Annotated in this window: 64 protein-coding genes and 2 tRNA genes (1 of these 66 running past the window's edge); 29 read left to right on the top strand and 37 right to left on the bottom strand. The window is 40.8% G+C overall.

Translation table 11 applies throughout. From position 1 onward, the window contains the following. The 5 genes in view from folP to RBR61_RS07160 are tightly spaced (at most 3 nt apart) and all read right to left on the bottom strand, a layout consistent with a single transcriptional unit that may run on beyond the window. Positions 1-488, bottom strand: partial view of a dihydropteroate synthase gene (folP, locus tag RBR61_RS07180; RefSeq protein ID WP_320343159.1) — the start only. It extends 655 nt beyond the left edge of the window; the window shows 488 of its 1,143 coding nt (coding positions 1-488); it begins with the start codon at positions 486-488; its stop codon lies beyond the left edge, outside the window. Then, on the bottom strand, positions 478-1,104 hold the full coding sequence (locus RBR61_RS07175; RefSeq protein ID WP_320343158.1) for a DNA polymerase III subunit delta': 627 nt from the start codon (positions 1,102-1,104) through the stop codon (positions 478-480). Before RBR61_RS07175 ends, folP begins: the two co-directional genes overlap by 11 nt. Beyond that, on the bottom strand, positions 1,091-1,639 hold the full coding sequence (locus RBR61_RS07170) for a HobA family DNA replication regulator (protein WP_320343157.1): 549 nt from the start codon (positions 1,637-1,639) through the stop codon (positions 1,091-1,093). The genes RBR61_RS07175 and RBR61_RS07170 overlap by 14 nt, the downstream gene beginning before the upstream one ends. A gap of 3 nt (positions 1,640-1,642) precedes the next feature. Then, positions 1,643-2,854 carry an aspartate kinase gene (locus RBR61_RS07165; protein ID WP_320343156.1) on the bottom strand — a complete coding sequence of 404 codons (1,212 nt, stop codon included), beginning with the start codon at positions 2,852-2,854 and terminating at the stop codon, positions 1,643-1,645. Beyond that, on the bottom strand, positions 2,855-3,325 hold the full coding sequence (locus RBR61_RS07160) for an RNA pyrophosphohydrolase (RefSeq protein ID WP_320343155.1): 471 nt from the start codon (positions 3,323-3,325) through the stop codon (positions 2,855-2,857). A gap of 208 nt (positions 3,326-3,533) precedes the next feature. Between RBR61_RS07160 and RBR61_RS07155 the strand changes: the two genes are divergently transcribed. Further along, a complete protein-coding gene (locus tag RBR61_RS07155) occupies positions 3,534-3,917 on the top strand; it encodes a PAS domain-containing protein (protein WP_320343154.1) in 384 nt (127 codons plus the stop codon). Between the two features lie 11 nt (positions 3,918-3,928). Then, positions 3,929-5,047: a methyl-accepting chemotaxis protein gene (locus RBR61_RS07150; RefSeq protein ID WP_320343152.1), complete on the top strand. Its 1,119-nt coding sequence runs from the start codon at positions 3,929-3,931 to the stop codon at positions 5,045-5,047. Positions 5,048-5,072: 25 nt separating this feature from the next. On the opposite strand, the gene RBR61_RS07145 is transcribed toward RBR61_RS07150, so the two are convergent. Continuing rightward, positions 5,073-6,416: an EAL domain-containing protein gene (locus RBR61_RS07145; protein ID WP_320343150.1), complete on the bottom strand. Its 1,344-nt coding sequence runs from the start codon at positions 6,414-6,416 to the stop codon at positions 5,073-5,075. Between the two features lie 136 nt (positions 6,417-6,552). On the opposite strand from RBR61_RS07145, the gene hemW reads away from it, so the two are divergent. The 4 genes from hemW to queA are packed head-to-tail and all read left to right on the top strand — an operon-like array spanning position 6,553 to position 9,898. Continuing rightward, positions 6,553-7,605 carry a radical SAM family heme chaperone HemW gene (gene hemW / locus RBR61_RS07140; RefSeq protein ID WP_320343148.1) on the top strand — a complete coding sequence of 351 codons (1,053 nt, stop codon included), beginning with the start codon at positions 6,553-6,555 and terminating at the stop codon, positions 7,603-7,605. A gap of 53 nt (positions 7,606-7,658) precedes the next feature. Further along, positions 7,659-8,075, top strand: a complete 417-nt coding sequence (gene tatB, locus RBR61_RS07135; protein WP_320343146.1) for a Sec-independent protein translocase protein TatB — start codon at positions 7,659-7,661, stop codon at positions 8,073-8,075. Beyond that, on the top strand, positions 8,068-8,880 hold the full coding sequence (gene tatC, locus RBR61_RS07130; protein WP_320343145.1) for a twin-arginine translocase subunit TatC: 813 nt from the start codon (positions 8,068-8,070) through the stop codon (positions 8,878-8,880). The genes tatB and tatC overlap by 8 nt, the downstream gene beginning before the upstream one ends. Then, positions 8,873-9,898 carry a tRNA preQ1(34) S-adenosylmethionine ribosyltransferase-isomerase QueA gene (queA, locus tag RBR61_RS07125; protein ID WP_320343143.1) on the top strand — a complete coding sequence of 342 codons (1,026 nt, stop codon included), beginning with the start codon at positions 8,873-8,875 and terminating at the stop codon, positions 9,896-9,898. The genes tatC and queA overlap by 8 nt, the downstream gene beginning before the upstream one ends. On the opposite strand, the gene RBR61_RS07120 is transcribed toward queA, so the two are convergent. From RBR61_RS07120 to RBR61_RS07100, 5 genes are all read right to left on the bottom strand, one after another. Further along, positions 9,895-10,746 carry a thiamine pyrophosphate-dependent enzyme gene (locus RBR61_RS07120; protein ID WP_320343142.1) on the bottom strand — a complete coding sequence of 284 codons (852 nt, stop codon included), beginning with the start codon at positions 10,744-10,746 and terminating at the stop codon, positions 9,895-9,897. The genes queA and RBR61_RS07120 overlap by 4 nt on opposite strands. Beyond that, the gene (locus tag RBR61_RS07115) at positions 10,743-12,446 is read right to left on the bottom strand and encodes a 2-oxoacid:acceptor oxidoreductase subunit alpha (RefSeq protein WP_320343140.1); all 1,704 of its coding nucleotides are present in this window, start codon (positions 12,444-12,446) and stop codon (positions 10,743-10,745) included. The genes RBR61_RS07120 and RBR61_RS07115 overlap by 4 nt, the downstream gene beginning before the upstream one ends. Positions 12,447-12,499: 53 nt before the next feature. Next, a complete protein-coding gene (locus RBR61_RS07110; protein WP_320343138.1) occupies positions 12,500-13,180 on the bottom strand; it encodes a superoxide dismutase in 681 nt (226 codons plus the stop codon). A 144-nt stretch (positions 13,181-13,324) separates the two neighbouring features. After that, positions 13,325-14,101 carry a DNA-processing protein DprA gene (locus RBR61_RS07105; protein ID WP_320343136.1) on the bottom strand — a complete coding sequence of 259 codons (777 nt, stop codon included), beginning with the start codon at positions 14,099-14,101 and terminating at the stop codon, positions 13,325-13,327. A 1-nt stretch (position 14,102) separates the two neighbouring features. Next, positions 14,103-15,128 (bottom strand): divergent polysaccharide deacetylase family protein, encoded by a 1,026-nt coding sequence (locus RBR61_RS07100; protein ID WP_320343135.1) that lies wholly within the window; start codon positions 15,126-15,128, stop codon positions 14,103-14,105. Positions 15,129-15,379: 251 nt separating this feature from the next. On the opposite strand from RBR61_RS07100, the gene rpsF reads away from it, so the two are divergent. The 3 genes from rpsF to rpsR are packed head-to-tail and all read left to right on the top strand — an operon-like array spanning position 15,380 to position 16,644. Next, positions 15,380-15,802, top strand: a complete 423-nt coding sequence (gene rpsF / locus RBR61_RS07095) for a 30S ribosomal protein S6 (RefSeq protein ID WP_320343133.1) — start codon at positions 15,380-15,382, stop codon at positions 15,800-15,802. A gap of 35 nt (positions 15,803-15,837) precedes the next feature. After that, on the top strand, positions 15,838-16,353 hold the full coding sequence (locus RBR61_RS07090; protein WP_320343131.1) for a single-stranded DNA-binding protein: 516 nt from the start codon (positions 15,838-15,840) through the stop codon (positions 16,351-16,353). 27 nt (positions 16,354-16,380) lie between these two features. Then, positions 16,381-16,644, top strand: coding sequence for a 30S ribosomal protein S18 (gene rpsR, locus RBR61_RS07085; protein WP_137014293.1), 264 nt, complete (start codon positions 16,381-16,383; stop codon positions 16,642-16,644). Between the two features lie 84 nt (positions 16,645-16,728). On the opposite strand, the gene RBR61_RS07080 is transcribed toward rpsR, so the two are convergent. After that, positions 16,729-17,172: a hypothetical protein gene (locus tag RBR61_RS07080; RefSeq protein WP_320343129.1), complete on the bottom strand. Its 444-nt coding sequence runs from the start codon at positions 17,170-17,172 to the stop codon at positions 16,729-16,731. Positions 17,173-17,361: 189 nt separating this feature from the next. On the opposite strand from RBR61_RS07080, the gene RBR61_RS07075 reads away from it, so the two are divergent. Next, positions 17,362-19,074 (top strand): hypothetical protein, encoded by a 1,713-nt coding sequence (locus RBR61_RS07075; protein WP_320343127.1) that lies wholly within the window; start codon positions 17,362-17,364, stop codon positions 19,072-19,074. A 104-nt stretch (positions 19,075-19,178) separates the two neighbouring features. Here the strand turns inward: RBR61_RS07075 and RBR61_RS07070 are convergent, their stop codons facing one another. After that, positions 19,179-19,505: a hypothetical protein gene (locus RBR61_RS07070; protein ID WP_320343125.1), complete on the bottom strand. Its 327-nt coding sequence runs from the start codon at positions 19,503-19,505 to the stop codon at positions 19,179-19,181. Continuing rightward, positions 19,499-20,128 (bottom strand): phosphoserine phosphatase SerB, encoded by a 630-nt coding sequence (gene serB, locus RBR61_RS07065; protein ID WP_320343123.1) that lies wholly within the window; start codon positions 20,126-20,128, stop codon positions 19,499-19,501. The genes RBR61_RS07070 and serB overlap by 7 nt, the downstream gene beginning before the upstream one ends. Positions 20,129-20,180: 52 nt before the next feature. On the opposite strand from serB, the gene RBR61_RS07060 reads away from it, so the two are divergent. The 3 genes from RBR61_RS07060 to RBR61_RS07050 are packed head-to-tail and all read left to right on the top strand — an operon-like array spanning position 20,181 to position 24,737. Beyond that, the gene (locus RBR61_RS07060) at positions 20,181-21,092 is read left to right on the top strand and encodes a methylenetetrahydrofolate reductase (RefSeq protein WP_320343121.1); all 912 of its coding nucleotides are present in this window, start codon (positions 20,181-20,183) and stop codon (positions 21,090-21,092) included. Positions 21,093-21,105: 13 nt separating this feature from the next. Next, entirely contained in the window at positions 21,106-22,353 is a 1,248-nt protein-coding gene (gene serS, locus RBR61_RS07055) for a serine--tRNA ligase (RefSeq protein ID WP_320343119.1), read from the top strand. A 50-nt stretch (positions 22,354-22,403) separates the two neighbouring features. Continuing rightward, on the top strand, positions 22,404-24,737 hold the full coding sequence (locus RBR61_RS07050; RefSeq protein WP_320343117.1) for a hypothetical protein: 2,334 nt from the start codon (positions 22,404-22,406) through the stop codon (positions 24,735-24,737). 25 nt (positions 24,738-24,762) lie between these two features. On the opposite strand, the gene RBR61_RS07045 is transcribed toward RBR61_RS07050, so the two are convergent. The 7 genes from RBR61_RS07045 to RBR61_RS07015 all read right to left on the bottom strand — a co-directional run bounded on the left by RBR61_RS07045 (position 24,763) and on the right by RBR61_RS07015 (position 31,026). Continuing rightward, entirely contained in the window at positions 24,763-25,422 is a 660-nt protein-coding gene (locus tag RBR61_RS07045) for a phosphatidylserine decarboxylase (protein WP_320343115.1), read from the bottom strand. Continuing rightward, the gene (ftsH, locus tag RBR61_RS07040) at positions 25,412-27,409 is read right to left on the bottom strand and encodes an ATP-dependent zinc metalloprotease FtsH (RefSeq protein WP_320343113.1); all 1,998 of its coding nucleotides are present in this window, start codon (positions 27,407-27,409) and stop codon (positions 25,412-25,414) included. Before ftsH ends, RBR61_RS07045 begins: the two co-directional genes overlap by 11 nt. Before the next feature lie 2 nt (positions 27,410-27,411). Next, positions 27,412-28,245 (bottom strand): 50S ribosomal protein L11 methyltransferase, encoded by an 834-nt coding sequence (locus RBR61_RS07035; protein WP_320343111.1) that lies wholly within the window; start codon positions 28,243-28,245, stop codon positions 27,412-27,414. Continuing rightward, the gene (locus tag RBR61_RS07030) at positions 28,245-28,619 is read right to left on the bottom strand and encodes a chemotaxis response regulator CheY (protein WP_320343110.1); all 375 of its coding nucleotides are present in this window, start codon (positions 28,617-28,619) and stop codon (positions 28,245-28,247) included. Before RBR61_RS07030 ends, RBR61_RS07035 begins: the two co-directional genes overlap by 1 nt. Before the next feature lie 79 nt (positions 28,620-28,698). Next, complete coding sequence (hisA, locus tag RBR61_RS07025; RefSeq protein WP_320343109.1) at positions 28,699-29,409, bottom strand: 1-(5-phosphoribosyl)-5-[(5-phosphoribosylamino)methylideneamino]imidazole-4-carboxamide isomerase; 711 nt, start codon at positions 29,407-29,409, stop codon at positions 28,699-28,701. A 103-nt stretch (positions 29,410-29,512) separates the two neighbouring features. Then, on the bottom strand, positions 29,513-30,124 hold the full coding sequence (gene hisH, locus RBR61_RS07020) for an imidazole glycerol phosphate synthase subunit HisH (RefSeq protein ID WP_320343107.1): 612 nt from the start codon (positions 30,122-30,124) through the stop codon (positions 29,513-29,515). Then, positions 30,121-31,026 carry a PDC sensor domain-containing protein gene (locus RBR61_RS07015; protein WP_320343105.1) on the bottom strand — a complete coding sequence of 302 codons (906 nt, stop codon included), beginning with the start codon at positions 31,024-31,026 and terminating at the stop codon, positions 30,121-30,123. The genes hisH and RBR61_RS07015 overlap by 4 nt, the downstream gene beginning before the upstream one ends. Before the next feature lie 101 nt (positions 31,027-31,127). Here RBR61_RS07015 and RBR61_RS07010 point away from each other — a divergent pair, with 101 nt between their 5' ends. Next, entirely contained in the window at positions 31,128-32,015 is an 888-nt protein-coding gene (locus RBR61_RS07010) for a lipid A biosynthesis lauroyl acyltransferase (RefSeq protein WP_320343103.1), read from the top strand. Here RBR61_RS07010 and RBR61_RS07005 read toward each other — a convergent pair. Genes RBR61_RS07005 through panB form a run of 3 tightly spaced genes read right to left on the bottom strand, consistent with a single transcriptional unit; the run spans position 32,012 to position 34,877 of the window. Continuing rightward, positions 32,012-33,067 (bottom strand): AI-2E family transporter, encoded by a 1,056-nt coding sequence (locus tag RBR61_RS07005; protein ID WP_320343102.1) that lies wholly within the window; start codon positions 33,065-33,067, stop codon positions 32,012-32,014. The genes RBR61_RS07010 and RBR61_RS07005 overlap by 4 nt on opposite strands. Beyond that, complete coding sequence (ruvB, locus tag RBR61_RS07000) at positions 33,064-34,077, bottom strand: Holliday junction branch migration DNA helicase RuvB (protein ID WP_320343101.1); 1,014 nt, start codon at positions 34,075-34,077, stop codon at positions 33,064-33,066. The genes RBR61_RS07005 and ruvB overlap by 4 nt, the downstream gene beginning before the upstream one ends. Before the next feature lie 8 nt (positions 34,078-34,085). After that, positions 34,086-34,877 carry a 3-methyl-2-oxobutanoate hydroxymethyltransferase gene (gene panB / locus RBR61_RS06995; protein ID WP_320343099.1) on the bottom strand — a complete coding sequence of 264 codons (792 nt, stop codon included), beginning with the start codon at positions 34,875-34,877 and terminating at the stop codon, positions 34,086-34,088. 77 nt (positions 34,878-34,954) lie between these two features. On the opposite strand from panB, the gene RBR61_RS06990 reads away from it, so the two are divergent. Both RBR61_RS06990 and trpA read left to right on the top strand, forming a co-directional pair. Continuing rightward, positions 34,955-35,359, top strand: a complete 405-nt coding sequence (locus tag RBR61_RS06990; RefSeq protein ID WP_320343098.1) for an Hpt domain-containing protein — start codon at positions 34,955-34,957, stop codon at positions 35,357-35,359. Then, positions 35,356-36,096, top strand: a complete 741-nt coding sequence (gene trpA / locus RBR61_RS06985) for a tryptophan synthase subunit alpha (RefSeq protein ID WP_320343096.1) — start codon at positions 35,356-35,358, stop codon at positions 36,094-36,096. The genes RBR61_RS06990 and trpA overlap by 4 nt, the downstream gene beginning before the upstream one ends. A gap of 46 nt (positions 36,097-36,142) precedes the next feature. Here the strand turns inward: trpA and RBR61_RS06980 are convergent. The 3 genes from RBR61_RS06980 to RBR61_RS06970 form a co-directional block, all read right to left on the bottom strand. Beyond that, positions 36,143-36,219, bottom strand: a tRNA-Arg gene (locus RBR61_RS06980). A 65-nt stretch (positions 36,220-36,284) separates the two neighbouring features. Next, the gene (locus RBR61_RS06975) at positions 36,285-36,503 is read right to left on the bottom strand and encodes a hypothetical protein (protein WP_320343095.1); all 219 of its coding nucleotides are present in this window, start codon (positions 36,501-36,503) and stop codon (positions 36,285-36,287) included. A gap of 4 nt (positions 36,504-36,507) precedes the next feature. Next, a complete protein-coding gene (locus tag RBR61_RS06970) occupies positions 36,508-36,735 on the bottom strand; it encodes a hypothetical protein (RefSeq protein ID WP_320343094.1) in 228 nt (75 codons plus the stop codon). Between the two features lie 267 nt (positions 36,736-37,002). On the opposite strand from RBR61_RS06970, the gene proB reads away from it, so the two are divergent. After that, positions 37,003-37,779, top strand: coding sequence for a glutamate 5-kinase (gene proB, locus RBR61_RS06965; RefSeq protein WP_320343091.1), 777 nt, complete (start codon positions 37,003-37,005; stop codon positions 37,777-37,779). 45 nt (positions 37,780-37,824) lie between these two features. Here proB and RBR61_RS06960 read toward each other — a convergent pair whose 3' ends face one another. Beyond that, entirely contained in the window at positions 37,825-38,073 is a 249-nt protein-coding gene (locus RBR61_RS06960) for a hypothetical protein (protein WP_320343089.1), read from the bottom strand. 217 nt (positions 38,074-38,290) lie between these two features. Between RBR61_RS06960 and RBR61_RS06955 the strand changes: the two genes are divergently transcribed. The 5 genes from RBR61_RS06955 to RBR61_RS06935 are packed head-to-tail and all read left to right on the top strand — an operon-like array spanning position 38,291 to position 42,549. Further along, positions 38,291-38,713, top strand: coding sequence for a RimK/LysX family protein (locus tag RBR61_RS06955; RefSeq protein WP_320343087.1), 423 nt, complete (start codon positions 38,291-38,293; stop codon positions 38,711-38,713). 13 nt (positions 38,714-38,726) lie between these two features. Next, positions 38,727-39,659 carry a 30S ribosomal protein S6--L-glutamate ligase gene (gene rimK, locus RBR61_RS06950; protein WP_320343086.1) on the top strand — a complete coding sequence of 311 codons (933 nt, stop codon included), beginning with the start codon at positions 38,727-38,729 and terminating at the stop codon, positions 39,657-39,659. Positions 39,660-39,662: 3 nt separating this feature from the next. Further along, a complete protein-coding gene (locus RBR61_RS06945; RefSeq protein ID WP_320343085.1) occupies positions 39,663-40,712 on the top strand; it encodes a succinylglutamate desuccinylase/aspartoacylase family protein in 1,050 nt (349 codons plus the stop codon). Between the two features lie 2 nt (positions 40,713-40,714). Further along, complete coding sequence (locus RBR61_RS06940; protein WP_320343084.1) at positions 40,715-41,746, top strand: peptidase M42; 1,032 nt, start codon at positions 40,715-40,717, stop codon at positions 41,744-41,746. A gap of 17 nt (positions 41,747-41,763) precedes the next feature. Continuing rightward, entirely contained in the window at positions 41,764-42,549 is a 786-nt protein-coding gene (locus RBR61_RS06935; protein ID WP_320343083.1) for a CorA family divalent cation transporter, read from the top strand. 76 nt (positions 42,550-42,625) lie between these two features. Here the strand turns inward: RBR61_RS06935 and RBR61_RS06930 are convergent, their stop codons facing one another. Then, a complete protein-coding gene (locus RBR61_RS06930; protein ID WP_320343081.1) occupies positions 42,626-42,757 on the bottom strand; it encodes a hypothetical protein in 132 nt (43 codons plus the stop codon). 230 nt (positions 42,758-42,987) lie between these two features. Between RBR61_RS06930 and RBR61_RS06925 the strand changes: the two genes are divergently transcribed. Genes RBR61_RS06925 through RBR61_RS06915 form a run of 3 tightly spaced genes read left to right on the top strand, consistent with a single transcriptional unit; the run spans position 42,988 to position 46,308 of the window. Then, positions 42,988-43,710: a 2OG-Fe(II) oxygenase gene (locus tag RBR61_RS06925; RefSeq protein WP_320343079.1), complete on the top strand. Its 723-nt coding sequence runs from the start codon at positions 42,988-42,990 to the stop codon at positions 43,708-43,710. Between the two features lie 46 nt (positions 43,711-43,756). Beyond that, positions 43,757-45,730: an excinuclease ABC subunit UvrB gene (uvrB, locus tag RBR61_RS06920; RefSeq protein WP_320343077.1), complete on the top strand. Its 1,974-nt coding sequence runs from the start codon at positions 43,757-43,759 to the stop codon at positions 45,728-45,730. Positions 45,731-45,741: 11 nt separating this feature from the next. Next, positions 45,742-46,308, top strand: coding sequence for a DedA family protein (locus tag RBR61_RS06915; protein WP_320343076.1), 567 nt, complete (start codon positions 45,742-45,744; stop codon positions 46,306-46,308). A 4-nt stretch (positions 46,309-46,312) separates the two neighbouring features. On the opposite strand, the gene pckA is transcribed toward RBR61_RS06915, so the two are convergent. Then, complete coding sequence (gene pckA / locus RBR61_RS06910; RefSeq protein ID WP_320343074.1) at positions 46,313-47,899, bottom strand: phosphoenolpyruvate carboxykinase (ATP); 1,587 nt, start codon at positions 47,897-47,899, stop codon at positions 46,313-46,315. A gap of 161 nt (positions 47,900-48,060) precedes the next feature. Between pckA and RBR61_RS06905 the strand changes: the two genes are divergently transcribed. The 3 genes from RBR61_RS06905 (at position 48,061) to RBR61_RS06895 (ending at position 49,861) form a co-directional block, all read left to right on the top strand. After that, a tRNA-Val gene (locus tag RBR61_RS06905) sits at positions 48,061-48,136 on the top strand. Positions 48,137-48,289: 153 nt separating this feature from the next. Continuing rightward, positions 48,290-49,384, top strand: a complete 1,095-nt coding sequence (locus tag RBR61_RS06900) for a site-specific integrase (protein ID WP_320343072.1) — start codon at positions 48,290-48,292, stop codon at positions 49,382-49,384. Between the two features lie 93 nt (positions 49,385-49,477). After that, positions 49,478-49,861 (top strand): hypothetical protein, encoded by a 384-nt coding sequence (locus RBR61_RS06895; protein ID WP_320343070.1) that lies wholly within the window; start codon positions 49,478-49,480, stop codon positions 49,859-49,861. A gap of 5 nt (positions 49,862-49,866) precedes the next feature. On the opposite strand, the gene RBR61_RS06890 is transcribed toward RBR61_RS06895, so the two are convergent. The 5 genes from RBR61_RS06890 to RBR61_RS06870 are packed head-to-tail and all read right to left on the bottom strand — an operon-like array spanning position 49,867 to position 53,714. Beyond that, positions 49,867-52,203: a hypothetical protein gene (locus RBR61_RS06890; RefSeq protein WP_320343068.1), complete on the bottom strand. Its 2,337-nt coding sequence runs from the start codon at positions 52,201-52,203 to the stop codon at positions 49,867-49,869. 12 nt (positions 52,204-52,215) lie between these two features. Next, positions 52,216-52,353, bottom strand: coding sequence for a hypothetical protein (locus RBR61_RS06885; protein WP_320343067.1), 138 nt, complete (start codon positions 52,351-52,353; stop codon positions 52,216-52,218). Then, a complete protein-coding gene (locus RBR61_RS06880; protein WP_320343065.1) occupies positions 52,340-52,996 on the bottom strand; it encodes a hypothetical protein in 657 nt (218 codons plus the stop codon). The genes RBR61_RS06885 and RBR61_RS06880 overlap by 14 nt, the downstream gene beginning before the upstream one ends. Positions 52,997-52,999: 3 nt before the next feature. Next, positions 53,000-53,452, bottom strand: a complete 453-nt coding sequence (locus RBR61_RS06875) for a hypothetical protein (protein ID WP_320343063.1) — start codon at positions 53,450-53,452, stop codon at positions 53,000-53,002. A 16-nt stretch (positions 53,453-53,468) separates the two neighbouring features. Beyond that, the gene (locus tag RBR61_RS06870; protein ID WP_320343061.1) at positions 53,469-53,714 is read right to left on the bottom strand and encodes a hypothetical protein; all 246 of its coding nucleotides are present in this window, start codon (positions 53,712-53,714) and stop codon (positions 53,469-53,471) included. Positions 53,715-53,988: 274 nt separating this feature from the next. On the opposite strand from RBR61_RS06870, the gene RBR61_RS06865 reads away from it, so the two are divergent. Beyond that, complete coding sequence (locus tag RBR61_RS06865; RefSeq protein WP_295060679.1) at positions 53,989-54,210, top strand: helix-turn-helix transcriptional regulator; 222 nt, start codon at positions 53,989-53,991, stop codon at positions 54,208-54,210. Here the strand turns inward: RBR61_RS06865 and RBR61_RS06860 are convergent. Together RBR61_RS06860 and RBR61_RS06855 are read right to left on the bottom strand one after the other, a co-directional pair. After that, positions 54,207-55,820: a type IV secretion system DNA-binding domain-containing protein gene (locus tag RBR61_RS06860; RefSeq protein ID WP_320343056.1), complete on the bottom strand. Its 1,614-nt coding sequence runs from the start codon at positions 55,818-55,820 to the stop codon at positions 54,207-54,209. The genes RBR61_RS06865 and RBR61_RS06860 overlap by 4 nt on opposite strands. Further along, on the bottom strand, positions 55,821-56,180 hold a 360-nt coding region (locus RBR61_RS06855; RefSeq protein WP_320343054.1), incomplete at its 5' end, for a hypothetical protein.

Raw genomic sequence — 56,180 nt, 5'->3', positions numbered from 1 at the left:
CCGCCTATGTCTATGATATCGGCACCCTCGTCTATCATACGCTCTATCGCCTCTACCGCAGCATTGCCGTTAAATCTTGACTCGGCGTAAAAACTGTCGTCATTTGCATTTACTACCCCCATGATCTCCACTTTTTTGGGTTTTTTGATCTTTAATATCTCTTGGAGCTTTTTAGCCACATCTTTTAGTCCAAACGGCTGAGCAAGCTCTTTTTTACTAAGAGTCTCAAGCTCTCTTGCCGTAGCGATAAGTATACAATCAACATAGGGTGTCTTCGCCATAACTGTTCCGCGTGGTACGGCTAAATCTGCTCCCACACTAAGAGCATCCTGCTTTAAAATATTTGCCGCGCCCACATGCAGATCTCTTATGTATATGACATGGTGGGTTGCTTTTGAAGCCAGTATCGATATGCCACCACTATCAACGCCAAGCTCTTTTAAATATTTACGTTTATCAATGGCATTTGACAAAAGTTCAATTTGCATTCTTTTCTCCTACAAAACTCATAATTAACATAGCCAGCACACTCTGCGGTCTGGAGTTTAACTCCAAAAGTCTGTAAGCTTTGTCAAAATTTTGAAGCTGTGTCGATGTAAGTACTAATTTTTCAACAACTGCCGCCTTATGATAGAGCGCTTCTACAAGAGCTTTGGCCTCGCTCTTTTTTACTCTTGCGTTCGCTTTTAAAAACTCAAATACCTCTTTGTAGCTAATACGTGAGAGATTAACCTCTATCTCTGCAACTGAGCTCTTTTTCTGACCTTTTATTATGGGCATTCTGGAGCGGACTGTCGGCAGAAGATTTGATTTTGTGGGAGATATAATGATAAGTTCTATATTTCTTGGCGGTTCTTCCAGAAGTTTTAAGAGGGAGTTTTGCGATATGTTGTTGAAGTTATTCGCACCCAAAATGAGATATTTTGTCTGAGCTTCGCTTATATAGGCTTCTGCTACGACGGCTTTTGCGTGTTCTATCTTAAACTCATCTTCAATAAAACCGACCACTCTGCTTGGGCGCAACTCCTCGCTTATCCTCTGATACTCTGACTCTATCTCTGAGGATATTAGAATATAACCTCTCTTAGGCTCATGAGTTGACATCGACTTCTCCAAACATCGCTGCATTAAGAGATGCGTTAAAGAGGCGATAGAGTTGAAGCAGTTTTATATCCAGCAGCTTGTCGTAAGATTTTAGAGTAAAGGCGTTCATATACTCTTCATCAAATATCCAGAAATAGCTGGTATCTTTTCTTTTTGCAAGGTCTGCTCTTTTATCGTCACCCTTTCCGATATACCAAAAAAAGCAGTCATCTTTGTGCGCCAAAGATATCATATCTTCGACCACGTCAAGCATTTCTCCGCCGCTGACACTGTTGTAGTGTCTGTACATACTGTCTATACTTACTATCGGCAGTAGAGGTCTCTCCACCTGAGAGCTGTTAAGGTTGTCAAGAATATAGCTCTCAAACCACTTTCTCTTCTCATCCGTTATAAGGATGATAGTTTTGCCGCAAAGTATCTGCTCTAACGCCTGTGAGGTAGTGGTGGTCCAGTCAAAGCGCTGCTCTTCGAGCCAGCTGAAACATCCCCCCTCCTCTCTTATGGCATCTAAGCTCCACTGTGCAAAATCAGACATAAATTACTTGTCTAGCTCGTAAGCGGCATGAAGACTTCTAACTGCAAGCTCTGCATACTTCTCATCTATGACCATTGAGACCTTTATCTCAGATGTTGAGATCATATTTATGTTTATGTTCTCTTTTGCCATTGTCGAGAAAGCCTTTGCCGCAACACCCGTGTGAGACTTCATGCCAACGCCCACTATTGAGACTTTACAGATGTTCTCATCATAAGAAGCTTCATCCACCTCGGCATCGTTCACAAACTTGTCCATAACTTTTTTAGCATCATTCAAATCACCAACTGGAACTGTGAAGTCTATGTTTGCTTTGCCATCATGTCCGACGTTTTGAATGATCATATCTATATTTACATTGTTGTTTGAGAACTTTGTAAATATATCAGACGCGATCCCCGGTCTGTCTTTTACGCCTACCAAAGAGACGCGAGCCTGATTCTTATCAAGTGCGATTCCACTTACTAACGGTTTTTCCATGATATTTTCTTCCTTAGTTATTAAAGTTCCCTCTTCCTCAGAGAAGCTTGTTCTTGTTACTAGATTTACGTTTAATTTTTTAGCCAGCTCTACAGAGCGGTTTTGAAGCACTTTCGCACCGAGTGATGCAAGTTCTAACATCTCGTCGTAAGATATCTTATCGAGCTTTTTTGCTTTTGGCTCTATCCTTGGATCGGTCGTGAATATTCCGCTTACATCCGTATATATCTCACAAAGATCGGCTTTTAGCGCACCTGCGATCGCAACTGCCGAGAGATCGCTTCCGCCGCGCCCAAGCGTTGTAACGTTCCCGTCTTGCGAGACACCTTGAAAACCTGCGACTACGACGATTTTGCCCTCTTGTATAGCCTCTTGCATAACTGAAGGATTTATCTCCTCTATACGCGCTTTGGTATGAATGTTGTCAGTCACTATTCCGGCTTTTCTGCCTGTCATAGAAACCGCATCATAACCCATCTCGCTCAGAGCGATGGCGAGCAGTGAAGCAGTCACCCTCTCGCCTGAGCTAAGCAGCATATCCATCTCTGCCCTTGCAGGATTCTTCGAGAAGTGCTCCGCATATGAGACAAGCTTGTTTGTCTCTCCGCTCATAGCTGAGACGACGACCACTACATCATTGCCGGCTTTTTTTGTTTTTGCCACTCTGTTTGCAACATTTTGAATGCGATCCAAGTCGCCGACACTTGTTCCGCCGAATTTTTGAACTATTAACATCTACAATAATCCCTCTTTTTTAAAATAACTTATAACGCTCTCATATACATCTTTTTTAAAACTAGCGCTCAGATTCAGAGCTTCGTCTGCGCTCACGAATTTGTAATCGCTGAACTCAGGCTCATCCGTATGAATATTTATGGCAGCATCCTCATGAAGCCTGACCAAAAAATATTTCTGCTTCTGTCCGATAAACGGTTTCATATTCTCAGCAATTCTTGAAGGAAAATCGTATGATATCCACTCAGGAAACTCCGCGATCACCTCTACTCTGTCAGTGCCTATCTCTTCTAGAAGCTCTCTAAAAAGCGCTTCTTGGACCTCTTCTCCTTCATCTATGCCGCCCTGAGGGAACTGCCAGACATCAGTCAGATCATTTCTCTGCGCCAAGAATATCTCTTTTGTATGAGGATAACTGCTTGAGACGATTATCATCGCAACATTCGGACGGTATAGATCTTTTTTGCTCATTATTTCACTTGGTTGTAATATTGTTGCGATTATACAAAATATGCCATTAAATTAAACTAATTTCATCAAAAAATTCAGTTTTGATTATTTTTAAAAACCCCCATAAAACAGGCAGTAACATCACAAAAAAAAGAATTATAAGAAACCCATACGCTCTTAACTTATTTATGTTACTATTGCGACAATTTTAAGTATATAAAGGTAGACAATGCAGGAGTACATCTTAAAAAATGATGATTTTTTAGTCTCTCAAACGGATGCCAAGGGTATTATTATTTTTGCCAACGACGACTTTTGTAAAGTCGCAGGCTACACCATTGACGAGCTTGTAGGCAAACCGCACAATGTAGTACGCCACAAAGATATGCCAAAAGCGGCCTTTAAAGATCTCTGGGAGACCGTAAAGAGCGATAGGATTTGGAGCGGTTATGTTAAGAACAGCACAAAAGACGGGGGCTTTTACTGGGTTTTTGCCACGGTATATCCGATGTACGATACCACAAGAAAAGAACAGACCTACCTCTCTTGCCGCAGAAAACCATCAAGAGAAGAGATCGAAGAAGTTGAAGCTCTCTACAAAACATTAAGATAGGAAATTTCAAAATGAACAATAACTTAAAGATCACAATCATCTCAATAGCTTTTTTACTCCTGATAGGTTCTCTGTTTTTAACAGACTCAAATATCATCCAAGCATCTCTGGCAGTTATCACTTTTTTAGTTGTGATACTCTTTAATCTCCAAAAAAGCGGCAGTAATGCAAAAGCTCTAAATCAAAAAAGATTAGAACTCATAGAGATGATGGAGTTTAAGCGAAACAAGATCAAAATAGACGAGAACCCGACAGACGAAGCTGAAAAGAACTTCAACAAAATTGTGACAACATACCAAGCATCAGTTCTAAATGATACAAAAGTTGCAGGAGAGATGGTTCTGCTAACGGACAAAGTAGCAAGGGGACACTACTCTTGCAGGATCGGCTCTGACTCAAAGACGCCTTACGTTCACGTTCTTAGAAACTCCCTTAACAATATGCTCTCCTCTTCAGAGAGAAATCTTGACAATGCGATAGCTACGCTTCAAAAATTCTCAGAGGGCTCATTCACAACAAGAAGCAAAGTTGATGTAGAGGCTAAAATGGCGGACCTTCTAAACAACATAAACTCTCTTGGAGAGTCTCTTGAGAGCATGGAGAAGAAGAACAAAGAGAGCCAAAACACCATAGTAGAGTCTTCAAACAGGCTAAATGAGACCATCTCTACGATAACCAACAGCACTATCAAAGATTTAAAAGAGATGATAAACACTACCGTAGATAGGATTCACAACGTTGCCCACAAAGAGAACGATATGGTGGAGAACCTCCAAACTCTTGTTGCAAACGCGAACGAGACAAAGACCATCTTGGCAACAATTGGCGATATCGCGGAACAGACAAACCTTCTAGCCCTTAATGCTGCTATCGAAGCGGCGCGTGCAGGTGAACACGGAAGAGGATTTGCGGTAGTCGCGGATGAAGTTCGCAAACTTGCAGAGAGAACTCAAAAGAGTCTGGCAGAGACATCTGCAACGACAAATGTTCTGATCCAGTCTATCTCAGAGAGCTCAGACGCACTCAACAGAAACGCAAGCGAAGTAAACGACATCTCCGGCGAAGTGAGCCTTATCAGCCACAAAATGGACGAGATCATAGATACGCTAAGCAGTCTCTCTAAAAAATAGAGAGCTGCCTAAAAAGAGTCAAGCTTTACGCAAGCCCGTAAAACTTGGCATCTTTTGGCTCTCCGTGGTAATACCCCTGAAAATAATCTACTCCCAGCTCTTTTACACACTCCGAGATCTCGCGTGAACTGACAAACTCGGCAATGCTCTTTACCTTTATGTTTTTAGCAAACTGTATCAGTCCCTGAACCATCAGCCTTGCTTTCTCATCGCTCAGAAGTTTTGTTATAAGCATACCGTCGATCTTTATAAAATCAATATTCAGCTTTATTAAATTCGTAAAATTTGAGTAGCCCGCTCCAAAGTCGTCTATAGATATTTTACACCCGTACTCTTTTATCATCAAGATAAAGTTCTCCACCACTTCATAGTCGTCTATCTCTTCTGTCTCAACTATCTCAAATGTCATTCTCTCGCCGCCGTACTTCTGCAGCCTGTTCTTTATATACTCAAGCATAGTAGGAGACTTTATGTTCTCATATGTCAAGTTCATTGACAGCTCTACATATGTTTTATCATATATGTTAAAGACCTTTTGCATCATCTGTCTAGTGAAGAACTCAAATGTCTTATCTTCGATAGCTATGTTTAAAAAGTCGTATGGCGGAACTACTCTGCCATCAGGAAGCTGAAGTCTTGCAAGTGCTTCATACTTCATAACAGAGCCGTCATTTGCATCTATGATAGGTTGAAAATATGGAACTATGTAGCCGTTGTGAAGAGCCTCTTTGTAGACCTGATATTTATCCAGGCTTGACTTTTTAAGGGTCGTACACTCCGGAGTCATTTCATAGACCTTATACGGGAGCTTTGAGACCATTGCCTCTTGAAGCGCTACGTTGGCGCTGTGGTGCAGATGCTCTATACCGTAAGATATGCCGGCAGTAAAATCGGAGACTATTTTTGATCCATCACTGCTCGTATATGTAAAGCTCTCGATATTGTTAAAAATGGAGAATTTCAAAATTGAGATATATTTATCAAAGAGTTTTGAGTTTTTTACAAGTATCGCAAATTTCTGAAGATTAATGCTGTAGAGGGATGCGTCGCTGTCTTTTATGAGCTCTTTTAGAGTCTGCGCCTTGTTTGAGATGATCTCTTGGACCATCTCAAAACCGTAGAGCTGCTTTACTGCTTCGATCTGGTTAATATGTAGGATTACGAGCATTGCCTCATCTTGAAGAAGAGATATCTCTCTCATCATAGACTCTCTGTTTGGAAGAGCTGAAACCTCGTCTATCTCTATATTTATCTCATTTTTAGAGTTTAAGGCTCTCTCTAAAAAAGTCACTATAGAACTTCTTCTATCTTCGTCGCTATTCTCGTAAAGTTCGGCTATCTGCGTTAAATAATTCTCTAGTTTTGCCATTTTTTAGACACTATCCATAGTTTTAATATAAAAAAAAATTATGTCACTTTAACGTAGAATGCTTTAATTTAAATTAATTAAAATAGACTAAATAGAAAATATAGCTATAATTCACTCCATATATTAGGAGATACCTTTGCTGCTTTACATACATATTCCATTTTGCGACTCAAAATGCCACTACTGCGCGTTTAACTCTTATGTCGACAAGTTTCATCTAAAAGAGGAGTATATGCAAGCACTTTGTGAGCAGCTTGAGTTTGAGCTAAAGAGATTTAGCGTAGCGTCAAAAGCGATAGAGTCCCTCTTTATCGGCGGCGGAACACCATCTACCGTAGCACCCAAGCTGTATGCGCAACTCTTTGAGATGCTAAGGCCTTATCTTGGCGAAAATATAGAGATAACAAGCGAAGCAAACCCAAACAGCGCAACATTTGAGTGGCTTGAGGGTATGCGAAAACTAGGCGTCAACAGGATCAGCTTCGGTGTACAGAGTTTTGATAATGCAAAACTAAAACTGCTAAACCGAGCGCACACTTCCACTCAGGCAAAAGAGGCTGTACTAAACGCAAAAAAAGCAGGGTTTGAAAATATCTCGCTCGACCTCATCTATGCAACTCTGGGAGACACAAAAGAGCTTTTAGAAAATGATCTAAAAACTGCATTTTCACTTCCCATAAACCATCTAAGCGCCTATGCACTTACCATCGAAGAGGGAACTCCTTTTGAGAAAAAACCGCAGATGTCAAAAGAGAGGTTAAAACTAACATCCTGGTTTTTCAAAAAGATCAAGGATTTTGGATTTGAGCAGTATGAGATAAGCAACTTCGGCATATACAAAAGCCATCACAACCTGGGCTACTGGCAATACAAAGATTACATAGGGCTAGGAAGCGGAGCGGTAGGAAAACTTGATATGCAGAGGTACTATCCGACAACGGATATTGAGGCGTACATAAAAAACCCGCTGGACATAAGAGTAGAAGAGTTGAGAGCAGAAGACAAAAAGAGCGAACAGCTGTTTTTAGGGTTTCGCTCATCCGTTGGGGTCGCAAAAAACATATTGAATAAAGATGAACTAAAAAGAGCCCTACTTTTGGTTGAAGAGGGTAAATTGATAATAAAAGATGATACTTTTTATAACAAAGAGTATCTTTTGGCAGATGAGATCGCTCTGTTTATATCGTAGTTTAATTATTCTTTAGATAAAATCGTCACCTTATATAATTTTGAGGATTTTTTATGTTTGGTATGGGTTTTACTGAGATACTTATTATTGCCGTCATCGCCATCCTGTTTCTTGGCCCCGACAAGCTTCCAAGCGCTATGGTAGAGATAGCTAAATTTTTTAGAAATGCAAAAAATACTATCGGGAGCATGAAAGAGTCATTTGAAGATGAGCTCAATGTAAAGAGCATGAAAGATGAAGCGCTTGCTTATAAAAAAGAGCTTCAAGATGCTTCAAACCAAGTAAAAGATGCGACGGACATCAAGAAAATGGCAGCAAAACTGACAACGCTCGAAGATGACAACATCGGAGATAGCTCTCTGTTTGACAAGCCAAAGGATGAGCCTTCTTCAAAAAAAGAAGAGGTCACTTTTGCCAAGAAAAAAACCCAAACTACAGATAAAATAGAAGAAGACAGTAAAAATGTTTGATGAGATAAGACCGCATTTAATAGAACTTAGAAAAAGACTTGGAATATCGGTAGCGTCGCTTTTTGTGATGTTTTTTGTGATGTTTTACTTTCATGAACCAATTTTATCATGGGTAGTAGAACCTCTAAATGTAGCACTTTTGGAAGTTGGCAAGAAATCAGTCCATGCGGCTGAGGGTATGGTGACGACCAATCAGGTGGGCGGAGCGTTTTTTATAGCACTTAAAGTCTCGTTCTTTGCCGCGATACTTGGTGCTCTTCCGATAATTCTTTCGCAGATATGGGCGTTTGTAGCCCCGGCTCTTTATGCAAACGAGAAGAAGATGGTTCTCCCTTTCATTCTCGGGGGAACTACAATGTTTGGTGTGGGCGTTTTGTTCGCCTACTACATAGTCACACCGTTTGGTTTTGATTTTCTCATAACATTCGGTAGTTTTAAATTTACTCCGCTAATCAATATAGAGGATTATGTAGGATTTTTTACAAAGATAATGTTCGGTTTCGGTATAGCTTTCGAGCTTCCTGTTTTTGCCTACTTCTTGGCGCTTCTTGGGATGGTAGACGACAGACAGATGAGAGAGTTCTTTAAGTATGCCGTTGTCCTTATATTCATTGTTGCGGCACTTCTTACTCCGCCGGATGTATTGACTCAGCTTCTAATGGCGGGACCGCTTGTGCTTCTTTACGGAGTTTCTATCTTAATAGTTAGAATGGTAAATCCTGCTCCTCCGCTTGAAGAAGAGGAAGATGACGAAGATATAGACCTGCTTGAAGAGATAAAAGCGATAAACAAAGACAGTGAGTAACAAAGAACTTCTAACCTCAAGCTATGACTTTGCTCTTCCAAAAGAGCTCATAGCGACCCACCCCGCAAACCCCAGAGACAGCGCAAAACTTCTTGTTTACAACAGAGCTACAGGCGAGGTCTCTCATCTCAAGTTCTCCGATCTTGAGAACCTTATACCAAAAGAGTGCGCACTGATTTTCAATGACACCAAGGTCATAAAAGCAAGGCTCTTCGGCAAAAAAGAGAGCGGCGGCAAGATAGAGCTTCTTATAAACAGAGCCCTTAATGCTCATGATGTAAATGTCTACATCAGAGGAAAAGTAAAAATTGATACTGAAATTTTCTTTGCCAATGATTTAGTAGCTATTGTAAAAGAGTTGCATGAAGACGGAAGCAGAGTGGTGAATTTCTACCAAGAAACAAATCTTCTGCGTTTTGAAGAGCTTCTTCCCATCATAGATAAAATAGGTCACGTTCCTCTGCCTCCATACATCCAAAGAGAGGACAACGAAGAGGATGAGAGCGAGTACCAGAGCGTATTTGCCAAAGAGGAGGGTGCAGTTGCGGCTCCCACTGCATCCCTGCATTTTACAAAAGAGCAGCATGAGAGAGTCTGCAAAAATTTTCCTCACGCCTACGTCACCCTGCATGTGGGAAGCGGGACATTCAAGCCCGTCGAGTGCGATACTATAACAGAACATCCTATGCACTCCGAGTACTACGCCATCTCAGACGCGGCAAAAAAACTTTTGGATTCAGACATAAAGATACTTAGCATCGGAACAACCTCTACAAGAACCGTAGAGTTCTATGCTAGAAGCAAAAAACAAAGAGGCGAAGCGAACCTCTTTTTACATCCACAGAACAGACCTCTGAGAGTCGATCATCTTTTGACAAACTTTCATCTGCCCAAATCGACCCTGCTTATGCTTGTCGCCTCTTTTACGGGCTTAGAAAAAGCGCAGGAACTCTACAAAACAGCCATAGAGAAGAGGTACAGATTCTACTCCTACGGCGACGCTATGCTTATACTTTAATAACTCTCAAACAGGCTTTTGATCTTAGCCATATCGTGAGTAACTGAGTGAAGCGGCTTGGCATCTCTGCCTATTATGGTCTCTTCAAATGTTGCCCTCTCGTTTCTGTTTTTGTAAAGAACACCTATGGGCATAGGAAGAGTCTCTAAAGATTTTTTTACGGCTCCATCAAAATCACTCTCATCATAAGAGTCATCTAACATATAGCTGTTATCTTTAAACCATTTATATGTATTTACTTTGTTAAATACAACGCATGGCTGCAAAATATCGACAAGTGCGTATCCCTTGTGTCTGAAGGCCTCTTTTAGAACCTCTTTGGCGTGTGCGGCATCGCCTATATTCACACGTGAGACGAATCCGGCTCTTAAAGAGAGTGCAACCGCCAATGGGTTAAAGGGTTCGTTTGCCACACCCTTTACCTGCACCTTTGTCTCAAATCCTCTCTGGCTCGTAGGCGATGCCTGCCCTTTTGTAAGACCATAGACCATATTGTTGTGAACGATATGGACAATGTCAGGATTTCTTCTTATGGTATGTATAAAATGGTTGCCGCCCTCGCCGTACATATCACCGTCTCCGCCCTCTGCAACTACGCAAAGATTTTCATTACCAAGGGTGATTCCAGTCGCAACGGGAAGCGCTCTGCCGTGAAGAACCCCGAACATATTCGCGTCTATGTAGTAAGGGGTCTTTGCAGCCTGTCCTATTCCCGAGACTATGACCAGACTATTTTTTTTCACTCCAAGCTCTTCGACGACCTCTTTGAGAATCTTTAAAATGCCAAAGTTACCGCAACCAGCACACCAAGCAACATCGACATCTTCTTTATCAAATAGATGGCTCATAATATCTCCTTTATCGACTCTTCGATCATTATGCCTAACTGATCTGCAAAGAAATTAAAACCGTTTGATTGTAATATCTGATCGTCTATTTTCACACCATGAAGTTTTAACTGATCTGCAAACGCTCCATCCGCATTGTTCTCTACGACAATTATGTGAGAGAACTTTTCAAGAACGCTCAACTGCTCTTTTGAGAGCGGATATACCCATGCAAAGTGGACTTGCGCCAAGCGGGGATTGTTGAGGCTCAGCAGAGCTTCTGAAATGCTCCCTTTTGTCGATCCCCAGCCCACAATTGCTACATCTCCGTCTCCAAACACTTCGGGTAGAACTGCCTCTTTTATAAGTTCGCTCTTTTTACGAGCTCTTTTTGCGACCATCTGCTCGCGCATCTTGTAGTCTTCCGTGATCTGCCCTCTCTCATCATGCTCATCACCGACCGAGCATATCAAACCATCTCCAAATCCCGGAATTCCTCTTGGACTTATGCCGTTTTGCGCATCTGCATAACGTTCATAACTCTCTTGCGTCTTTACAATATATCTGCGTTGTTCGTAAGACGCAAAATCAACGTCTTCTATCATAGAGATCGAATCAGCCAAATATTGGTCACTCAGAACAACAACAGGGATCTGAAAACGGTCAGCCAGCTCGAATGCAAGATAACCGTACTCTACAGACTCCCTTAAAGAGCCGGGCGCTAAAACCGCGCGGGGAAACGGACCGTGCCCGGAATGAGTCGCCATGTTCAAGTCACCCTGCTCACTCCTCGTAGGAAGTCCTGTAGCAGGACCGGGTCTTTGAGCAAGATATATAACTGCTGGAGTCTCTGTCATTCCCGACAAGCTCAAGGCTTCGCCCATAAGTGCAAAACCGCCGCCTGATGTTGTGGTCATAGCCCTTGCGCCCGAGTACCATCCGCCAAGCACCATATGCAGAGATGCTATTTCATCCTCACTCTGCTCTAACGCTATATCAAACTCTTTTGACATCGCAGCCATAAAGTTCAGCACTCCCGTAGAGGGAGACATCGGGTAGGAGGTGATCATATTACATCCGCCTGCCAAAAAACCAAATCCGCACGCAGTAGTCCCATCCATGAGGTGAAGTTTTTTTACAGCCTCCGTATCAACTTTTGGCAGTTTAAATATGGTTTTATTTTCTAATTTAAGAGCATCTTTGTAGCCAAGTTCTGCCACATCCATATTTGCCTCATCATCTTTAAAACGCTCAGCTATTGTCTGCAGCAGAAAACTCTTATCGATACTCAAATATCCGAAAAGAACGCCTGCCATGTAGGTATTGGCATATTTCGCACTGCCGAATTTTTTTGCACTCTCTCTCATTGCGACTAAAATGAGATTGTCACCATTCTCGCCGAATTTCTCATCTGCAAAGATTATGCTCTTTTTGCTCCATCTTGGCTGCATATGTTTTAGAGCGTCGGCATCTAAAGCGATGGAGATATCTACCTCCCAGCATGGCGCCTGCAGAGGAGTATCTGAAATTATAATGAGGGTTGTGTTGCTTCCGCCTCTGACTCTGGACATATACTCTTTTGTTGAAAAGATATAAAATCCGCTCTCTTTAAAGGCATCGCTAAGCACTCTTTCAAGTGTGGCAATACCTGTTCCTGCGGCACCGCCTATTAAAATAGAGATGCCTTTGCTCCTGTATCGCTTAAGTTCGTCTATTGTCATGCTAACATCCTTTTAACTTAAATAAGTTAGTTACATATAGTACCTGCTATGTCTTATGACTGCGTTCTTTCATTCTCCTGCATGGCATCTACATAATCGCATACCTCGCTATTGTCATTGCATGGCTGCGTATACTCACTGCTATGGTCGATCTGTGCATCTGCCAGATTGTCAGACACAAACCTCCAGTTTATGAGCTTGTACCAATTTTCAAGATAACCCGGTCTTGCATTGCGATGGTCTATGTAGTATGCGTGTTCCCAAACATCACATGTCAGAAGTGCTACTTTATCGTGCGCCAATGGATTGTCAGCGTTGGAGAGACCCTCTATTGAGAGCCTATTGTCTTTGCCCAAAACAAGCCAAACCCAGCCCGAACCAAAAAGGGTAGCCGCTTTATCCAAGAACAGTTTTTTAAACTCATCCATTGAACCGAAATCTCTCTCGATCATATCCGATAGCTCCACCGAGGGGCTGGATGAAGTATTGGTAAGTCCATGCCAGTAAAAATCGTGGTTATAGACCTGCGCCGCGTTGTTAAAAATTCCGCCTTGTGAATTTTTTATTATATACTCCAGCGGTTTTCCTTCAAACTCACTATCTTCTATAAGAGCATTTAGTTTATTTACATAAGCCGCGTGATGTTTACCGTAGTGGTAGCTTATCGTTTCCGATGATATATATGGTTCCAGTGCCGTATCTTCATAAGGCAGTTTCATCAATTCAAACTTCATTTTAGACTCCTTTAGCTCATTGGTTTCTTGTACGACATTATCTTAAAAAAAATAATATATTGCTAATAATGCAAGATTAATAAATAACTTTAACTTATAAAATAGTTTGGGATTACGAGGTGTTGGAGGTATTAATTTAAATATTTAGACTATTTGAAGCTTTCCATTCTTTATGCTGATCTCACCGCTCAATTCATACTCAAAAACCTTTGAACCAAATTTTGCTATGGCTTCATCATAAGTGGGACTGTTTTTGCAAAACTCCATAAAAGCATCCTCTTTTGTATCCTGTAAATTCTCTGATTTACAAAACTTTGCCACAAATGTTTCTATGTCATAGATCGCTTCGGCTTTTGCTTCTGCAAGGAGCCTGTTAGTTCCGCTGCTCTCTCCCATGCGGTGAGGCAGGACGAATATCTTCTTGCCCATCTTTAGGGCAAACTCCACGCTTCTCATGGTACCGCTCTCTTCCTCCGCTTCTGCGACGATTAGCACCTCTCCAAGAGCCACTACAAGCTCGTTTCTAACGACAAAGCTCCAAGGTGTAGCTCTGAAACCTGCTTCAAACTGAGAGAGCAGAAGCCCATTTTTCTCTATCTCGTTTAAGAGGTTTTTATTGACCGCAGGGTAACGCAGATCTATACCGCAAGGCAGCACCGCAATAGTGTTTTCGCTTCCTGCTCCCGCATGAGCCGTTGCATCTATGCCCATCGCCCCTCCGCTTACAATACAGACACCATGTTTTGCCAAAGATGATGAGAGTTTTTGAATACGCTCACGAGAGTATTTTGTAGGTTTTCTGCTTCCGACAATTGAGACCTTCACTCTTTTAAGAAGCTCGATATCTCCGTTGTAATAAAGCTCTTTTGGATAGTTTTTCATAGACAGTAGTTCAGGAACTCTCTCTTGAACTATACTCATATCAGTAGAGCCTGTCTACCAAAACAAGCTCAACTTCATCAAAAAGCTTTTTTGACTCGTTTATTGCCAAAATGGTATTTGAGTGAGGGTGTCCTATAGCTATCGCGCTTCCGTGCTCTTTTGCAAACTCGACCGCTTTTTTGATCTGCCCTTTTACATAATCTTTATCAAATTCATGATCTAGAAAAATATCTCTTGATACATACTTCTTGTTGTAGCTTTTCATAACAGCAGGCACTTTTGTCGAACCTATGGTCCTGCTGTCTATAAACTCTATGTTTGCTCTATCAAGGGCGTAAACTAGCCTCTTTACCGCTCCCTCGTCTGAGGTAAATTTACTGCCTGTATGGTTGTTTATATGCTTTACATTAGGGAAAAGTTTTTTTATTTCAGCTACTCTTTGCGTAATTAGCTCCTGAGAATCACCCACCTTAAGGGTAAAAGGCTCCTCTTTTGTAAAGTTCTGTGCCTCCATCGGCAGATGCACCATGTAAAAACTCTCTTTTGAAGCCAGAGTATGTGAGTTAGGTCTATGTTTGCTCGGTGGCAAAAAAGACATTGTTATAGGCAGGTTAAGGCTTTTTATGGCATTTACGTGAGACCTTACGCTTACGTCATCTATAATGATCGCAAGCATCGGCTTGTGGCCTTCTTTGATTGCTTCTCTCTTTGGGGGTTTAGGAAGGACATCCCCGTCAACCTCATGTGAAGCATCCTCATATTCACTGACACTCTCCTGCTCTTTTAGAGCAGCTTTGCTATCTTTTTTCAGCACCTCTTTAAGTCTGTCGCTAATATCCAAACCTTTGCTTTTGGCTGTCTCCTCCTCAAGCTTTTTTAGCATCGAGAGCCTTTTCTCCTCTTTTGCTTTGGCTTTTTGAGAAACATCTTTTTTTGCGCTGTCATACCCGACATAGTAACCCGCAATGAATGAACCAAGAAGAACCGCCGTTACGGCCAGGATCCAAACTGAATTTATCAAAAACTTCGACTGCTTTTTATGACTTGCCTTTTTTCTTCTTGGCATATATTCTCCACAAATTTATTGGTAAAACTATATCCTAAAAAATTAAAATAGAAGTTAGACATTGCATATTGACATATTTTTAGCTCTTTGAGAGCTTTAACTATTTGGCTATTGTTTTTTTTAAGTATATTTTTTGTATAATCCCGCGTTCCTTTCTCTTTGTATCGATCTATATTTTTCGATATATATACATCCGAAAGGGAAACAAAAGCCTATTTTATAGGCGAAATACCAAAGGGAGATTATACTCTATGAGAAATTACGAAAACCTAGTAATCGTAAAACCGACATTAACAGCAGAAGAGATTCAAGCTAGCATCGCTGCTATCGAAGAAGTCATAACTTCTAACGGCGGCGAAATCGCTGCAAGAGACGCTATGGGGATGAGAAAATTAGCATACCCGATAGGAAAAAGTGAGCGTGGTTATTTCCATGTTGTTTATTATTCAGTTGCTCCTTCAGCGATCGGCGAAATCGAGAGACGTTTCCGTATCAATGAAGATCTTTTACGTTTTGTGACTATCAAATATGACACAAACCGTGAAGTAGCAGCTTGGAACCAGCTAGTTCAAAAAGCTAACAAAAAAGCTTCATCACCTGCAACAGAAACTAAAACTGAAGAAGTTGAAGCGGCTGCAGAGACCCAAGAAGTAGCTGAAGAGTCAGCAGAGTAATTGTGGCTAAAGCCTAAACAGAAGAAGGAAAATTCATGTACAACAAAGTTATTTTGGTTGGAAATCTAACTAGAGATATAGAACTTAGATACTCTCAAGGCGGAATGGCGATAGCGAACACTGCTATAGCGACAAGCCGAAAGTTCACCGTCAACGGCGAAAAAAAAGAGGAAGTTTGCTTTGTAGATATTACATTCTTTGCAAGAAGTGCAGAGATTGCCAACCAATACCTTAGAAAAGGGAGTAAGATCCTGGTAGAAGGTAGACTTAACTTTGATCAATGGGTAGATCAAAACGGACAGAAGCGCTCAAAGCACTCTGTTGTCGTAGAAACTATGCAGATGTTAGACTCAAAGGGCGAGAGCCAAAACGGCGGCAACTATGCTCCTCAACAGAGCCAAGCACAGCAAGGCGGTTATGCTCCACAGCAGCCGCAGAGCTACCAGCAGCCTGACAATATGCAGCAGCAATCTTACGGACAGAACAGACAGATGCCAAGCAGCAGCTCTATTCCCGAGATAGACATTGATGAAGATGAAATTCCGTTTTAGAAATAATAGATAACAAAAGGAAATACCATGGCAGAAAGAAGAAAGTATAAAAAAAGATACTGTAAGTACTGTGAAGCGAAAATTGACTTCATGGATTATAAAGATGTAGGAGCTCTTCGCTTCTCTCTTTCAGAAAGATACAAGATCATGCCACGTCGTTTAACAGGTAACTGTAAACGTCACCAAGACATGATCGCAACAGTTATTAAAAGAGCTCGTGCTGCGGCATTGGTTCCATATACTGTAACTCGTAAAGCAGTTGTAACTGCACCATTTGAAAATTTAAAATAATTTTCACTATCCCCTTAGGCGGGGATGTATACTACTTAAAACAAACTGCACTCAACAATTCAATTTAAACACAAATAAATAATATTATCCGGCTATTTCATCTTCCAGTACCATCTCTCTAAATAAATGATACTCTCCATCATTAATAGCATTGTCAACCATAATGTCAGGCATTAAATTTGCATCTATCCAAGCACCGGCAGGACTCAGCATCTCCAATATATCCATATATCTTAATCTGTCTATTTGATGTTTCTTCAGCACTTTTTTTCTCGGCTGATTCTCCAGATTATCAAAATTTACTTCATCTTTATAGTAGACGGTCCTAGTGCAATTATTAAGATCCTTACACCAACTCGGTCTTCCATCTTCAGTGTAGTATACTTTCTGTCCGTTATCGTACTCTACCTCAAATGCATAACACCCTTCCAGTCTAAGTGCTTCTGCTAAAACAAAAATAACCTTGCCTACGCCAAATACAATAGAGTACATCTCGTCATTTACTTTTATATCTATAAATCTTTCCATAACATCTCCATTAATACTTTATTTAAGGCCTATAGTAAAAGTATAACTCTAAAAATATTCCCTTCTAACTCTTTTATGATGAAATATTGATCAACATAGTTATCTTTGCACTACTTATATTAAGGTATGAATTAACAAGCTTTATATTTAGGAATATTTTTTGCTACTTAAAAAATAAAAAGTAGTATTATGCACTATATTCTTACCATTCTTTTACTTACCACTTGCATATACGCAAAAACAGCGGATTTTTCGATCATCATAGATGAAAAGTTCAGCAATGCCTTGGTAGATGTGACTGAGGATCATGACCGCTCTATCTCTGCAGTAGGCTTTGTAAAAAAGTACAAAGATAGCTCATCAAACTCCTCAACTGCATACAGCAACGCTTTTGACTACCTCTCCTCTTTATCAAGCTCCAGCGGCTCGCAGATGCATCTTGTAAAGGTAGATGGCAGTGCAGAGATAGTGCTTAGAAGATCAATGGACCTCTCTAAGTTCAATGAAGCAAAAAGTCTCATCAAGACTCCGCAAAACGGCTACTTTGTAGGCGGGCATACGCTAGAAGCCTCATTAGTGCTTCTAAAACTGGACTCCGGTGCAAACAAGATATTTGTCAAAGAGTTTGGAACACAAAACCATGACAGGATGAGCAAACTACTCTCTCTTCGCGACGGCGGAGTTCTGGTAATCGGCTCTTCAACTGCCTCTTCAAGCCAAAGCTATGATGTTTTTAACAACGGTCTTGGATTAAACGACATCTATATTGCCAGATTTTCAAAAAACGGAACAATGCTCTGGAGCAAGAAGTACGGCTCATACGAAGATGATGCAGGTATTGACGCGGCAGAGGCGGATGACGGCTCAATTGTTGTCTTGGGCAAAGTAAACAAAGACAATAGCACGGGAGCTACTATTATGAGGATCACAGAGCACGGAGACAAGCTCTGGCTCCATCAGCTTAACCAAGAGAGAAAGATAACCCCGCACAAGATCATCAAACTAAGAGACTCCTCTTTTGCCATCTCCCTCTCCCAGCAGGATGAGATGAACAAAGAACAGATAAGACTTATAAAAATAGATCTGCAAAAAAACATATTGCTCGACAAAACCATTCATACAACATACTCAAGTGTTCTAAAAGATATCGGAGAGTACTCTGATGGTAGGATCGCAGCAGTAGGCTATGTTCAAGACAGCTACGATACAGATGGGCTGGCTATGCTTCTTGATTCAAAGTTTTCAATGCTGCTTCAAGAGCACTACGGCTCAAGAGATTACGACTCATTTAATGCTCTTGATATACTTCACGACTCAAAAATAGCTGTTGCGGGAGTGCACACGAATCAGGATTCTCAAGAGACGAACATGTGGCTCTTAAAGCTTAATCAAGACCTCTCCCTCTCGCAAATATCTTATAAATCTACAGACTTTTACAGCAGGCTTAACGAAATTTTCAGAGATGAGATAAAAAGAGGAGAACTGGTTGTAAAAGAGGACCTATCGATAAACTTTAGCGACGAGAAGCTCTATTTTAAAGTCGGCGAATATAAGCTCACGGATTTTCAAAAAAGATTTTTAGATAGCTTTGGCAAAAAGCTCTTTGCATTTCTGTATGATAACAAAGACAAGATAGCAACTCTCGAGATAAACGGCCATACATCAAGCGAATGGGGAGATAGCGACTTTTCGCAGAGCTACATAAACAATGAACGCCTCTCCATGAACCGCTCGTTTGCGACACTTAGCTATATGTTTAAAAGCCAGGATGAAAATAGAAAAAAGTGGCTTTCCGAGGTTCTTAAAGGAAGCGGTCTTAGTTTTTCCAAAAAGATCGTCTTAAATGACGTAGAGGACAAAGAGAGATCAAGAAGAGCCTCTTTTAAGATTCTTCTTGATTGATGTTACGCACCAAAACGAACTCGTCCGTTTTGGAGGCAGGGACTAAAGTCCCTACAACCCCCTAAAGCTACGAAAAACAAGTTTTTCGAGATTTGCAAGATGCTTTAATACAAATTTTCCTCATGTGACTCTGTTGCACGAAAGCTCAAACGCACTTTATCCTGTTTTAGCTTTTTATATAGCTTGAACTTGGCCTTCTCTAACTCATCATCGTCGTAAGAGAACTCCGCTTTTAGCTCATCATCGCTCATACCAGCACTATCCATTGCAAAAAGTCTCAGCTCTTTTTTTGTAAGTTTTGCTTTAAGCACAGCGTAAAGATCTTTCTCATCCTCTATAATATCTACCAATGAGAGTCTGCAAAACTTTGCCAGCATCTCTCTAAAACTATTCTCGTTATTGTACTGTCTCCAGACACTGTTCTCTAGCATTTTATTTTTCCTAATATTTGTGTTAAGTCTTTCGTCTCGATTACTATATTTGCCTCTTTGCGCAGTATCTCTCTTGCACAAAAAGCGACTCTTGTCCCTGCGTGTGCGAACATTGAGAGGTCATTTGCTCCGTCTCCGCACACAAGCGTTTCATCCTCGCTGACACCAAGCAGACCCTGCAAGCGGATCAGCATATCGCCCTTTGAGTAGTTAAACATCATATCTCCGCCCACAAGTCCTGTAAGTATCTGGTTTTTATGGTGCAGCACGTTTGAGAAATCTGCATCATAACCCAAGATGTTTTTCGCATATCCCGTCGCACTTCTAAATCCGCCGCTAAAACAGACCACCTTCATGCCCATAGCTTTAAGCTCTGCAATGGTCTCACGTGCCCCTTTCATATAAGGAAGATTCTGGCTGATCCTCTCTACTACACTGTACTCAAGCCCTTTTAGAAGGCCTACTCTCTGCTGAAGCGATTCAAAAAAATCAAGCTCACCGCTCATTGCAGCTTCCGTTATTTTGCTTACCTGCTCTCCAAGGCCCAGCTCCTCGGCAAAAAAATCTATCGTCTCGCCGTCCATAAGCGTAGAATCGAAATCAAAAACAGCCAGTTTTAGCATATATTCTTCTCTCTTTAGTTATAATTGCGCAATTATATCAATAGGATACTTTTTGTTTGATGAACTTATAAATAAACTAAAGAACGATACCTACATCACCCTAGAGACCACTCCGGGACACTCTCCGATCTTCTCTCCTATCATAGAGACGATAGCACAACTAGGACTTGATAGATTAGTAGACGGCTTTACGACCACAGACAATCCGCTTGCAAAGCTAAAATACAACTCCCTCTTTGCCGCTAAAATGCTTCAAGAGAGATTTGACAAGCCCGTAATTGCGACCATGAGCATGCGTGATAGAAATAAGATCGCCCTGCAATCAGATCTTTTGGGAGCAAACGAGGTAGACGTAAGAGCCATACTAGCCCTTACCGGTGATCCAGCAACTATCTCAGATCAGCCCCATACAAAGGGCGTTTTTGAAGCAGACAGCACACTTTTGCTTGAGATCATCTCATGTTTTAACAGCGGCATCGACTATGCTGGCAAACCGCTTTTGCATAAATCAAAAGAGATATACCCTTTTGCCGTCGTTAACTCCTATGCAAAAAATCCAAAGACACTGCAAAAAAAGATGCAAAAAAAGATAAAACACGGTGCGCTTGGGATAATCACCCAGCCCGTTTACGATATCCAGAGCGCGAAGCTGCTGCTTGAGCTAAAAGATGTGGCAAACGATGCGTGCTGCAACGAGAACAAAAGTGCCGAACTGATTCTAGGAGTTTTTCCAATCACCAAACTAAGAACCGCACAGTTCCTCTCCGCTCACGTTCCGGGTATAAACGTGCCTGCTTCATGGATAGAAGCTCTTAGAGATGCGCATGAAAAAGGCTCAGAGGAGGAGTATAGAGTAGGATTTGAGCTTAGCAAAAATCTCTTTTTAGAGCTAAAAGCGCTCCATCCGAAAATTCACCTCATGACAGCCAACCAGTTTCAATTGGCAAGAGATATACTATTATAAATCAAGGATATGAATGATCGATCTAAAACTACTTCAAAAAGATTTTCAAGGCGTAAGCGATAAACTCGTAAGAAAAGGGGTTGATGTCAGCCTGCTAGACTCTCTAAAGAGAAAAAACGAGGAGCTAAAAGCTGCAAAAGCAGATTACGAAGCGCTTCAGGCGGCTCAAAATGCGATGAGCAAAGAGTTTGGTATCTATAAAAAAGAGGGCAGAGACGTAAGCGAGCTAAAAGCCAGAGTCGATACAAACAAGATAAAGATCACAGAAGCTCTTGAGGTGCAACGTGTAAAGCAGGAGGAGCTGGAGTCTCTTGCGATGTCGATTCCAAACATCCCCGATGATGACGTTCCGGATGGCGAAGATGAGAGCGACAATATCGAGATCAAAAAAGTGCTTACTCCAAGAGAGTTCAGCTTTACTCCAAAAGAGCACTGGGAGCTTGCAGAACAAAACGGCTGGATAGACTTTGAGAGGGGAGTAAAGCTTGCAACAAGTCGCTTCAGTGTCGCTTTTGGCATGGGTGCAAAGCTAGAGCGTGCCCTTATAAATTTTATGCTTGCTTTTAACTCACAAAGAGGTTTTGAAGAGGTAAGCGTGCCATCTATCGTAAACAGAGCCGCACTTGAGGGCACGGGACAGCTTCCAAAATTTGAAGACGATCTATACAAGATACAGGACCAAGAGCTATTTTTGATCCCAACCGCAGAGGTTCCAGTTACAAACCTCTTTCAAGACGAGATACTCTCTCCTAGCCAATTGCCGATCAAGATGACGGCTTATACATCATGTTTTAGAAAAGAGGCAGGTGCCGCAGGGCGTGACACTCGCGGTATGATAAGACAGCACCAGTTTCACAAAGTTGAACTTGTAAGCATAACAAAACCTGAAGATAGCGACAAAGTATTTGACGAGATGGTACAGACAGCATCCGACCTTCTCAGCGCGCTTGAACTTCCCCACCGTCTTGTAACCCTTTGCGGCGGAGACCTTGGTTTTGGTGCTGCAAAAACAGTAGATCTAGAGGTTTGGCTGCCAGGACAAGCGACATACAGAGAGATCTCTTCGGTATCTAACACAAGAGAGTTTCAGGCAAGACGTGCAAAAATAAGATACAAAGATGAGAACAAGAACTCTTTCGTTCACACTCTAAACGGCTCGTCACTTGCCGTTGGAAGAACAATGGTGGCGATTATGGAGAACTTTCAAAACGAAGACGGAAGCATCACGATACCAAAGGTGTTAGAGCCCTACATAAACTAGTTTTATGGTACTTTTTTTGCTTTAAAAAAGAAACGATAGTAAGGTAGATGATGGCTGATGGACTAGAAGAAGAGATAATAATTATCGAAGATAGTGACGCTGCGTATGAGAGTGCCGCTTCAAGATCATCAATTATAGACGAAGATTCATCATCTGCTGCGAAAAAAAGATTGATCCTTGTCGGTATCGGTGTAGGACTTGTTCTAATAATCTCTCTTCTCTTCTTTACAATGCAAAAAGAGTCAAAAAAAACTGCCGACCCCTCTATGGGCTACATAGATGAGAGGCTGGAGAAGCCGACTTCAAAACCTGTGGAACCGACCAAGATAGAGAGCATGATAGCAAAGGCGGACTACCTCTACTCTACGGGTTCAAAAACGGAAGCACTTGCTCTTTATGAAAAAATAGCGCACTACAGTGAAGCAGTATCTGCTTACAATCTTGGTGTTGCCCAGCTAAAAGATGCCCAATATGAGACTGCACTTGAAACATTTCAAAAAGCGATACAAAACAATGAAAAAAGGTGTGTAAGTGCCATAAATGCTGCTGTCTGCTCACTGCACCTGCAAAACGAGGAGAGCTTTAGATACTACATAGATCTGGCATACGCATATCTTCCCCATGAGAGACAATCACCTCTATACTCCTACTACTACTCTCTTATAAACTACTATAACGACAACTATCTGGAGGCTCTAAGCGCACTTAAGAACCCTACGTCTATGGAGTATCAAAAAGTTCAAAACTCTCTTGCTTCAAGGATCAACGCTCTTTTTGATAATGACTACAGTGCCATCGAGAGCATGGAGAGAGACAAGCCTATAGCCAATGATTTTAGTCTTGGACTTCTTTATGCAAGAGTAGGAGACCTCACACTGGCAAAAAACTATCTTCAAAATGCTATAAAAAAAGGGATAGAACCTGTTAAGTCACAGCTTGCGCTCGGATATGTAAATTTAAAATCCGGTCAGATACAAGAGGGGGCAAAAAATATAGAAAATATCACCGATATGTTCGGTGAAGAGGTCTATAAGCCCTACCCGATCAAAGTGGAGCTAAAAGAGTCTCTCTTTGATCCTGAAAAAGCACAAGCGAGATACAGAAACAGCGTAATAAACAGCAAAGCGATTGACTACCAAAAGATCTTCTACTTCTCGCCATATAAGACATTTAATGCAAATCAGACCATAAGCTATATACGCAAAGGAAATGCAAATATATATATTGACAACATAGACTCGGCAAAGGAGTATCTTGCAAAGGGCTCCTCATCTTCAAGCGTCAATCTGGGCATAGTAAATGCAATTAAAAAAGCCCTCTCTTTTAAACTAAGAGAAGCCAATGAGCTTCTCCAAAAACTGGTAGAGATCCAGCCTAAACACTCTATTCTTCACTACAATCTTGCTCTTACTTATGCTCAGATGGGCAACATGGCTGACGCATATAAACATTTTTTGCGCTCTTACAATCTTGATGCAAAGAATTACCTATCCGGAATATATGCCGTTATGACATCTCAGTTGATAGATAGCGAAAATGCAAAACTGCTCTCAATAATAAAAGATGCTGTTGCCCATGAGGAGTTTAGCGAAGAGATGGATCTCTACAATACTCTTCTCTCCATAAGCCAGCAAAACACTGCAATTCTCGGCGACTGGCTTGATAAAGAGTACAAACAAAGACCTCTCTATCTGGCACTTGACATCATTATAGCTCTTAGACAAAACAACACGCAAGCCGCTCAAAGATCGGCAAACAAGCTCACAGCTATGCTTCCGGATGAGATAGTTCCTCATATGATGTATATAGATGCTTACTTTAACAAACTGAGCCAAAAAGAGTATGCCAGCGAGGTTATGAACTATCTAAAAGATCAAGAGCTAAATTTAAATGATCTCTATTTCGGTGCATATGTCGCAAGGTATCTCTATATTCAGCAAAATCTGATAACAGGCAGGCTCTATTTCTTAAGAGAACAGTTAAAAGCGGTACTTGAGTCTACCACAGAGCGAACGGAAGATCTCACCGCTTCGCTAGCTCTAGCGTCTTTGTATGACGGCTTTTACGAAGAGTCTTACACTCTGTATAACAACCTTATCGACAATCTTAAAGTGCGTGATTCACAGACTCTCTTTTTGGGAGCCGTTGCATCCACGGCGGCAGAGCACCATGCAAATGCGATTGCTCTTCTGGAACTCTCAAAACTGAAAAATCCCAGCTTCTTAGAGAGCAGATATGCTCTTGGGCTGCTCTATCTTGAGGTTAAAAACAATAAGGGGGCTGTAATTCAGCTCTCAAGAATATACAAAAACAACTTCAATTCTGAATATTTTAACTTTAGTGTGGATACCGATAAGCTGATGTTTGAGAAGACTCAGAAGTAAGATCTACTTCTGAGCATGGAAGATACTATTTACTCTTTTTGCTCTCTGTCGTAAAGTAGCCGATGAGAGACTCTGATGCTCTTAACTCGTTGCCTATGCCTATGTTTAATCTAAAGTTGTGCGGCAAGTAAAGTTCAGTGATACCGTTTACGACAAGACCGTATCTAGCACCTTGAACAAGTCCCTGAGCTTTCTTGACATCTATATCTATCCCTTTGATGCTCTGCTTTAGTCTATGAACTACTTTCATTTTGTTTGCCGACTTCTCGTCACTAAAAATCAGCGCTGCATTCTCGTTTATGCTTTTTGAAAGCATCCTAAAAGCAGAGAGTCTAGCACCCCTTTGAAGTTCAATCTCTTCCATGGTAGAGGTAAAAGGGGCTCTTAAAAGAGCCACATTTAAATAGCTGCCGTCTATCTCTACCTTATAAGCGTAACTGTTCTCATTTTGAAGCTCTTCGATCGAAGAGACGACCCCATCAACAGGACTGACAACACTATTTTGCTGGTAAAGCATATTTTCCCGCTCAGGATTTCTGAAAATAAAGACAAAAAAGAGCGTCGTTAAAAATGCCAAAAACTGCAAGAGATCTAGATCCAGAATTGTGAAAACTATAAGCGCAGCAACTGAGTACGCCAGATAACTCCACCCCTCTTTTGCTATAGGTAAAAGATTACTCTTCATCTAAGTCTTCCTTATCCTTTTTGGGTTTTTTCTCTTCACTCTCGTCTTGAGCCATTCTTGCGTCTACTTTTAACTCTTCTTCTATGTCATCGCATACAATATTTACTTTAGACTCTATATTGTTTGCTTTTTCAAAATTAATAATGATATCTCTTACCTCTTCGCCGGTAATGTTCTCTTTTTTATAAAGAAGCTTTACTATCTCTTCTATTGCTTCGCTATACTCTTTTAGCCTCTTTAGAACAACATTGTACCTCTCTTGAAGAGATGTTTTTATAAACTCGTCCATACTCTCGGCCATCTTGTCGCTATACTCTCTTGTAGCCTGAATGCCGCCGCCTAAGAACGAGTGTCTGCTCTTCTCTAACACCATCAATCCTGCAACATCGCTCATACCGTAGGTCTGAACCATTGATTTGATAATATCCGTTGCACGCTCAAGGTCGTTTCCGGCACCTGTAGATATCTCGCCTATAAATATCTCCTCTGCTGCACGTCCGCCGAGAAGAACGTCAACCTCTGCCCAAAGCTCATGTTTTTGCATCATAAACTTGTTCTCTTCAGGTGTGTTTAGCGTATAGCCGAGCGCCGCAAGCCCACGAGGAACGATAGATACTTTTGATACCTTTTTAGCGCCCACGGTTGTCTCTGCCAAGAGCGCATGTCCGCTCTCATGGTAAGCGACTATCTTCTTCTCTTTTGGATTTATTCTGCGTGATTTTTTAGCAAGTCCCGCAAGTGCACGCTCCACAGACTCATAAAGATCTTTTTGCGTTACGTTTTTTTGATTTTTTCTACCCGCTAAAAGTGCCGCTTCATTTACAATATTTGCCAGATCAGCACCAGCCAAACCTGCCGTCAAACGGGCAACCTCTTCAAGGTCTACGTCATCACCCATCTTAACACCCTTGACGTGGACCTTAAGTATCTTTATACGCCCCTCGTAATCAGGTTTGTCAACCAGTACCTGTCTGTCGAAACGTCCCGGACGCAGAAGTGCCTGATCAAGTATTTCAGGTCTGTTCGTTGCAGCTAAGATGATTATCGGTGTGTCAGTTCCAAAACCGTCCATCTCCGCAAGAAGCTGGTTTAGCGTCTGTTCACGCTCATCGTTGCCACCCATATTTGCACCTGCCGCACGGCTCTTACCGATAGCGTCTATCTCATCTATAAAGATAATGCTCGGCGCATCTTTTTTAGCCTGTTCAAAAAGGTCACGAACACGAGCCGCTCCGACACCGACGAACATCTCAATAAAACTAGAACCGCTTACCGAGAAAAAAGGCACATCCGCTTCGCCCGCAACGGCTTTTGCCAAAAGTGTCTTACCTGTACCCGGACTTCCTACCAACAGGACACCTTTTGGTATTTTTGCGCCTATCTCGACGTAACGGCCAGGATATTTCAAGAAATCTACTATCTCCTGAACCTCCTCTTTGGCCTCTTCCACACCTGCAACGTCATCAAACTTTGTTTTGGGCTTTTCTGAATTAATCATCTTTTTAGAACCGCCCATTCCCAAAATGCCGCTGCCCATGCTTTTTTGCATTCTTCCCGCGAAGAACATCCAGATAGCTATGATTATAAGAAACGGAAAGAGCCACCCGAACATCTCGGTAAACCAGTTTGTCTCGCTAAAGCCGGTATATTCAATGCTCTGTTTTTCGAGTGCTTCGGTTAGTTTCGTATCACCGGGAACGATTCTTGTCGTATAGAGCGTCATATTGTCCGCTCCAAACGCTTTTATATACGTTTGTCCTATCTCGACTTTTTTTACATCTTTTGAATCTATCAGAGACTTAAGTTCCGAATAGCTTATCTGCTTTACTTTTTTATTGCCCGCCACTATCGCGTCTGAACTGCCGCTGTCGCCTATAAGCGCTTTAAAAAGCAAAATAATTACTACAGAGAATATTGCAAACGTTATCAGCGGATTTTTATTGAAAAAATTATTCTCGTCATTATTATTGTTCTTTTTATTTTGCATATCTATTTTTTACCTTTTTTTAGTATTAATGTGACCCACTCATCTTGGTCTATTTTTTCTAAAATCTCAAGATCTTGATAAAACTTCAGAACTTTTGCTTCATATTTCTCAAGTATCCCTGAGAGCACAAGCACTCCGTCCTCTTTTAAAACTTTTTTGAGATCATTTGCTATGAAGATAAGAACATCCGCAACAATATTTGCTACAACAACGTCATAAGTATCTTTTGCCTCGGAACAAGAGCCTTCCCATAAACTTTCAAACTCTACGGAGTTTAACTCTGCATTTTGTTTACTGTTCTCTACGGATGCGTCGTCCGTGTCGCAGGCGTCTACAACGGCACCTAATTTTATCGCACCGATTGCCAATATCCCACTTCCGCAACCAACATCTAAAACTCTGTCACCGGTTTTTACATATTTTGCTATTGCTCTTAATGCGGATGCCGTTGTCGGATGATGTCCTGTGCCAAATGCAAGAGCAGGATTTATCTCTATGTTTATAAGCTCTTTATGAGGCTCATCCCATGTCGGATGAATATAAAACTTATCGATTGTAAGCGGTTTTACGCTCTCTTGATAAAGCTGTACCCAATCACTGTTGTTTAGTTTTGTCTGTTCGCACTCAACATCTATATTTTCGCCAAGCGCCTTTGATAGAGCCTCTGCAAACTGCTCTAAACCCCAGATGATAGTATCTAGGCTCTCTTCGCTTCTTATAATAAAACCGTCGTCCGTCTCTTCAAAACCAATCGGCAAAGTATCTGCTAAAAAATCGCAAAACAGTGAATGATGAGAAGATACACGGACTTTTAACTCAAAGTAGTGCTCTTGCATTACACCTCAATACCCATAACGGCACCAAGCTTCTCTTTTAAAACCTGTGGTGTGAACGGCTTGACAATATAGTTGTTAACACCCGCTTTTAATGCAGTAATAACCTCTGCTTTGCCGCCCTCTGTTGTTACCATGATGATCGGAAGATCTTTAAATCTATCATCTGCGCGAACTTTTTTTACAAGTTCCAAACCGTTCATCTCAGGCATGTTCCAATCCGTGATAAGCATATCGATATCCGGATTAGCGTCCAATGCACTCCAGCCTTCAACGCCGTCAGCACCCTCTAAGATATCTTTATGACCGAGTCTTGCCAATGTATTTTTTATAATACGGCGCATTGTAGAACTATCATCGACAACAAGTAATTTCAAAGGAAATCCTTTTTATAAAAATTTGCAAATTAATAAGCAATAATACCTAAATTTTATTTATTTTGCGATAAAGCGCCGCTTAAGAGAGGAGCTTGAACATCTTTGGCAGATCAAGCGTCCCCTCATAGTAGGCCTTGCCTATGATAACGCCCTCAACCAAGTTTGTCGCAATAAGGGCTTCTATGTCGCTCTCATCTTTAACGCCGCCGCTTGCAATCGTACTAACTCCGCTCGCCTTTGCGATCTCGAGAGTAAACTCTACATTTACCCCGCCAAGAGTGCCGTCTTTGCCGACATCCGTACAAATTATGGCTTCTACTCCCGCATCTGCAAATTTACGCGCAAGATCGGTCGCTCGCATAGAGCTAACTTCACCCCAGCCTTCAACAGCCACAAAGCCGTCTATAGCGTCAATACCGACAGCTATTGGGTATTTTGCCGCCATATCTTTTACAAACTGAGGATCTTTGACTGCGATAGAGCCTAGGATAACTCTGTCTATGCCGATATCGAGCATCTTTTTTATTGTAGCTTCATCGCGTATTCCGCCGCCAAGCTCAAGCTTCACACTGCAGTTCTCTCTTATCTTTATGATCTGGTCCAGGTTTTTGGGCTCGCCCGCAAAAGCACCGTTTAGATCCACCAGATGAACCCACTCGGCCCCCATCTCTTCAAACTTTTTAACAAGCATCCAAGGCTCATCGGAGTATATCTTCGCACTCTCCATAAGACCCTTTGTCAGTCTTACAGCTTTTCCGTCTTTTAAATCAATCGCTGGGTATAAAGTCATGTAAATAAATCCTTAAATTATAAGCCACAAGTGGCGTGAGCTCTCTGCTGAAGAGAACTTAGTGTTAACGTAGCTAGCGGAATTACTTCCGATAGCGTGTCTATTATAGCCTTGTAAAATTTTCTAATATTTTAAGCCCGTTCTTGTGGCTCTTTTCAGGGTGCGGCTGAATCCCCATAACGTTCTTATGAGCGACAGCAGACGCAAACTCATAGCCGTATACGGTCTTGCCTATAACGTCATCTTCGTTCTGACACACGGCATGGTAGGAGTGCACAAAATATAGATAGTGCTCCTCATCCAAACCTTCAAACAGAGGATGCTCTTTTGTAAACATTCTGTTCCAGCCCATATGCGGAACCTTTAAAGGCTCGTTGAACTTTGATGTATCAAAAGCGACAACCTCGCCCTTAATAAGCCCAAGCCCTTCATGGCTTCCGAACTCTTGGGAGCTCTCAAAAAGAAGCTGCATACCAAGACAGATACCGAGTATCGGCCTGCCGCTAAGAGCAAACTCTCTTATGGCATCGATCATATTGCGCTCCCTGAGATGCTCCATTGCATCTCCAAAAGCCCCAACTCCAGGAAGTATCAGTTTATCGTAATCTTTAAACTTTTCTGGATCGCTCTCAACGACCGTCTTAGCACCTACTTTGGCAAAAGCGTTTTGAACGCTTGCCAGATTTCCCATATTATAATCAACAATTCCTATCATTCATCAATCTTTAATTTTGTAAATTTTATATAGACCGCCAGCGTTACCAAAAGCATAGCGACTCCTCCTACTATATACATAGCATATACCAGCTTCTCTGGGTCAGTGATCGCAAACTTGAATACAAGCATAAGCGCCTCGATCGAGAGTGCGATAATGATCGAGCCCAAGAACCGCACCATCGTCTTGTGCGGACCTGATATGCTGTTCTCTTTGTTTCTGCCTAGTATCTCTTCTTCGATAAGTGTCTTTGCCAGGTCAAATATTGCAAGGGCAAGCGTGATAAGGATGGTCGCTTCAAACACATCCTTGATCTTAAAGTGGCTCGGTGATATCTCATAGACGAAAAAGCTCTGTATCCCTTTAAAAAAGAGCAGTACGGCAACAGCAATAAGAGCAAAAGAGAAAATTGCGTACGAGTACCTAAAAAGAGAGGTAAAAAACTTATCAAAACTGCTTGATCTTGATATCTTTATGACCTCTCCAAGCGGCATATCCAAACATGCTACATATTTTAGCTCTCCATGTTCATCATATACGGGCTGTGAAGCCGTTACGCACAGATCTCCCGTTATAAGCGAGGGATACGGATCAGTTATAGTACATCTCCCCTCTTTTACTGCTCTGTAGTAGTAGGCACGGTCAGACCTTATTCTTCCAACATCGCCATCTATCTGCCCTGTCGCGGTAAATGTCGGAGAGACCTGAACACCGCGATGATCAAGCAGATAAACGCCGTCACAGTTTTCCAGGTCCGCCTTTATCTTAAATAGACGAGGCATTATAGACTCTACGGAGAGAGAGGGGAGCCTGTTTTGAATATTTTTTGAGAATAGATAGCAGAAATAGGCTCTTGCCTTAGTGCGACCTTCAGAAAAATTTTGTATATCTGATATAACCACTTTTCGTGCCTTTTTTATTATTAATAGCCGCAATTATACCAAAGGCATTGTTACATTTTGATATAATCCGCTTCTAGATTACAATGGAGTTATTTTAAACAATGGGTTTTAAATTTTTTTTAATTTTTGAAAATTTTTTGATGATGTTCCCAAGATATTTGAGAAAAAGCTTCTTTACTTCCTTGGCTGCCATCGCATACCACCTCTCTTCAAGATATAGAAGAGTGGGTTTTACAAATCTTGATTTTATCTTTGGAGAGAGACTTACACAAAAAGAGAAAAAAGAGATAGTCAAATACAGTTTTAGAAACCTGCTGCTTAACTTTTTGCATCTGATGGAGATCAGACATATGAGCAAAGAGGATCTAGCAAGAATAGTGACTATCAAAAATATAAAAGCCGTAGAAAAGGCGCACAGTGAGGGACGTGCTGTTATCTATGTCACTCCTCACTACTGCGCTTGGGAGCTTGGCGGAGCATCCATTGGAGCTTTTGCAGAACCTATTGCCGCTGTTTATAAAAAGATGAAAAACAAAGAGTATGAAAAATGGACCTTGGAGTCGCGGGAGAAGTTCGGCAACAGCTCTTTGGAGAAATCAAATGTTGTAAGACCTCTTATTAAACTTATCAAAAACAGAGGTGCCAGCGGCATCTTGATCGATACGGGGATAAATAAAAGAGATGGTTTAAAAGTAGAGTTTATGGGCAAGTTTGTTCATCAGACCTCAACGCCTGCCTATCTTGCGAGAAAATTCAATGCCGCTATCATTCCGGTTATTATGACTACGGGTGATGAAGAGAACTACACTCTGGAGTTTTTTGATGAGATTCCCGTGCAACATAGCCAAGATGAGCAAGCCGACATCTTAAAGGCTACACAACTTCAAGCAGACTGGCTTACTAAACTTATAACAGATAAGCCGAAGTTCTGGTTTTGGATACACAGAAGATTTAAGAGCGACTACCCGGAGATATACAAAAAGAACTAACTCTGCGCTGCTTTTGATTCACACTCTTTTGTTCTAGCCTCAAAAAGCTTCACGATAGTTAGGAAAAATGCAGTAATAGCAGGTCCCAGTATCATTCCCCAGAAACCAAATGTCGTAAGTCCTGCGATGATGGCAAAAAAGATAATAAGCTCGTTCATCTTCGCATCATCCTCTTTTAGAAGCCTTAGATTTATCTCTTTTATAATTAAAGGTTTTATAAAAGTATCCGCTATCACCGAAATGACCACTATAGAGTATAGCGCTATAAATATGGCGTTTGCACTGCTTCCCGCAGAGAACTCATAGAGCATAAACGGAAGCCACATAAGAGCTCCGCCGACTACCGGGATCAGAGATGCAAATCCGTACATTATTCCAAAGAGAAGACCGTTGTAACCCATAAATGATATGGCAACGCCAAAGAGTATGCCCTGAAACATCGCATTTACTATAATCGAGTAGAAGACAACACTCATAACAGATGAGAGCTCTCTTGCCAGAAGCGTTGTCTCTTCCACTGACATCTGAACGACTCTTTTTAGAAAATCGACTACAAACCCGCCGTTATATTGTGCGAAAAAATAGAAGACTATTACAAGAAAAGAGTTTTTAAGATAACCGGCACTTAAAGAGCCTATATTTCCCGTCAATGAGATTATGTAGGATGCAATAGAGTTAACGCTGACATCTTTCATCAGATCATCCGTAAACGGCTTTAAAAAAGAGAGATACTCGGGCGGAGTCTCTAAAAACTCTCTGATAAATATCTCTATATTTTTAAAGACTATGGGATCCATGCTGTTTAGTTTTATGGTAAGGGTTGCCAAAAAATATCCAAGCGGTACAAAGAAGAGAACCGCCAGCAAGAAGCTCGATATTAATGCGGCAAAGAACTTTGATTTTAGAACCTTTTCAAAAAAATTCTGAATATTTGAGGTAGATATTGCAAGAAGCGCCGCAATTATCATTCCCATCAAGAATGGGGCATAGAGCAGATACATCCAGTAGAGCGACGTTGCGAATAAAATAGCGACAAAATATTGCGGTTTCAAAATAGACTCCCCTCTTCTTGGTATGGAAATTCGATATTTAATATCTCATAAGTACTTCTGGTCGCTTTTCTGCCTTTGGCAGTTCTCTCCAGATATCCGTTTGCAATAAGATAGGGCTCCAAAACATCTTCCACGGTCCCTTCGTCTTCGCTGAGCGCTGCCGCTATGGTACTTAGCCCGATCGCTCTTCCGTTTGCTCCAACAAGCAGATTCAAGAGTTTTATATCCATCTCGTCAAACCCGTGAGAGTTTATTCCCAGCTCTTCTAGCGCATATTTTGTTCTTGAGTGCGCTATATCTTTCTCATTTGCAACATCTGCAAAATCTCTTACGCGGCGCAGAAGTCTCAGCGCGATACGCGGAGTTCCGCGGCTTCTTTTTGCTATCTCCAGACACGCTTCGTGAGCTATCTCTTTGCTTAGTTTTCTAGATGCCTGAGAGATTATCTTTGCAAGCTCTTCCGGTGAGTAGAACTGCATCCTGAAGTTCATTCCGAATCTGTCTCTAAGAGGATTGGAGAGCATTCCCGCTCTTGTCGTAGCACCTACAAGCGTAAAACGAGGAAGATCTATCTTTACGGTCTGTGCTGCAGGACCGCTTCCTATGATAATGTCGATCCTGAAATCTTCCATAGATGAGTATAGTATCTCTTCAACGGCGGGAGAGAGGCGGTGAATCTCATCTATAAAGAGTATGTCGCCCTCTTCGAGGTTTGTAAGTATAGCTGCAAGATCTCCGCTTTTTTCTATCATCGGAGCGGCAGTCACTTTAATATTTGCATCCATCTCGTTTGCAATAATAAGAGCCAAAGTGGTCTTACCCAGCCCCGGAGGTCCGAAAAAAAGAATGTGGTCAAGCGCCTCGCCCCTTTTTTTACTCGCCTCTATAAAGACTCCGAGATTTTTTTTGATCTGCTCCTGCCCGATATACTCACTCCAAGCGCTTGGACGAAGCGTTATTTCACAACTCTCCTCGTTGTCAAATCTCTCTATCTCTACCAATCTTTCCATGATCTCTCTTAGTAAGTGTGTATATCTTGAGGAAATTCGCCGCTTCTAACCTCATCGGAATAGCTCTTTATCGCACTCTTTACCAAAGAAGCTCCATCCATATACTTCTTGACAAATTTAGGTGTAAACTCCTCGAAAAGACCAAGCATATCAGAAAAAACAAGCACTTGTCCGTCAACCTCTTTTCCGGCACCTATCCCGATAACAGGAACTGAGACGCTCTTTGCGACCTCTTTTGCTACATCGGCTTTTACACCCTCTATGACCATACAAAACGCACCGGCTCTCTCCACGGCCTTAGCATCTCTGATGAGCTGTTCCTGCTCCTCCTGGCTTTTGCCTTTTACCTTGTATCCGCCCTCTGAGCGAACGGCTTGCGGCAAAAGTCCTATATGTCCGCAGACCGCTATGCCGTTTGAGCATAAATGCTCGATAATGTGCGCCTTATTTTCTCCGCCCTCTATCTTTAGAGCATCAACAGGGGTCTCTTGAAATACCTTTATAGAGTTTCTCAGAGCTTCGTCAGGATTTATATATGTACCAAAAGGCATATCGCAGATCAAAAAACTGCTCTTTGCACCCTGTGCGACCGCATTTGTATGGTAGATCATCTGCTCAAGCGTCGCACTGAGCGTATCGCCCTTGCCTGCAAAGCTCATATTAAGGCTATCTCCAACCAGGATTATGTCACAAGTAGGTTCCAGCAATCTCGCAAACAGAGCATCATAAGCCGTTATCATAACCAGCTTGGAGACACCTTTACTTTTTTTGATGGAAGTTATTGTCATTTTCTTAGTCATATAAACACTCTTTCTTTGTAATAAAGGTATTTTAACTAAATATTGCTATAATTTTGGCCATATAGGAGAAATATTTTATGGGCGTAAGAAGTGATTTAGATTCCAACTTTGATTATGAAATAGTCGATGAGTTTCTGGACCACTACTCTATGATGGTCGATTATATGGAGAGTATGATCATAGACCTCTCTAAGCCCAATATGTACGAAAGAAGCGTAAATGAACTTTTTCGCGTCTTTCACAACATCAAGTCCGCTTCGAGTTTTTTAAAGATCACACCAATGGCTAAACTTGCGGCTTTTGTCGAAGATACGCTTGAGACCATAAGAACCCAGCATAAAAGCGTCAATGAAGAGACGATAAACTGGCTTTTGGAGGTCAGCGATATGTTCGCTATGTGGAAAGATGATCTAAAACTTGATAACGAACTGTCGCGTATAAAATATTCTCTACTTAAATTACCAGACCTGGAGAGCAGTTGAAAAAATTAGTGGCGTACATTACATCGGGTTATCCTGAAAAATCCTTTAGTATCGATTTAGCACTTGCACTCGCCCAAAGCGGCGTAGATGCAATAGAACTCGGCGTTCCGTTCTCTGACCCTGTGGCTGACGGTCCCGCTATCGAAGAAGCAAACCATAAAGCTCTTGGGCTTGGATTTAAATTTAAACATCTTTTGGAGATCTCTGAAGTTATCGCTCCAAAAGTAGACACTCTCTGGATGGGCTACTTCAACAGCTTTTACCAGCACAACTTGAACAGCTTGATCCCGTTTGCAAAAAAAATAGGGGTAAATGGACTTATAATCCCGGATCTTCCGTATGAAGAGACTCTTGCTTACAAAGAGCTCTTTGATTCAAACAGCATCTCAAACATAAGTTTTGTCGCACCGACAGATACCCAGGAGAGGATAGAGAAGATAGTAAAAGAGTCTAAAAAGTTTATCTATATGGTAGCCTATGCGGGAATAACAGGCTCAGGCGCATCTGAAGACCTTCAACCGATACTCTCATCTATCAAAAAATATACGCCAACACCTGTGTATGTAGGGTTCGGAGTTAATGAAAAGACTGCAAAAGAGAAGGTAAAGGGTGCTGATGGCGTCATAGTCGGAAGTGCTTTTGTAAACATACTTTTAAATGATGATCTGACTTACAAACAAAGAACAGACAAGTGTTGCGAACTTGCACAGATTATAAAAAATGAGATAAACAGTTAAAAAAGTTTATGCTTGTTTTTAAGGGATGAATGTTTTACCGAGGAAATGGTGCGCCCGACATGATTCGAACATGTGACCGCTGGTACCGCAAACCAGTGCTCTATCCAGCTGAGCTACGAGCGCACACCATCTCTATTAAAGAGACCGAAATTATATCACTCTTAGCTTATATAATAATAAATTTTGTCTTAAAATTCTAATTTTTTTGTGATCTCTTCTATTCTCTGCTCTTGGAGAAAAAGTTCGTGGTTTTTACGAACATAAGCCTGAAGCAGTGTCTTTAGGTCGTTGTTACCCTCTATGTTGAAATCTTTTCTCATCTGCTCTTGCAAAAAAATGGCAAAACTATCTTCAACATCAACATCAAAACGACGTCCGCCAATATTTAAACCAAGCTTCTTACTCATATCTTTAAACCATTATACTTTCTAATTTTTCTACTATAGCCTCTATCTCAAGCTCTTTTTGAGAATTCTGTTCTATCAATCTTGCTATCTCTTGATTTTTTATTTCACTCTCGGCTTTTAGTTTTACAAGTTCGAGTCTAAGTGCTTCATTCTCCTCTTTAAGAGAGTTGTGCTTCTCGACAATTGATGAGATCTTCTCGCTCAATTTCGCCAAGGTAGTTTGGTTTTGCATAAAACAGTCCTATAAATCATTATATAAACATTATTCTATCATAATTTAGTGTAGTAGATTAACTTTTTATTGTTCATTGATTTAGTTTTTTTAAAAAATTTTCTGCCGCTTAATGCGGCAAGCTTTAGTGCCACAGCGGCTAGCGTAACTAAATGGGCTCTGCTCATTTAGTGTTCAAACTAATAAAAACTAAACCTTTAACTTGTTACAATTGGGGCCAAAAGCTCAATTGATTATAAACGAGCTGCGAAAAACAAAGGAAAATTAATGAAAAGAGTTGTTATTAAAGTCGGTACTGCCGTCCTGACGGAGAATAATCATATTGCGAAGGAGCGTATGTTAAACCTGGTTACACTTATTGTGATGCTTAAAAAGAAGTATGACGTTATATTGGTAACATCTGGAGCAGTCGCTGCGGGATATTCTATTTTAAAACTTGACAAAAGAAAACAGATCGGCAAAAAAGCACTGGCAGCAGCGGGACAGCCTATTTTAATGACCGCATACAAAAAGAAATTTGATATTTATGATATTACAACAGCGCAGATCCTGCTTACAGAAGATGATTTTGACTCAAGAAAGCGTACTAAAATGTTTCAAGAGATCATAGATGCGCATCTGGAGAACGATATTTTACCTATAGTAAACGAGAACGATATTACATCTACTCCCGAACAGCTTTTTGGAGACAACGACCAGCTCTCCGCAAACGTAGCTTATGCCGTAGAGGCCGACCTGTTGGTAATACTTAGCGATATTAACGGCTATTACGATAAAAATCCTCAAGAGTTCAAAGATGCAAAGCTTTATAAAACAGTAAATGAACTTCCAAAAGAGGCTCTAACAGACACCTCAACAGCAAATAACGAATTTGCTACAGGCGGAATAGTGACAAAACTAAAAGCTGCCGATTTTTTAATAAAGCGCGGGAAAAGAATGCTTCTGTGCAACGGATTTGATCTGAGTGCCGCAAAATCTTTTCTTTTAGAAGATAAGCATACACTTGGAACCCTCTTTGAGCCAAAAACTAAAAGCGGGGACTAAACATCTGTTTATCGGTAGCTTTTTACAAGCTGCCGAAATATTTTCTTATTCATAATCGTCTGAATATTTGTTTCTGTGTGAGAATTTTTCTACATGCTCATACTCGTCATCTTCATCGTCCCATGAACTCTCAAGCTCATTTTCGATTATTCTCTCATACCCCATTTTGTTGAGCTCATCATCGATCTGCTCTACATCTATGCCGTTTTTTCTGCTAAAGTCCAAGATGTAATCTATATCTTTTCTCATTACACCGTTTAACTCTAACATAAACTCTAAATCTTTAAAAGTCATATTTGCCCTCTTAACAAATACAGTTCATACCCTACCAAGGGCTTAATCTCTTTTAGCATAAAGCCACTACTACCCATAACTAAATTTTTATTTTATACAAAATTATACTCTCAAATGAGTTTTTTTTTGCTAAAAGTAACTTTAAGCAGCCCTATTTTTTTCTTATTGTTCTGCTCTTTAATATGCTATAATCTTCTTAAAACATCGGATTGATTTAATGAAAGAAAAAAAGATTGTCGGTACAAAAGAGCTTATATCGATTCCTGATCTTGATCTTTATGATCTTGATGCGAAGATCGACACCGGCGCCGATTCAAATGCCCTTCACTGCGATGATATATCCGTAGATGAAGACGGTATTGTGCACTTTAGACTGCTTGATGAAGTACATCCCGCATACAATGACAAAAAGATGGCGGTTCCTCTGTATGCAATGAAAAAGGTGCGCAGTTCTAACGGGGAACTTCAACACAGGCCATCCATAAAAGTAAATGTCGAATTTTTCGGCAAGACATACAAAACCGTTATATCTCTTACCAACCGTTCGGATATGAAATACCCTATGTTGATCGGCAAAAAGTTTTTGGCAAACAAATTTTTAGTTGATGTTTCAAAAGAGTATCTAACAAAAAAAATATAAATCAGGAAAAAATATGAGAGTCTATATATTATCAAGAAACAAAGAGCTCTACTCTACAAAAAGATTAGTTGAGGCGGCACAGGCAAAAGGATGGGAAGTAAGGGTCATCGACTACTTAAAATGCAGTATCGAGATAGCAAAGGGCGAGCTGAAAGTGAACTATCAAGGCAAAGAGCTTCCTGCACCAGATGCTATTATTCCAAGGATCGGAGCGAGCAGAACTTTTTACGGAACTGCAATGGTAAGACACTTTGAGATGATGTCCGCTTTTTCGACCTCCGGAAACCTTGCTCTTGCAAGAAGCAGAGACAAACTCAGAAGCCTTCAGATCCTCTCAAAAAACGGCGTAGATATGCCAAAGACAGTTTTTGCATCAAACAAATCAAATGCCAAAGATGTTATAGAACTAAGCGGAGGAGCACCGCTCATACTAAAGATACTAGAGGGCACACAAGGGGTGGGAGTCGTTTTGGTAGATAGCGAAAAGGCGGCAAAATCGGTTCTGGACGCTTTTTACGGTATGGACGTAAACCTTCTTGTTCAAGAGTATATCGAAGAGGCAGGCGGAGCAGACATCAGGGTTTTAGTTGTCGGCGGCAAGGTCGTGGGTGCAATGAAGAGACAGGGCGCCGAGGGTGATTTTCGTTCAAACCTGCATCAGGGAGGGAGCGCGACGGCACACAAGCTTACAAGAAAAGAGAAAGCGACAGCACTTGCAGCAGCAAAAGCGATGGGTCTTGGAGTATGTGGAGTCGACATGATCCCATCATCAAGAGGTCCGCTTGTAATGGAGGTCAACTCTTCTCCCGGATTAGAGGGAATTGAAAAATCCACGCAGATAGATATCGCAGGAAAGATAATGGACTATATTGAGAAAAACGTGACTCCGAAAAATGGGGCAAGCTCAAAAAAAAGAAAACTAAAAAAAGACAGTATCGGAGCTTAATAGATGCCTAGTGCAAAATTTTTTCTAGGTTCGCAGGAGATACCAAAAGGTGCAAACCTCACTGTAAATATTGAGCTGCCAAAACTCTACAACACTCCGACTCAGCTTCCCATACACGTCATAAGAGGCAAAAAAGATGGTCCTGTCATCTTTATTAGCGCGGCGATTCACGGAGATGAACTAAACGGCATAGAGATAATAAGACGGCTTAGAAAGCTCGGCATTTTAAAAAAGATAAAAGGTACCATCTTGCTGGTTCCGATCGTCAATGTTTACGGAATTATGACGCTATCAAGGTATCTTCCCGACAGAAGAGATTTAAACAGAAGTTTTCCAGGGAGTTTAAAGGGCTCTTTGGCAAGCAGGGTCGCAAAAATATTTTTTGACGAAGTCGTAAAAAAGTGCGATCTGGGAATAGACCTTCATACCGCCTCTATACACAAATCAAATCTTCCACAAGTTAGAACGAACATAGACAACGAGTACGCCTTTTCTTTGGCAAAAGTATTCGGCGCTCCCGTAGTTCTGCACTCTGAACTTCGAGACGGCTCGCTCAGAGCAGTTGCGCAGGAGGAGGGAATCCCCATACTTCTTTATGAAGCGGGCGAGGCTCTTAGGTTTGATGAGACATCCATAAGGATAGGAGTTCACGGCATAATCAGCGTACTTAGAGAGAACGGCATGCTTCCAAAAGCGGCAAAAAAAAGAAAAATGAAAAATCCGATCATAACAAGAAACAGCCAGTGGATACGCTCAAGCGAGAGCGGAATGCTTAGAACCATAAAAGCCCTTGGGGACACTGTGCGAAAAGATGAGATCATAGCATTTATAGATGAACCGCTTGGAGATAACAGCTTTGAGCTAAGAGCGCCGTATGACGGCGTTATTATTGGCAAATCGGAGATACCGCTTGTACAGGAGGGTGATGCCATCTTTCACATAGCAAAACTTAGAAACCTTGAAGTGGCCGAGAACAAGATAGAGTATTTCAATGAAAATGTAACGGAGCTAAGTGAATTTTTTGAACTCAACAACGAGGATATAATAGAGTAATCATGGAACTATTTTACGATATATTAAAACAACTTATACGCATACCGAGCGTTGTCGGGGAGGAACACCCCTTCTTTATGTTTATAAAAAGAGAGCTTGAAGAGCTTGGCGTAAAGGTCGAGTATTACGACGGTGTGCTCATCGCAAAAGGGAGTGACCCGAAGAGCGGCTACATCTCGGCACACGCCGACAGACACGGTCTAATCTGCACCGGACATAACGAATTTCAGTATGCCGCATTTATTGCAAAGAACAAGGCGGACTTGACCGGTGATTCAAGCTCGGAGCAGCTGCTTAACAACTTTACGGCAAGATTTGTCGATGAAAAAGTTCAGGCATATGAGCCGTGGTCGGGAACATACTTAGGGCTTGGCTCCATAAAAGACGCTTTTTTATGCCAAAGAAGAAAAAACATTATCTTTAAGATAGAGGGTTTTGACTACCTTTTTCCCGGAACACCAATAGCTTTTACCGACAAGCTGGAGATAAAAGACGACCTTATCTCGGCACAGTTAGATAATGTCATAAGCATAGCCATAATTATCTATATGTATGCTATCGGGTATCAAGGAACAGCCTTTTTTACCGCTTCTGAGGAGGCTGGAAGAAGCTGGAGATTTTTGCTGGAATGGTTTAGGCGTTTTGATATAAAGACAGATGAGCTACTTGTCCTTGATACAAGTCCCTACCCTACTCTTGATGAGATAAGAAATATAGATATAGTTATGCGAAACAGAGATTCAAATGCCGTGTTTAGATCACCTCTGAAGAGCAAAATAAAACAGATAGCTATGAAAAACAAGATCAGGTACAGCTTTAAAGACAGCTACCTTAAAGCAAAAATGGCTAAGAACGGAACCGTAGGCTCTCTTGGAACCACAGAGCTTGGAAGGCTTATTCATGCTACAAAAGGGGAAATTCAGGGTACAACTTTGCAGATACCAACGATCGGCTACCACACGGTGCATGAGACTACCACAAAAACTGCGGTCGAGAGCATGATAAAAGTTTTAAAGAGCCTATACGTACCTTAGAAGAGAAAAGGAAAATAATGGATAATATTCATGATCTGCTAGACAACCTTCATATAGAAGACCTTCGAAACGAGACGCACCCCTCAATCTTTGATGAAAATGATGGTTATGAGATGTTGATCCTTAGACTTCCTGTTCTTTTGGATGAGATGAAGGTTACCTCTACGGGTTTTATCATAACACCTCAAAACAGCTACCTATACATGAGGGAGACACAAGAGCTTAAGCCGCTTGGAAGCCGTTTTGAGGCCCCTTATGAGATTCTAGACGGTATGATCGATGAGCTTTTAAAAGCTTTTGACGGTTACCGTGACCTTATAGGGGATATGGAGGAGAGTCTTTACTTGAACAAAGCGACGGACTCATTTATGAACAGATGGCTAAAGCTTAAGCGCAATATCGTGCGGATAGAGAGGATACTTATACATGCATCCTCTACCATGGACAGAGCGATCGAGTACTATGAAAAGTATGATGATTTTCCGCTGAACCACTATTTAGACCTCCACGAACATCTTGAGAGAACATTGCGCTCTGCTTCGCTGCAGCTCTCAAAACTTGACTATATCTACAAGTTTTACACAACTCAGACAAACGAGAGGATAAACCGCTCTATATTCGCGCTTACTATCATATCTGCAATATTCTTGCCTCTAAATCTGGTTGTAGGCTTTTTTGGGATGAATACGAGCGGACTGCCTTTTTCAGGCGGGCTATCTGGAACAAACAGCGTTTTGGTACTAATGGTCTGTTTATCGGTTATAACTTTTTTGGGTATCTATTTTATGAAGAGAAGAGTTTAGTCAGTTTTGAAGCGTGTCACTAAAACAGGTCAAAAGACCTATTTTAGAAGGAGAAATAAAATTTTAGATATTTAGATTAATAAATATCTGAGCTTGGGTGGTTAGGCTTACTAATGGGAGTTTGAGCCTCTTTTGTGTCGTAGTGAACTACGTTGTCAGCTTGAAGAGCACCTAGTGTCAATGCGATTAATAAAATGATGTTTTTCATCGTGTATCCTTTGGTAAGAGAGCGTTACCCTCTAGTTTTTTAAATCAGAGAAATTTTATCCGATTTAACTTTTATGTTTCTTATCACTTTTTAATTACCTGCTTGTTTTAAGATTTTTTTAATTATTTTGAAATATTTCTAATCACAATTTACTCTAACTCAGATACAATTCTAAAACTATAAAACAAATAACAGAACCTCCTTTAAACATAGGTTTGCAAAGTAGCCAAATGCACCAGATAAGCAACCACATATTTTGCAACGACTTCATCGCGGAGTTAAAACTTGGAACACGGCTCTTGGCAAATCCATACTATGACTATCCGTATCTTATTATTAAGAACTTCTTCTCAAAAACGATCTGTCATGAGATCTCTGAGTACGCCTACAACACCTCTGAAGGTGAAAAAGCAAAGGTAAAGACAAGAGTTTTAAGCAGCGTCGTTGATCCAAGCGTCGATGAGAGCATACGAAAAACTCTTATACACAAACTTTCCGAACTGCATCAGGGACTCTATGAAGAGAACTTCAAAATATATCAGCCCCAAATTGAGCGCTTCTTCAGCGTAGCCCTTACGACGTCCACTACTCTTCAGGCGCTCGAATATACAAAGGGCTCTTTTTACATAAAACATGCGGATGACTCAAACGAGCTTGTCGATGAGGATGGCAGAACTGTGGGCTTTGTTCAGGTAGCGCCCCAACGCAAGATTACGACCGTTCTCTTTACCACCTCCCATAAAACGCACAGCAGCGAAGATTACAGTTTTAGCGGCGGCGAACTTATCTTTAACTATCTCTTTGATGCAGACAACAATCAGGTAAAACTCTATCCGGAGGCGGGAGATATGATAGTTTTTCCAAGCAACCCGATATACAGCCATGAGGTACTGCCCGTAGAAGAGGGGTACAGACTGACTCTGGTTCAGTGGCACAACGCTATTATCAACTAAACAACCTCGAGAGTTTGAGATAACCCCAAATCCGCTATAATTTCATATGTCAAAATTTAAAGTTTATTCAGATTATTCTCCTGCTGGCGACCAGCCAAAAGCCATTGAAACCCTAAGCGATTCCATTTTAAAAGGAAATCGTTACCAGGCCCTTGAGGGTGTTACCGGAAGCGGTAAGACCTACACGATGGCAAGCGTCATAGAAAAAGTGCAGATGCCGACCATAATCATGACGCACAACAAAACTCTTGCGGCTCAGCTATACTCTGAGTTTAGACAATTTTTCCCAAACAACCATGTAGAGTATTTTGTCAGCTACTACGACTACTATCAGCCTGAGGCGTACATTCCGCGTCAAGACCTATTCATAGAAAAAGACAGTGCCATCAACGACGAATTAGAGCGTCTGCGTCTCTCCTCGACCGCAAATCTTCTTAGCTATGATGACGTTATAGTCGTGGCATCCGTATCTGCTAACTACGGTTTGGGAGACCCAGAGGAGTATGAAAATATGGTGCAGTCTATCGCCGTTGGAGATGAGATAGCACAAAAAAAGCTTCTCTACAGACTTGTCGAGATGGGCTACGCACGTAACGACACATATTTCGACAGCGGACATATACGCGTCAACGGTGAGACACTTGATGTTTACCCGCCCTACTTTGAACAAGAAGCCATCCGTATAGAGTTTTTCGGCGACGAGATAGAAGCCATCTATACATTCGACGTGATCGACAACAAAAAGCTTGAAGAGCACAAAAGCTTTACTATCTACGCAACCTCGCAGTTCAGCGTAAGCCAAGAGAAGATGGCAGTGGCAATAAAACGCATAGAAGAGGAGCTTGATGAGAGGCTTGCCTACTTTCAAAAAGAGGGCAAACTTGTCGAATATCAGCGCCTGAAACAGAGGGTAGAGTTTGACCTTGAGATGCTTCAAACCACGGGAATGTGCAAAGGGATAGAGAACTACTCAAGACTGCTCACAAACAAAAAGCCGGGAGAAGCGCCCTACACTCTGCTTGACTACTTTGAACTGCATCATAAAGAGTATCTCGTTATTGTTGATGAATCACATGTTTCACTCCCGCAATACCGTGGAATGTACGCAGGGGACAGAGCAAGAAAAGAGGTTCTCGTCGAGTACGGTTTTCGTCTGCCAAGCGCACTTGACAACAGGCCTCTGATGCTAGACGAATACATACACAAGGCTCCTCACTACCTTTTTGTCTCTGCTACGCCATCTATCTACGAGCTTGAACTCTCAAGCACCATTGCAAAACAGATCATCCGTCCCACCGGACTTCTCGACCCTGTTTTAGAGGTAAAACCCTCTACAAATCAGGTGGAAGATATACATGATGAGATAAAAAAAGTCATAGTGAAAAACGAGCGTGTTCTAATAACAGTTCTTACAAAAAAGATGGCAGAAGCACTTACAAAGTATCTCGCCGATCTTGGAATAAAAGTCGAGTATATGCACTCGGATATCGATACCATAGAGAGAAATCAGATAATCCGCTCTCTTAGACAAGGCGAGTTTGATGTGCTAATAGGCATAAACCTTCTTCGTGAAGGGCTTGATCTACCTGAAGTGAGCCTAGTGGCTATCTTAGACGCCGACAAAGAGGGCTTTTTAAGAAGTGAGACATCACTTATACAGACGATCGGGCGCGGAGCAAGAAATGCAAACGGCAGAGTTATTCTGTATGCGAACAAGATAACCGGCTCCATGCAAAAAGCCATAGACATTACAAACGCAAGAAGAGAGATGCAGGAGAGGTACAACAAAGAGCATAATATCACACCGACGACTACCATCCGCAAACTTGATGAAAATCTCAAAGTAGAAGATTACGGCGGTATTTACCAAAAGCATAAAAAAATGGATAAAATTCCTCCTGCAGAGAGAAAAGCGATGATAAAAGAGCTCTCCTTAAAGATGAAAGAAGCGGCTCGTGAGCTAAACTTTGAAGAGGCTGCACGACTTCGCGATGAAATAGCAAAAATTAAAAAATTATAGGACTAAAAATAATGGAAGATACATTTAGCAATCTTGCTACCTACGGATATATAGGACTTTTTCTCTACTCTCTTGGCGGAGGGTTTGTAGCGATCATTGCGGCAGGAGTCCTCTCTTTTATGGGAAAAATGGACTTGACGACATCTATTCTTATCGCTTTTGTTGCTAACGCGCTTGGAGACTTTTTACTATTTTATATGGCAAGATACCAAAAGACAATGATGATGGACGGTCTTCGCAAACATAGAAGAAAACTTGCACTTGCACATATAATGATGAAGAAAAACGGCTCATGGATAATACTTTTTCAAAAGTTTGTTTATGGGATCAAGACACTGATCCCTATAGCGATAGGTCTTACAAAATATGACTTTAAAAAATTTGCCGCTCTTAATATTTTAAGTGCAGGAGTCTGGGCTCTCGTTTTTGGTCTGGGAAGTTACTATTCTGGAAGTTTCTTGATGAATATAGCCGAAACAATAAGCCAAAAGCCTTGGATCGCACCTATTATCTTGGTTGTTTTTGGAGGAGCTTTGTGGCTCTATATGACAAAAGCTACGAAAAAGAAAGTAAGATAGAGAATTATTTCTCTATCTTTGGTCCTGCCGCAGAGTAGTCAAACTCGCTATCTTCGCTCTGATACTTTTTAAAGTTCTCTATAAACATCTCAGCTAACGTATCTCTAGTTTTGTCAAACTCCTCTTTGTCAGCCCATGCATTACGAGGGTTGAGAATCTCAGGATTTATATCTCCAAGAGTCTTTGGAACATGAAGACCGAAAGTTTTTGTCACATCAAATTCACTGCTTTTGATGCTTCCATCTAGTATCGCATTTATACAAGCACGGGTATCTTTAATGCTCATTCTATGCCCTACACCGTAAGCACCGCCTGTCCAGCCTGTGTTTACAAGGTATACGTTCACGCCGTGTTTATCTATCTTCTCGCCCAAGAGCTTGGCATACACCGTCGGATGAAGAGGCAAGAATGCCTCTCCGAAACATGCACTGAATGTTGCTACAGGCTCAGTAATACCGCGCTCTGTTCCTGCAACTTTCGCAGTATATCCGCTTAAGAAATAGTACATAGCCTGTTCGCGTGTAAGTTTTGAGACCGGAGGAAGAACGCCAAAAGCGTCCGCTGTTAAGAAGATTATATTTTCTGGATGGCTTGCGCCCAAAGATGGTTCGTGGTTGTCTATATGCTCTATCGGGTAAGAGACTCTGGTGTTCTCTGTCTTGCTTGAGTCTTCGTAATCGACCTCACCGTCATCGTAAAGAACGACGTTTTCAAGCAGAGCACCGGGCCTAATGGCGTTATATATCTCAGGCTCGCTCTTACCGTCAAGATTTATGACCTTGGCGTAACAGCCTCCCTCAAAGTTAAATACTCCGTTATCATCCCATCCATGCTCATCATCACCGATAAGTCTTCTATGTGGATCCGTTGAGAGAGTAGTCTTTCCGGTACCGCTGAGTCCGAAGAAGAGTGCAGTATCTCCGCGTTCTCCTACATTTGCAGAGCAGTGCATTGAGAGCTTGCCCTCTAGAGGCAGCCAGTAGTTCATCATAGAGAAGATTCCCTTTTTCAACTCGCCGCCGTACCATGTACCGCCGATTATCGCCAGGTTGTTCTCAATGTCAAAAAGTACAAAAACCTCAGAGTTCAGTCCATGCTCCATCCATTTATCGTTGACGGCCTTGCAAGCGTTTAGTACCGTAAACTCAGGCTTGAAGTTCTCTAGCTCTTCCTCATTAGGGCGGATAAACATATTTTTAACAAAATGAGACTGCCACGCTATCTCTGTCACAAAACGTATTGATTTTTTTGAAGCCTCGCTAGCTCCGCTGAAAACATCAGTTACGTAGAGATCTTTGCCGGAGAGCTGCTCTCTTGAGAGATCCAAAAGTTCATTAAATATCTCTTCGCTGATCTTTTGATTTACATCGCCCCAAGCGATGTACTGATTTGACGGATAACGATCTACAAAATATTTATCTTTTGGGCTGCGACCCGTAAAAATACCGGTATCTACAGCTGTTGCACCTTTCTTTGTTACAACACACTCATCATTTTCAATCTCATGTCGAATTAGTTCATCATAACTTAGATTATGATAAATTTTACCAACACTTTTTAAGCCTATCTCTTCTAACTCGGTTAAGTTCATAACTTGCCTTATGGTACTTTTTAATTATGGGTGGAATTATACACTTAATAAACATAAATTAAAAGTAAATATCGAGCATCAATTCTATTTTTTAATAACTTTTCCAATAGGTTACTTAGAGAAAATTTACTTTAAGAATTTTTTGGTAAAATTTCGCTCTTGCTCGCATAACTCAGTTGGTAGAGTGTTACCTCGACAAGGTAAAAGTCACTGGTTCGAGTCCAGTTGTGAGCACCATCATTTATTACTACTAATTACTTATTTTAGGCACTTTCAGCTTCCCCTATGTTTTACTTGTTACAATTTTAATATATCCGTTTACTACCTATTACTGATAAAAAAGTGGGGTAAAAAGTGGGGTAAGATTTCTTCAAGCGAGGGGTTTTAAATATGTCTGATCTAATTAAAACAAAATTTGCAGGTATCTATTACAAAGAAGATGCACAAACCAAAGTCAAAACCTACATCGCCAGAATCAAAATAGCTGGAGTTATAGACACACAACAGATAGTCGGATACTCTAATGATTCAATAAGAACAAATCCATCCATAGCCTTTCAAAAAAGAAATGAACTCATACAGAAAATAAAAGCCGGTGATTCAATAAGAGCAGAAGATAATCCAACGCTTGACTCATATTTTAAAGAGTACATGGATTTTAAAGAGAGCGGTAATTTATTGTCTACTAAAAAAATAACCGTCTATAAATCATTTTACCACACTCATATTCCCCACTCTCTAAAAATAAAAAAACTCAAGCAAATAACAAAAGAGGATTTTCAAAAAGTCATAAACACAATGGTAAAGAACGGAAATAAGCCGAGTTTTATTGAAACGGTAAAAACTTGCTTCTCTCCAATCTTTAATGATGCAATAGAAAAAAGCATTATTGACAAGAATGTAATTAAAGGTTTGAAGTTTCCAGATTATGACCCTAACAAATATTTTAATTTGCCAGACGATAAAGTCAAAGCTCTGTTTGAAGCAATAATGAATATCGCAAACAATCAATATAGACTTATGTTCATGTTTTTACTTAGAGGGAGAAGAGCGGGCGAAGTTTTAAGTATGCAATGGTCTGATATTAATTTTGAGAATAAAACCTACTCCATTAGAGACTCCCAATCAAAAATAAGAAAAAATCTAACCTTCTCTATTGATGATGAGCTTTTGGCACATTTTGAATACTTAGATAAAAAAGAGAGCGGCTTTATCTTTATAAATCCAAAAACAAATAGACCATATTTTACATTTCCAGTTCGAGTATGGAACCGCATTAGAAAAGATGTAGGAATAGAAGAGATGACGATACATGATTTTAGACATTTGCTAGGATTTACGCTTGTGAATAATAATGTGCCGTTAGAGCATATCTCTAAAGCTCTGGGACACTCTAAAATCACAACTACACAAAGATATAGCAATCAAAAGGAACTAATGGCTAAACAAGCCGTTGATGTGTTTTTGGGGATTGTCAAGAAGTGAAAACAAGATAGTCAAAACAGCAAAGCAACTACTTTTTCTTTTTAAAACTATTTTTGATAGTATATGTTATTTAATTAGCACGAAGGATAGAAGATGACAAAGCAAGAGCAAAATGTGGAAGCGGGAAGAAAGTTTGGTGAGGCGATTAACGCGGCAGGGATTGTGGAGAGATTTTTTGGGTATGCCATTTCTTATTTAGTCGTGGCGTTTGTTTATTGGACCGTTTTGATGGTTAGCGAAATTCACATAGAAGGATATGTTTCATCTTTTTTTCTTGGGTTTATCCTTCCTGCTCTCCCTTTTTTCTTCTGGGAAAGAGGTATAAGAAAGTTTCGTCGTGCGAACGGGCTAAGTATTTACAAGAATGTTAAAGCGGAGCTTGAGCAGATGGAGTTTAACAAGATGTATGAGAAAGAGAGAGAGATGGAGGAGCAGGCGAGAGCTGCTTATGAGGCGAAGAATAAAAGTGATGGGTAGCAGGATTAAATCCTACTACCCCATGATACAGATTCGTGGCGTATACTTTCAGCCGCGTTGTCTATAGCGGATGTACTGCTAAGATCTATCGCCTGAAAAAGTTCTGTGTGTAGCGAAATGATCAATTTGTAAACTATTGCGATACTAAATGCCGCAATAACTATCTCCATAAAACCGTCGAACATATATAGAATTAGCTTATCAAATAAACTATTCATATTGTAGCCTGCTATATCAATATTAGCGCCGATTTGATTTTGAGACATACTGTTGTCTATCATTCCACCGACAATATTCTTGCTGAAAACTGTCCCAATCGTATGTATCAGGGAGTTTGCGGTAACGGCAAGCCAGATAGCTAAAACAAATATCGGCAGCTCAAGCATTGTTGCCAAAATTTTAGCGGTGAATTTCGCAAACGCTTCTAAGTTTCGTTGTAGAAACATTATAGGCATGATAAACAGACTTAAGAAGTGAAAGCTAAAAATCTTCAAAATAATAATGATAAATCTAAGCAATCCAATTGCAACAATAGCGACAATCGGCGCCAAACTCAGTAAGATTTTAGCAGCCATATAAGCATAGCCCGTAGCTATTAATGCCCCGCCGGGCCCAGTGGAACCAATTGCTGCGCCGTCTATTGCTCCGACAAGTCCATAAAACCAACTCCCCCAGCCATCAGCTGCCTGTGAGCCTATCGCCGCGCCGCTAGCGGCACCCACTACTACAGAGTTTGCCTGAATCATATCAAATACTTTACCCATTCCTGGCACCATGAGGTAAGGCAGCGATGATAAAATAGAGTGAATTTCTTTGTTATCTTGTTTTATTTTTTTATTGAGTTTTTCTAAAACTTCACTATTTTTTTGAGTCAAACCGCCTATATATTCTGTCTGCATCTTCGTCACCGGCAGCCCCAAGATAGCTAAATATCCCCAATCTCGGTAAAGTTTATACTGAAACTCAAATATATCACCAAGCGCCGTGATTTTAGCGTTTGTTGTCGGATCATTATTGACAAGTACAGCAAAACTTTTTGAAAATGCCTCCTTTCTATCTTTGTGGTAATTGCTCAAATAATCAGCCTTTCCACACGCGCTAAAGGCAATTTTTGGATAGTAGCCCTTCTCTGCTACGCCTTCGCGCATAAGGCCGCTCTCACCCATCTCATAAAAGCCGTCGGTCATGGGCTTCGCAACCAAAGAAGCGTAAGCCCAGTGCTCCGTTGACGGGAACAGCTTCCCTTCTGTCTCAGAGTAAACGCTCTTCCCGTCGCTAAATAAGAGGGCACTCTCGTGAAACACAGTATCTTTACAGTAGTTATAATTTAACGTATAAAAGGCATGCAGTCTGTCGCTTTGAACCTTTTGAGCCCAAGTGTTCACTATCTGCTCCTTGGTCCCAAGACCGCTTTTGCGGATAAGAGCGTCGATTTCCGCATCAATGATGACTTTCGCGCTCTCTTTCCCCCAGTTGCCAAAAGTGTAGTAGCCAAACTTCTCAAACCCCTGATAGCGGGTTTTGAGAAGTTCATATTCCCCGACTTGTCCCTGGGCGTTTTGGATTTCGGTTTGATCAACCGGAAAAAATAAAAGAACTCCCGCTGCTAGCCCAACGACCCACGGGGTGCTCCCCTCTCCTTTGTTACCGTCTATTTTAGCTGCCGTTTTAGCTCCGACTAGACGGATACCGCCGTATGCTGCGAACCCGATTACCATTATCATTAAAAATGACATAGATACGGTCCCAAGACCACTATACACTTCAAATATCGTAGCCGCGTCCGCAAGTAGATACTCGCTGTTGTCGACTACCTCCTCGCTCTCGGTAAACTTAGAGGTGAACCCCTCTTTGAGCTGAAATTTACCGGTCGACTTTGTGGCCTCGATATCAATGATCTCATCATCGGTCAACACCGCCGCCATAAGCAACTCAGGAATCGTCAAATAAGACGCATTCGCCTGCTCTTGCATATCATTTATAATCTCTTGCTTTTTTTGCAAGAGAGGTAGAAATTGAGCCTCTGCTGTAGCAATAGCCGCCGCCTGCTCTTGAGTGGCGGCCTTAGTGTCTATTTGATAAAAGGTTTTAATTTTAGGCACGCTTACTTTATATAATCCCATCGGGTTATAAAGATCGCCTTTGGCTGCGAACATACAAGTTATAATACCGTTAGGCAGATCAAGCTCATAAATCGTACTCGAAAACTTTGCAATATTATCTACTTTACATATACCCGCATTGAGAATATCGTAATAACTAGGCTCTGATGAACTTATATCTTTTGTTAAAGTTGCATTTTCGCCGTAAACCCCCTTGCTCTTGAGTTCTGCAAGAGACAAGGTCGGGATGGTCTATGTTCTATATTTGTCATACTTTTGTTCCGAGAAATCCTTCATGACTTGATCGGGAATATAGGTGCTTTGATAGTTGGCAAAGAGAGCGGTTTGTAAAAGAAAAAGTGCTGATGTGATTAATTTAAGCGTTTTCATTTTGCGCCTCCATTTTTGCAGCTTTTGTTCTTTTTTTTGAGACAAAGTAATCAAGAGTAAGTCCGCTGACAATATAAATAAATGTATACCACTTTACGAATTTATCGTATTCACTTACAAAAATTGCAATTTGTTTTTGGGTCTCCGGAGTGTTTGGAACGGTTGAAAAAAGGTCGATAAATGCGCCCTGAGCGGATAGCTGTATTATATAAAGTAAGAATGTATAGATACAAATATATACAAATATCCTCATCCATATGTTCATATTACGAAGTCTCCATCGTTGTAACTTCTGCTCTTTTTTTCTTCTTTTTTGCTCTTTTAGATCTGTTAAAATTTGCGCGACATCAAGTTTTAGGACTGACTCAAGTGTTAAAATGAGCGTCATTCCGGCGATAGTGCCGTAAAAGATAATATCGCCTAACGTATCCCAGAAAGGGGCTAGCGGTGCATCCGCAAAATTGATAAAAGAGGATGCGAAAATAAGGGCAAAAACTGTAAAAGCAATTATCCCAGCGTAAAAAAGAGCGCGAAAACCGAACTCCAAATCTTTTAAAAATTTAAAAATAAACAAAGAGCTATCAACGTTTTTTAGCCATTTTATGGCTACCTTTTGGGTGAGTGTAAGATTTAATTTTTCCATGGTTTATCCTTTTTGCATCGCTGCAATTTTTCTGTTTTTATTATCAACAAGACCAAACGTATCAAAGAACTTATATCCCCAGCTACAATATGGGGCCTCCGATAATATTGCTAATAGCTCTTTTTTTACTATCCATCTTTTTTTGTACGCCGCTTTTGCCTCGTCGAAACGAAACTCGTTTTTTAAATAACTTTCATTTGCCCTCATTTTGAGCTCGGTTTTAGAGAGGTAATTAAATCTCTCTTGCTTTTCGATCGGCAAGGCTGTAATATCAACCTCATATCTGTGATTTGCAAAGTTCAGTAGTGCCACCATTAAAAAAGCAGCGATCGGGACGATAGCTGCTGCAACGTATAAAAAACCGATATGCCTAAAATCCTCTATTTTACGATAAGTGAAAATTACATTTTCGAGGAAAACTGTAGCTTTTGATTTAGATCTTGTAGTAGTTCTCATGATGTGTCCTTTTAGTTTAGTTGATTTTCGGAATTTGGAAGTAAAGAAGGGGAAGTTTAGAGATGAGAAAATTCACTCTATCCTCATCTTTACTCGACTGTATGTATGTTTTAACCCTATTCATCGTTTCAAGCAGCTCTCGCGCTGCTATAACTCCTAAAGCTGATAACTCATCTTTTTTGAGCTTTTTAACAACTACGTTTATGTTATGTTGTAGGGCTCTTAACTCTTCCCGGACATGCTTGTATTTAGTCATACTCATTTTAAACTCCTTATTTTTTATTTTTTTTCATCGCCGTTGTTGCAATAAGAATAATCGCTATTGTTGATAAAACAAAATCCTCTACGCTTCCAAAATTAAACATACCGTCTCCTTTAATTTACCTAATATGCTAAATATATGTAACAATTATATCCTATTAAGATATTAAAGTCAAGCTTTTTTCTCCTAATATGATAAGTTTATAGACTTTTATTTGCCTTTTAGGTAAATATATGCTATTATTACCATCTTAATAAGATATAAGGAGTAAAACATGACACTTGAAGAGTTCAAAGATAGATTAAATACTTTGAATCTAAACCTAACCGATTTTGCAGAGATAACCGATATACCATATTCAACTATCTCTAAATATGGACGCTCAAACCCTGTTCCTCCATGGGTTCCAAAGTTTTTGGATCTTTACGAAAAAACACAAGAGTTAGATAACTTCAAAGAACTCATTAGAGAGCTCAATGAAAAACTTAACGGTTAAACAACTTTTTTAGCCGCCGCCTTTTCCCTATTCTTTTGAAACTTCGCATTTTGGACTTCTTCGTAACGAGTCGCTAACATGTCCTCAAACTCTCTGCGTTTTTTATATTCGACATAGCCTTTGGCTCTTTGCAGATCTTCTTCATTTATGCCAGGATTTTTATTTTTACGCTCTTCAAAATCTAGCTCCTCGGGCGGTAGTGGTGTATAACCTCTGTAAAGGTTGTGAGTATCCAGCATGGCAATATATTCATGCTTCTCGCCCAGCCCATTAAAATCACTCTCAACGATTACATCGCGAGTAGTTGATTGCTCCGAATAAGTATTAATCTTATGAATATTTAAACCTCTTCCCTCTTTTTGCAAGTTCTGAATTTCGTATGTAAATTTACCCGCTCTTCTAATCGCCGTCTCTTTTGTTTTTGTGCCGTCAGTCCTAAAATAAAATTTGTTTTGAATAGTCTTGTCAATAATTTGACTTATAGCGTCTTTTTCTTCCTCACCCTGCAAGCCACCGCAATACATGCCACCTTTACTCCTCAATTTCTCAAGCTGGTCTTTCAAAATATCTTCATTATTCAGCATTCTCAAATATGAGCTAAACTCATCAATCAAATAAAAATAGAACTTCTTTTTTGTATCTGGCTGCGATAGATGTATGAGCGTATAGAGTGCTATAAATGCGCTTGATAGTGATGCTAAGTTTTCCGTTAACATCGGCGGGTAAGAGACATAAAGTTTGGCTCCATGTGAACGCTTTAAAAAATCCTCTACAACAAAAGTCTCTGCCCCGTCCTGGATGCGGAAGTTCATAAGGTAAAATGGGCTCAAAACTTGTTTAAGTGTAGCCACAACATCGCCTTCGCTTCTTTGGGAATCGTTTTGAGTCTCTAAAATAAGTTCGTCGATTTTATTCATAAAATATGCCCATTTTTGTTTTGCGGTTGTAAAATTTTGCTTTTGCACCAAGAGGGCTATATTTTGCAAATGCTCCATCGCACCGGTAGTAAAAAAGTTCACTTTACCCTCCCCACTTGCAGCAGATAAAAGCAATTTAAAAAATTGTTTTTGTATCGCTGTATCCTCCGATAACAAATCATGAATTGTGGCTCTGTCATCATAGGGATTGAGTATTACGTCTCTTAGCGGATTGTAAAATTTAGATACCATCTCAAGCTTACCACCATCGTGTACAATTGCATTTTCATAGCAGTGATTTTGAGAAAGTAGGTTGATAAAAAATACGGATTTCCCAGATCCCATGCCGCCCCATACCATGGTTGTTTGCTTCATGTCTGTTCTGTCGAACCAAACTTGAGTAGATTCAACAAGCTTACGATATAAATACGGCGGTCTGCACTCTTTAAGCGTTTTTGGCGAAAATCTAAACTGTCCTATGTAGAAATCATGTTTTGTTTTTTTACGAAATCTATGTTTTATTTTATCAAACGAACTCCATACAAGCCCATCGCTTACCCGAACCGGGTTTAAGCTTGAGGAATTAGGATATTTATATTTTTTAAATCCAGCGTGTACGCTTCTGAAATTACCATACATAACTAATAAAATCCCTGCGGGGATAGCAAATCCCCATGTAAATATAAAATCCATTTAAAGCTCCTGTTCATAACTTTTTTCAAGCTTTTGCTCTCTCATCGTCTGGATGATCGCCTTTGTAACTCCGCTGAGAGTAACATTGCCCTCTTTGATTACATCTTTTGCGGCGGTTGCAACACCTTTAACAAACCTAATCCCATCTGCAATATGTTCAAAATAAGTATTGTTCATGAATGTAAGCGTCTCTTTGACGTCTGGTTGAGAAATTTGAGATAGCGTATCAATAAAATTATCTTTGTTGATAGCTTTTGCTTCGACTGCGATTTCGATTAAATCGCTTGTATGTTCAAGTTTATCTAAAACTTTTTCGACAAAGCTCTCTTTTTCTTTTTCGACTTTTTGTTCCGGCTGTCT

The sequence above is a fragment of the Sulfurimonas sp. genome, from assembly GCF_034005705.1.
In the GTDB taxonomy this organism is placed as follows: Bacteria; Campylobacterota; Campylobacteria; order Campylobacterales; family Sulfurimonadaceae; genus Sulfurimonas.
This window is presented reverse-complemented; position numbering and strand designations above follow the sequence as displayed.

Coding starts and splice junctions, on each gene's coding strand:
- RBR61_RS06880 (WP_320343065.1), bottom strand. CDS start 52,996: ATGGAAAAATTAAATCTTACACTCACCCAAAAGGTAGCCATAAAATGG.
- hisH (WP_320343107.1), bottom strand. CDS start 30,124: ATGATAGGAATTGTTGATTATAATATGGGAAATCTGGCAAGCGTTCAA.
- RBR61_RS07160 (WP_320343155.1), bottom strand. CDS start 3,325: ATGAGCAAAAAAGATCTATACCGTCCGAATGTTGCGATGATAATCGTC.
- RBR61_RS07150 (WP_320343152.1), top strand. CDS start 3,929: ATGAACAATAACTTAAAGATCACAATCATCTCAATAGCTTTTTTACTC.
- RBR61_RS06860 (WP_320343056.1), bottom strand. CDS start 55,820: ATGGATTTTATATTTACATGGGGATTTGCTATCCCCGCAGGGATTTTA.
- RBR61_RS06960 (WP_320343089.1), bottom strand. CDS start 38,073: ATGACTTTTAAAGATTTAGAGTTTATGTTAGAGTTAAACGGTGTAATG.
- RBR61_RS07155 (WP_320343154.1), top strand. CDS start 3,534: ATGCAGGAGTACATCTTAAAAAATGATGATTTTTTAGTCTCTCAAACG.
- tatC (WP_320343145.1), top strand. CDS start 8,068: ATGTTTGATGAGATAAGACCGCATTTAATAGAACTTAGAAAAAGACTT.
- proB (WP_320343091.1), top strand. CDS start 37,003: ATGAAAAGAGTTGTTATTAAAGTCGGTACTGCCGTCCTGACGGAGAAT.
- RBR61_RS06885 (WP_320343067.1), bottom strand. CDS start 52,353: ATGAAAACGCTTAAATTAATCACATCAGCACTTTTTCTTTTACAAACC.
- uvrB (WP_320343077.1), top strand. CDS start 43,757: ATGTCAAAATTTAAAGTTTATTCAGATTATTCTCCTGCTGGCGACCAG.
- panB (WP_320343099.1), bottom strand. CDS start 34,877: ATGACTAAGAAAATGACAATAACTTCCATCAAAAAAAGTAAAGGTGTC.
- RBR61_RS06875 (WP_320343063.1), bottom strand. CDS start 53,452: ATGAGAACTACTACAAGATCTAAATCAAAAGCTACAGTTTTCCTCGAA.
- RBR61_RS07165 (WP_320343156.1), bottom strand. CDS start 2,854: ATGTTAATAGTTCAAAAATTCGGCGGAACAAGTGTCGGCGACTTGGAT.
- RBR61_RS06915 (WP_320343076.1), top strand. CDS start 45,742: ATGGAAGATACATTTAGCAATCTTGCTACCTACGGATATATAGGACTT.
- RBR61_RS07145 (WP_320343150.1), bottom strand. CDS start 6,416: ATGGCAAAACTAGAGAATTATTTAACGCAGATAGCCGAACTTTACGAG.
- RBR61_RS06865 (WP_295060679.1), top strand. CDS start 53,989: ATGACACTTGAAGAGTTCAAAGATAGATTAAATACTTTGAATCTAAAC.
- RBR61_RS06930 (WP_320343081.1), bottom strand. CDS start 42,757: ATGAAAAACATCATTTTATTAATCGCATTGACACTAGGTGCTCTTCAA.
- RBR61_RS07070 (WP_320343125.1), bottom strand. CDS start 19,505: ATGCTAGAGAACAGTGTCTGGAGACAGTACAATAACGAGAATAGTTTT.
- RBR61_RS06900 (WP_320343072.1), top strand. CDS start 48,290: ATGTCTGATCTAATTAAAACAAAATTTGCAGGTATCTATTACAAAGAA.
- RBR61_RS07075 (WP_320343127.1), top strand. CDS start 17,362: ATGCACTATATTCTTACCATTCTTTTACTTACCACTTGCATATACGCA.
- ruvB (WP_320343101.1), bottom strand. CDS start 34,077: ATGGAAAGATTGGTAGAGATAGAGAGATTTGACAACGAGGAGAGTTGT.
- RBR61_RS06935 (WP_320343083.1), top strand. CDS start 41,764: ATGGATAATATTCATGATCTGCTAGACAACCTTCATATAGAAGACCTT.
- RBR61_RS07045 (WP_320343115.1), bottom strand. CDS start 25,422: ATGAAGAGTAATCTTTTACCTATAGCAAAAGAGGGGTGGAGTTATCTG.
- rpsF (WP_320343133.1), top strand. CDS start 15,380: ATGAGAAATTACGAAAACCTAGTAATCGTAAAACCGACATTAACAGCA.
- RBR61_RS07175 (WP_320343158.1), bottom strand. CDS start 1,104: ATGTCAACTCATGAGCCTAAGAGAGGTTATATTCTAATATCCTCAGAG.
- serB (WP_320343123.1), bottom strand. CDS start 20,128: ATGCTAAAACTGGCTGTTTTTGATTTCGATTCTACGCTTATGGACGGC.
- RBR61_RS07010 (WP_320343103.1), top strand. CDS start 31,128: ATGGGTTTTAAATTTTTTTTAATTTTTGAAAATTTTTTGATGATGTTC.
- RBR61_RS06975 (WP_320343095.1), bottom strand. CDS start 36,503: ATGAGTAAGAAGCTTGGTTTAAATATTGGCGGACGTCGTTTTGATGTT.
- RBR61_RS07080 (WP_320343129.1), bottom strand. CDS start 17,172: ATGGAAAGATTTATAGATATAAAAGTAAATGACGAGATGTACTCTATT.
- RBR61_RS07050 (WP_320343117.1), top strand. CDS start 22,404: ATGGCTGATGGACTAGAAGAAGAGATAATAATTATCGAAGATAGTGAC.
- serS (WP_320343119.1), top strand. CDS start 21,106: ATGATCGATCTAAAACTACTTCAAAAAGATTTTCAAGGCGTAAGCGAT.
- RBR61_RS06955 (WP_320343087.1), top strand. CDS start 38,291: ATGAAAGAAAAAAAGATTGTCGGTACAAAAGAGCTTATATCGATTCCT.
- tatB (WP_320343146.1), top strand. CDS start 7,659: ATGTTTGGTATGGGTTTTACTGAGATACTTATTATTGCCGTCATCGCC.
- RBR61_RS06970 (WP_320343094.1), bottom strand. CDS start 36,735: ATGCAAAACCAAACTACCTTGGCGAAATTGAGCGAGAAGATCTCATCA.
- pckA (WP_320343074.1), bottom strand. CDS start 47,899: ATGAACTTAACCGAGTTAGAAGAGATAGGCTTAAAAAGTGTTGGTAAA.
- RBR61_RS07110 (WP_320343138.1), bottom strand. CDS start 13,180: ATGAAGTTTGAATTGATGAAACTGCCTTATGAAGATACGGCACTGGAA.
- ftsH (WP_320343113.1), bottom strand. CDS start 27,409: ATGCAAAATAAAAAGAACAATAATAATGACGAGAATAATTTTTTCAAT.
- rpsR (WP_137014293.1), top strand. CDS start 16,381: ATGGCAGAAAGAAGAAAGTATAAAAAAAGATACTGTAAGTACTGTGAA.
- RBR61_RS06895 (WP_320343070.1), top strand. CDS start 49,478: ATGACAAAGCAAGAGCAAAATGTGGAAGCGGGAAGAAAGTTTGGTGAG.
- RBR61_RS07035 (WP_320343111.1), bottom strand. CDS start 28,245: ATGCAAGAGCACTACTTTGAGTTAAAAGTCCGTGTATCTTCTCATCAT.
- RBR61_RS06945 (WP_320343085.1), top strand. CDS start 39,663: ATGCCTAGTGCAAAATTTTTTCTAGGTTCGCAGGAGATACCAAAAGGT.
- rimK (WP_320343086.1), top strand. CDS start 38,727: ATGAGAGTCTATATATTATCAAGAAACAAAGAGCTCTACTCTACAAAA.
- RBR61_RS06990 (WP_320343098.1), top strand. CDS start 34,955: ATGGGCGTAAGAAGTGATTTAGATTCCAACTTTGATTATGAAATAGTC.
- RBR61_RS06940 (WP_320343084.1), top strand. CDS start 40,715: ATGGAACTATTTTACGATATATTAAAACAACTTATACGCATACCGAGC.
- RBR61_RS07100 (WP_320343135.1), bottom strand. CDS start 15,128: ATGCCAAGAAGAAAAAAGGCAAGTCATAAAAAGCAGTCGAAGTTTTTG.
- RBR61_RS07090 (WP_320343131.1), top strand. CDS start 15,838: ATGTACAACAAAGTTATTTTGGTTGGAAATCTAACTAGAGATATAGAA.
- RBR61_RS07120 (WP_320343142.1), bottom strand. CDS start 10,746: ATGAGCCATCTATTTGATAAAGAAGATGTCGATGTTGCTTGGTGTGCT.
- hisA (WP_320343109.1), bottom strand. CDS start 29,409: ATGACTTTATACCCAGCGATTGATTTAAAAGACGGAAAAGCTGTAAGA.
- RBR61_RS07115 (WP_320343140.1), bottom strand. CDS start 12,446: ATGACAATAGACGAACTTAAGCGATACAGGAGCAAAGGCATCTCTATT.
- RBR61_RS06870 (WP_320343061.1), bottom strand. CDS start 53,714: ATGAGTATGACTAAATACAAGCATGTCCGGGAAGAGTTAAGAGCCCTA.
- RBR61_RS06925 (WP_320343079.1), top strand. CDS start 42,988: ATGCACCAGATAAGCAACCACATATTTTGCAACGACTTCATCGCGGAG.
- RBR61_RS07170 (WP_320343157.1), bottom strand. CDS start 1,639: ATGTCTGATTTTGCACAGTGGAGCTTAGATGCCATAAGAGAGGAGGGG.
- RBR61_RS07105 (WP_320343136.1), bottom strand. CDS start 14,101: ATGAGTATAGTTCAAGAGAGAGTTCCTGAACTACTGTCTATGAAAAAC.